This window comes from Streptomyces fildesensis, from assembly GCF_016107395.1.
Taxonomy (GTDB): Bacteria; Actinomycetota; Actinomycetes; order Streptomycetales; family Streptomycetaceae; genus Actinacidiphila; species Actinacidiphila fildesensis.
Genome location: NZ_JAAIKO010000009.1, coordinates 108,207 through 164,883, shown reverse-complemented (window position 1 = coordinate 164,883; position 56,677 = coordinate 108,207). Strand labels below are relative to the sequence as shown.

Here is a 56,677-nt window from a genome sequence, read left to right as displayed (position 1 = left end):
TCTGGGTGGACCCGATGACCATCGCGCCGACTGTGGGCAGGAAGGCGACGCCGGACCGGAACGGGTCGTAACCGAGGACATCCTGGAGATAAAAGGTCTCGGTCAGGAACAGCGCGACAAGTCCCATACTTGCCACGACCATGGTGAGGAAGGCGCCGAGGCGGGCTCGGTCCCTGAAGACGTAGGGCGGCAGGAACGGGGTCGACGCCTGGGTCTGCCACCCCACGAAGGCCGCGAGCAGCAGGACGCCACCCACCAGTAGGGCCGCGATCCGGGGGTCGGTCCAGCCCCATGTCCCGGCCTTGTTGAAGCCGAGGGTGAGGGCGAAGAGTCCGCCGGTGCCGAGCACCGCGCCGAGTAGGTCCAGGCGCACCGCAGTGCGGCCCGGACGCTCGTGCACCAGGGTGGCCGCGCCGATCCCGGCGACCACGGCGATCAGGACGTTGATGTACAGACCGAGGCGCCAGTCCAGTTTCGTGACCACCCAACCGCCCACGAGCAGTCCGATCGCCGAGCCGCCGCCGGCAATGACACCGAAGACCCCGAAGGCCCTGCCGCGCTCCTTCGGGTCGGTGAAGGAGGTGGCCAGCAGGGACAGCGCCGACGGCCACAGCAGAGCGGCGAAGACACCCTGCAGCGCCATGGCCCAGATGAGCATGTCGCCGCCCGCGGCCGCGCCGCCGAGCGCGGAGGCCACCGCGAAGCCGGCCAGACCGATGATCAGCGCCCGTTTACGGCCCATGAGATCCGCGATGCGCCCGCCGAGGAGGAGCAGACCCCCGAAGGCGAGGGGATGGGCGAGGTACAGCAGGCTCAGGTCGTCGTGAGGGATCTGCAGATCGGCCATGACGGCCGGCTCGATCATGTCCAGGTACGACCCATTGATCAGCACCAGCAACTGTGCCAGCGTGATCACCGCCAGGCCCCACCAGCGCCGGGGATGCGGGCCGTGGACGTCCGCCGGGACAGGGGGCGCGGGCCAGGAGCCGGGGTACGGCCCCGGTGGCGGGCCGAAGCCCGGAGCCGGACGGAAGTCCGCCGGGGCCGTCGGGGTGTACACGGGCATGGGGGGCAGCGGCTGGACGGGGACGACGGAAGCCGGGGCCGGCGGAGCGGTCCGCATCGCAGGGGCATAGTCCAGCAACTGAGCCGCATGTCGGCCGAGTTGGGCCAGCACGGGGCCAGGGAGCCATTCGCCGTTCCCGTCCGCCGCCGTGTGCGCCGCGATCTGCTGCAGTGCGGGCCGCTCGGCCGGGTTCTTGTGCAGACAGGCGCGTACGAGATCGACCAGCGATTCCGGTACACCGGTCAGGTCCGCTTCCTCCTCGGCGATCCGGAAGAGGTGGGCGTTGAGGCCGGTGTCCGTGGCGCCGAACAGGAGGCGCCCGGTGGCGGCGTAGACGAGCACGGCACCCAAGCAGAAGACGTCGCTGGCGGGGGTGAGTTCAAGGCCGCGTACCTGCTCCGGCGACATGAACCCCGGGGAGCCGATCAGCATGCCGGTGCGGGTGTGCAGGCTGTCCCCGGCGAGGCTGTCCATCGCCCGAGCGATGCCGAAGTCGATGACGCGGGGGCCGTCGACGGTGACGAGGACGTTGGACGGCTTCAGGTCGCGGTGGATCAGGCCCACCTCGTGAACAGCCTGCAGCGCGAGGGCGAGGCGGTTGGCGAGGGTGCGTACCGAATGCTCGGGCAGCGGTCCGAAGTCCTTGGCGACCACCGTCTGCAGGTCCGGCCCCGGGATGTACTGGGTCGCCACCCAGGGCACGGCGGCCTCGGTGTCGGCGTCGAGCACGTCCGCCGTCCAGGCCCCGCCCACCCGACGGGCCGCCGCTACCTCTCGCGCGAACCGCTTGCGGAATTCGGGGTGCTGAGCGTGCTCGGCCTGCACCACCTTCACGGCCACGGTCCGTCCGGCCTCCGAACGGCCCAGGTAGACCAGACCCATTCCGCCCGCGCCCAGGCGGGCGATCAGGCGGTACGGGCCCATATGGGTCGGGTCTTCGGTGATCAACTGGTCCACCGCAGCAAGATACTTGAGGAGCCAGGACCCCGGTGTCCGATTCTGGAGTCCGGTGCGGAAGTCCCTTATGCGGGGCGGTGTCGCGACTGCGGCCATCTGCGAGCAACCCGTCCCGCGTGCGGTTCACCCGCTCCGGCGCGTCCTGTCGGCCCTGGTCGGTAAGGTCCTATCGATCGAGCAGCTGGAGCCGCCACCCATGAGCGCACCCCCGACACCCGTACCCCTGACCCCTGGCTGGCCGCACTGCGGGCATGGTGCGGATCCGGCTCACGACCCCATTGGTTGCCGAGGCGTCCACACCCCTGGCAGTACCGCCTGCCTGGCTCACCTCGCCGACGCCGACCGCGCCGCCCACCTCGCCGGCCTGACGTCCGGCAGTGATGTGGACCTCCGCGGAACCCCGCTCACCCGGTCCCTCCTCAACCAGGTCCTCGACGCGGTGCGCGACCCCGCCACGGGGAACCCGCATTTCGGCTCCGCCTACTTCGCCGAGGCGACGTTCCGCGAGAACGTCCGGTTCAACGGGGCGCGGTTCACCGGACCCGCCTGGTTCCACGGTGCACGGTTCACCGGGCAAGCCCGCTTCCGCGAGGTCCAGTTCCACGACGCCGTCTGGTTCACCGAGGCGCAGTTCTCCAAGAGTGTCTGGTTCAGCGGGACACGGTTCATGAAGGACGCCTGGTTCGACGGGACGCGGTTCGTTGAGGACGCCGCGTTCGACATGGCGCAGTTCACCGAGGATGCCCACTTCGACAGAGCGGAGTTCAGCGGACCTGCTGGATTCCGCGAGACCCGGTTCAGCGAGAACGCCTGGTTCAGCGAGGCTGAATTCGCCGTTAATGCCTCGTTCGACACGGCCTGCTTCACCAAGGGCGCCCGGTTCCTCGATGCGCGGTTCAGCGGCGAAGCCGGTTTCGACGGGGTTCAGTTCAGTGGGGACGCCCAGTTCGATGGAGCGCAGTTCGCTGGGGACGCCCAGTTCCTTGCGACGCAGTTCACCGGGGAAGCCGGTTTCGACGGGGCGCAGTTCAGTGGGGACGCCCGGTTCTCCAGCGCGCGGTTTGCGGCAGCGTCGTCCTTCGGGCCGGTGCTCTGTGCCCGGACAGTCAATCTGAGCGGCGCGGTATTCGAGACGCCGGTGACCCTCGAAATCGCGGCGCGTCGAGTGGACTACGTACGGACCCGATGGGAGGCGACGATGACGATGCGGCTCCGCTACGCGGCAGTGGACCTCAGCCACGCGGTCCTGTCCGCCCCCGCCGCGGTCACCGCCCACCCGGCTCCCTTCGCCTACCGCGCGCCGAGCGGCGAGAGCCTGTTGGCCGGGGCAGCTCCCCAGGCCACGGTGCAATCGGTTCAGGGTGTCGATGCCGCGCACCTGGTCCTGACCGACACCGATCTGACCAAGTGCCTGTTCTCCGGGGCCTTCCATCTCGACCAGCTCCGCTTGGAGGGCCGCTGCACTCTCGCCCCGGCCCCCGCCGGCTGGCACCTCCGCGGCATCTGGCCCTACCGGTGGACCCGCCGGCGGACGTTGGCGGAAGAGCACCACTGGCGCGCCCGGAACGCCGGCCAACCCGCACCGGTGGCCGGCCGGCCACCGTCGGCCCGGGTCTGGAGCGAAGGTCCTCACCACCCCGACCCCGGCCTCACTCCCGACCCCGAAGACGTGGCCGCGCTCTACCGACAGTTGCGCAAAGCGTTCGAGGACGGCAAGAACGAGCCTGGCGCCGCCGACTTCTACTACGGCGAGATGGAGATGCGCCGCCACGACCGCGCCTCCACCCCCCGCGGCGAACGCGGCCTGTTGTGGGGCTACTGGCTGCTCTCCGGGTACGGCCTGCGCTCCTCCCGCGCCCTGGCCTGGCTACTGGCAGCCATGTCGGTGACCATCCTCCTACTCAGCGGTTTCGGACTGCCCGACCACGACCCCGACCCCGCCACCACAGGAACCCTCCGCGGCAGCGCCATCAGCCTCACCACCAGCTCACCGGATCCTTCCCTGCGCGGCAGTCTCAGCCGGCGCATGACCGCGGCGCGCACCGAGAAAGCCACTCGCGTCGCCGTCAACTCCGTGGTCTTCCGCTCCTCCGGACAGAACCTCACCACTGCCGGCACCTACATCGAGATGACTTCCCGTCTGCTGGAACCCATCCTCCTGGCCCTGGCCGCACTCGCCGTACGCGGACGCATCAAACGCTGACCGCCGCCATGCGGGCACCGGCCCGATCGTCCGCGCTGAATGCCCAGGAGGCAGCCACGCCTTCATCACTCCAAGTCATTGCACCACTACTCACTGTCTCAACTCCCACGTCCGGTCCAGCGTCAGCACCCCATGGTCGGCACAGTGAGCGGGATCGGCATTGTCGTGGAACGCTGGTAGAGGAGCTGCCGACCGGCCTGCTCAGAGGGCCGCTCCGTGCGACTCCCCTGATCACGGAGGCACCTATGGCCAGCAACGTCAACCAGGCGCAGGCCGCAGGCACCCGTACCGGCGGGTCATCGTTCGCCAGTCAGTCCGGTTGGATTGTGTTCGCGGCGATCATGATGATCTTCAGCGGCGCCATGGCCATCCTCGAGGGGATTTCCGCCATCGCCAAGGACGACCTGTTCGTCAGAACCACGAACTACACGTTCCAGTTCAACCTGACCAGCTGGGGCTGGATCCATCTCATCCTGGGCATCATCGTGCTTCTCGCCGGCTGCGCTCTCTTCTCCGGAGCCCTGTGGGCGCGCGCCGTGGGCGTCATCCTCGTCGGACTGAGCCTGATCGCCAACTTCATGTGGGTGCCCTACAACCCGTTCTGGGCGATCGTCCTGATCGCCATCGACATCTTCGTCATCTATGCCCTGTGCACCCCCGCACGCTCCGGGACATCAGCAGCCCGATCCTGACCGACGAGTGCCGCCGCCGTGAGTTGAGCAGATCCCATCTGCTCAACTCACCGAACGCGGCTCTCCCGTGGAGGCAGCCATGGTGCTTGACCTCGTCGTCATCGGTCTGGCCATCACCTTGGGGCCCCTGCACAACACCGCGTTCATCCTGCTTCTCTCGGGGCTCAAAGGAGTGCGCAAGGGACTGGCGTTCATCCTGGCCTGGCTGGCGTGTCTGGTACTTGTCATCGCCGGAGTGGTCCTGGTGACCGGCGGGGAACCCCTCGTGCACAAGAGTGCGCCGTCCACCGCCGCCCTGGCCGTGAAACTGTTGCTGGGCTTCGGCATGGTGTTCTACGGCGAGCGCAAACGGCGCCGTGGGCGCCGGCCACGCCAGTCCCCCAAGTGGTTCGCCCGACTCGACAACATATCCCTGTGGTCCGCGGCGGGACTGGGAATCCTGCTCCAGCCATGGGGCATCGTCGCCGCCGGTGGAGCGACGGTGGTGCAGGCGAACCTGTCGTCCCTCGCCACCTACCTGGCCTTGATCGGCTACGTCCTGCTGGCCACCTCCAGCCTGCTGGTCATGGAGCTCTACGCCACCTTCAGGCCGACCGCCGCCGCGACCGGACTCAGCGGTCTGCGCTCCTGGATCGAGGGTCACCAGGACCAGGCGATCGTGAGCCTGTCGCTCGGACTCGGCCTATGGCTGGTGGGACAGAGCCTTTACGGACTCGTCAGTTGAGACCACAACCGGCGACCTGAGAACAACCGCGACCGACGGAGAAGACCATGAACCAATCGGTGAGCCTGGCATCGGACTATCCGATGCTGAACCTGTTCTGGACCATAGCGGTCATCTTTCTGTGGGTGCTGTGGTTCATGCTGCTGTTCCGTGTCATCGCTGACATCTTCCGTGACCACGAGCTGAACGGCTGGATGAAGGCCTTCTGGGCGTTCTTCGTCCTGGTCCTGCCGTTCCTGGGCGTCTTCGTGTACCTGATCGTCCGGGGCAGCGGCATGCACGAGCGCGACGTGCACCAGGCCAGGCGCCACGAGGAGGAGTTCCAGACGTACGTGCGTGCCGCCGCCGGCACCAGCAGCACCACCGACGAGCTCGCCAGGCTCGCCGAACTCAAGAAGCACGGCGACATCACGGACAAGGAATTCGAGCAGGCCAAGACCAAACTCCTGGCCTGAGGGCGGAGCGGCAGACCGCTCTTCTCAGCCCGCGACGAGCCTGACGTCCTGCTGCCCGGCCACGTGGAGCCTCGGCAGGGGGAGACCTCCGCTGGAGTCCAGTTCCATCACGGTGGCTTCAACACGGACGGCGCCTGCTGTGACGGTGCCCCGGGCGAGCTTCTCGGAGTTGACCCAACGGTGCTCCGTCTGGTCGCAGACGGCGTTGGTGCCACCGATGCCGTAGCGGACACGGGTGTCGCCCTGGGACACGGAGGAGGACACGAACACGGGGTTCTGTCCACTTGCACAGCGGTAGGTGCCGGAGAGGGTGATGGTCCCGTCGGCTGCGAGACTACCGGTTGGGTCGACGGTCACTACCTCGCTCGGGTCCGCCGATGCCATGGGGACATTGAGCAGGAGCAGCAGCGCGGCACTGGCGACGGCGCCGAGAACGGGGCGCAAGGACATGAGGGCACCTCTGGGAGTATGCAGCCAGGAACAAGAGGTTCCACATGTACCGGATCCCGGCCCTCCGCCGACCGAACGTCCGACGGCATACATCCCACGTCACCCGGTTGCATCACAGCCAAGCGCTTGAGGACAGGCCGGCGGGGAGCAGGCGAACTCGTCAGCAGGGCAGCGTCGAGTCGATCGCGCGGCACGACCGTGCCCGCCTCCGGTGCGGTGGAGGCGGGCACTGCGTGGGTGCGCTCTCGCGTGGTCAGACCTGCGCCGAGTTCTTCGCGTACGGCGACTCGTCGACGAGCTCCGGCGCGGCCGCGGGCGCGGGGCCGCCTTCGCTGAGGCCGAACCGCGCGTGGAAGGTGCGCAGGAAGCCGGGCGCGTACCAGGCCGAGCGGCCGAGCACACGCATCGCTGCGGGTACGAGGATGCCGCGTACGGCGACGGCGTCGATGAGGACGGCCAGTCCGCTGCCGAGGCCGAACATCTGCATGAAGCTGAGCTTGGCCGTCCCGAAGGCGAAGAAGCTCACCGCGAGCAGGCACGCCGCCGCGGTGACGATGCGTCCGGTGTGCCCGAGGCCGTTGGTCACGGCGGACTCGTTGTCCTCGCCCAGGTCGTGGAGTTCCTTGATGCGGCTGGTGACGAACACCTCGTAGTCCATCGACAGGGCGAAGGCGATGCAGAACATCAGCACGGTCATGGACACCTCCATGGGCTGCGCGGTGAATCCGAGCAAGGAGGAGAGGTGGCCGTCCTGGAAGATCCAGGTCATGACGCCGAGCGTCGCCCCCAGGCTGATCATGTTGAGGAGCAGCGCACGCAGCGGCTGCACGACGCTGCCGGTGAACAGGAAGAGCAGGACGAAGGTGGTGAGAGCGACCAGGGCGATGGCGAGTGGGAGTTGGCCGGCGATGGAGTCCTTGGAGTCGACCAGTGCGGCGTCGACTCCGCCGACCAGGGGGTGTGCCCCGGCGGGCGGGGCGATCGACCTCACCTCCTTGACCAGGCTCTGAGCTTCCCCCGACTTCGGTGGCAGGCTGCTCACCACGTTGATCTGCTGTGCGTCGGGGCGGCCGAGGGCGGTGTTGCCGGGGTCGGTCGCCGTGGACCGTCCGCCGGCGAAGACTCCCGTGCTGGTCTCGACGCGGACGACGCCCTTGAGTCCGGACAGTTCGACGGCGTACGACTCCAACGGGGCCTTGCTGACGGGTTGGTCGATGACGACGTGGAGGGCCGCGTCGTCGTTGCCGTTGAACTTCTCCCGCAGGACCGACGAGACCTGGCGGCTCGCGGCGTCGTCGGGCAGCACGCGTTCGTCCGGTGTGCCGAAGGTGATGCCCAGCAGCGGGCTCGCCGCCAGCAGCAGGACCGCGAGCACGGGCAGTGCGGTGAGCGCGGGCCGCCGCATGACCGTGTCGGCCAGCCGTCCCCAGAACGGGGTCCGCGTGTCGGAGCTCCCTCGCCCTCGGTTCGCCCACGGCAGCCGCCCGCCGTTGACCCGGTGCCCCAGGACGATGAACAGCGCCGGCATGACGAACAGGGTACTGAGGGCCGCGATGGCGACGACACCGATCCCGGCGTAGCCGAACGAGCGCAGGAAGTACTGGGGGAACACCAGGAGTGCTCCGAGTGCTGCTGCCACCGTGGCGGCGGAGAACGCGACCGTGCGGCCCGCGGTGCTCACCGTCCGCCGGACGGCGTCGTCCACGCCCGCCCCTGCCGCGAGTTGCTCCCGGAAGCGGCTGACCATGAGCAGGGCGTAGTCGATGCCCAGGCCGAGCCCCAGGGCCGTGGTCAGGTTGATCGCGAAGACGGAGACATCGGTGACGCTGCCGAGGACGAAGAGCTCCGCGAAGGTGCCCACGATGGCGATGGTGCCGATGGCCAGCGGCAGGAGGGCTGCGACCATGCTGCCGAAGACGAGCAGGAGCAGGATGAGGGTGAGCGGCACGGCGATGCTCTCGGCCAGGACGAGATCCTCGCCTGCCTGGGTGCCCATCTCGCTGGTCACGGCTGCGCCGCCGCCGGCCTGGACGGTGAGTGCGCCCTCGTACGGTCCTGCGTAGGCGTCGATGACGCTCTTGGCGTTCTCACCCCGCTCCGTGTCATCACCCTTCACATGGGCGAGCACCATCGCCTCGCGGCCGTCCTTGGAGAGGAGTTCGGGGCCGGCGGTGTCCCAGTAGGAGATGACGTTCTCCAGGTTCGGGTTCTTCTTGAGGTCCGCTACCAGAGCGCGGCCGCTGTGCTGGGCGGCCGGGGCGTCGACGCGCCCTTCGGCGGCGCGGACCAGCAGGACCAGGTTCGTCTCCCCGCCGAACTTCTGGTCGATGACCTTTCCGGCCCGGGTGGACGGGGATGCCGGGTCGTCGTAGCCGCCTCCCAGCAACTTGCCGAACGCGCCGGCGCCCAGGACACCCATGAGGGCCACGGCCACGACGGCGACGATGAGGATCAGCCGGGACCGGCGAATCGCCAGTTCAGCTATGTGTTCGAACACGCACGCTCTCCTTTGGTGTCCCTACGGTGAAAACGACGCGAAGCGGACGGAGTTGACCCATAGGGGCCGGGCGCGCGGTGCTCCGCGGAGTCGGTTCACCCCGTCGGAAACAGGTGCGTGTCGCACCCTTCGTCGCCACGAGCGACGTTAGTGAGGCAGCAGAAACTTTGGCAGTGTTAGATTTTCTTCACACCCTGCCGTTTCCGGGTGGCCCACCGGGGCGACCGTCGTCCGTCGCCGCCTGCCGTAGAGGAACACGCCATGGCTCCGCCCACCCTGCGCGAGCGACGCCGGGCCGCCGCAACCCAGGAAATCCTGGACGCCGCTGAGCGCCACATCACCGAACACGGGCCCGCGGCCCTGTCCCTGCGGGCGGTCGCCCGCAGCCTCGGCATGACGGTGCAGGCGCTCTACCACTACTTTCCGAGCCGCGATGCCCTCGTCACAGTGCTCGTCACCAAGGCGTACGACGACCTGGCCGATGCCGTGCAGGCCGCCGTCGACACCGCGGCGGACGACTCGGCCCTGCCGCGTCTGGTCGTCGCCGCCGAGGGCTACCGCCGATGGGCCATCGCCCATCCCGAGCACTTCCAACTCCTGTACGGAACGCCGCTGCGGGACTACGCGGCACCCACCGACGGCCCGACCACCCAGGCAACACGCCGAATGAGCTCGATCTTCGAGCGCGAGCTGTTCGCGGACTTCACCACGGAGCAACTCGCCGCGGCCGACGCCCCCTCGCTCTCGCCCGCACTCCGGACGTACCTGGAGCAGCTGCCGCACTACGGTCTGGGACATCTGCCGCCCCCCGCGACCGCCCTGCTGCTCAGTGCGTGGGGGCACCTGCACGGCCTCGTCGTCCTGGAGGTGTTCAGGCACACCTCGTTCCTCGGCGACCAACAGGCCGAGATCTTCCGCATGGCCATGCAGAACCTGCTGGAGGACGTCCACCGCCGGATCCCGTGAGCGCTACGGCCCCGGGGGCGCCGCCCTCGTCAGGACGGAAGGGCGCCGAGCTGGCGCAGTTGCGCGAGGACATCGACGACGCCGCGGATCTCGGCGATCCGCCCGCCGGCGAAGCGGAAGATGAAGATCTCGTTGTAGGTGACGGTCCTTCCGGTGGGCGCCAGGCCCCGGTACTCGCCCCGGTGCGTCCCGGTCACCGTGTTCCTGGAGACGACCTTGTCCCCCTCCGTGATCGTCTCCTCGACGGCGACGTGGATGTCGGGGAACGCGCGCAGGAGCAGCTCCCACACCCGCTTCATGGCCTCCCCTCCCGTCGCGCCCATCGGTACCGGCGCGTGGAAGAGCACGTCCGGTGCGACGAACTCGTCGATGGCCTTCGAGATGATGTCCAGGTCACCGCTGTTCACCGCGGAGTGGAAACGGATGAGCGTCGCTGTGTTGCTCGTTGCCCCGGTTGCCGACATTGCGGTCTCTCCTCTGGTCCGTTCCTTCGCCGCCTGCTGGACGGCCCGCCTCAGCAGTACGGCGTCTCTCTGCAGTAGGACGACACAGCCGCCGGGAATGTGACGCGCCGGGCGGACGACGACCCGATAGGGGCTACGTCTTCGTCCGAGGCGTGCGGGCGTCCAACGCACGCGAGGCCGGGCCCCGCAGATCCTCTCTGCGGGGCCTGGCCTCGTGCGCTGGGTGGCTCAGCGGCGCGGCGCCAGCACCTGGGCGAGCACGTCGTGCACGTAGGTGTTGGGGTGCTTGCCGGAGAAGCTTGACAATCTCTTGACCCCCTGAACGTAGAGAGTGATGGGGTATCGCACCTGAACGCCGTGCGTCTACGGGAGGAACCTCCGGGGCCCTTGTCGCCGACTGCTGCTAGGCCGGAAGGGGACCCCGCGCGAGAATCCGGGCCGCGGCGAACTCCTCGCGGGCCTCCTGTTCCGCCTGGTCCAGATAGCCGTACGCGTCGTCGCCGACCGGGATCCGCAGGGGTGTGGGCGCGGCGGCGGCGACGATGTCGAGGACCCGTGCCGCGAAGTCCTCGGGGCGGCCGGTCTCGGGATGGTCCGCAAGGCCGCGGGAGCCTTCGAGCATCTCGCGGTTCGTCCCGTCGTACGCGGGGACCCGATGGCCCGCTTCTGTCATGGACGTGCCGTAGCGCGTGGCGAACATGCCCGGTTCGAGCACGGTGACGCGGATGTTGTGCGGGGCGGCCTCGATGGTCAGCGCCTGGCTCATGCCTTCGAGGGCGTGCTTTCCGGCGACGTAGGCGGCCAGCCCCGGGAAGGCTATCCGGCCCACCACGGAGGAGACGTTGAGGATGTGGCCGTGTCCCTGGGTCCGCATCAACGGCAGGACGAGGCGGGTGAGCCGCCATGGGCCGACCAGCAGCGTCTCCAGCTGGTCGCGGAGTTCGGCGTCCGAGACCTCCTCGACCGCGCCGAACAGTCCGACGCCGGCGTTGTTCACGAGGATGTCGATACCGCCGAGACGGTCGACCGCGATACGGACGGCCTCCTCGCACGAGGCGGCGTCACGTAACTCGAGGGGAATCGGGGTGATACGGCCGGGCCAGGTGGCGGCCAGCTCCTCCAGGTCGGCGGTCTTGCGGGCGGTGACCGCCAGTTCGTCCCCGGCCCGGGCCGCGGCCGTGGCCAGTGCGTGCCCGAGGCCGGAGGAGCATCCCGTGACCAGCCAGCGTCGTCCCATCGTTCCCCCGTCATGACTGAGTTGTTCCGGATGATCGTGGCGCCCCGCGGTGACCGCCGTGCCGTCGCCGCCCCCGCGGAGTCACGGTCGCTGCCGCCCGGCTGATGGCCGCAGTTCATGGTCAGGGGGTTCCGGTGCACGGTCACCCCTCCCGCGGGGGCGCACGGAGACGCCCGGGCGCACAGACAGGCGCCCCCACGCGGCCGCCGCAGGCACGATCGGCGGCCACCCCGACGGTCAGCTCACGGCGGCACCGGCCCATCGGACGATGGCGCCGATGCCGGGCCGACGTCCCGTGGAGTGATCTGACTCACACGCTGTCACAGGGACCGGCCCCGCGGTGTCTTGTGCCCGAATAGCAGACAACGAATGGAGACACCGTGACCGGGAACAGCAATGTGGTCGTGATCGGCGGAGGATACGCCGGCGTCATGGCGGCCAACCGCCTGACGCAGCGCGACGACGTGACCGTGACGCTGATCAACCCGCGCCGGAGCTTCGTCGAGCGGATCCGGCTGCACCAACTGGTGGGCGGGTCCGACGACGCTGTCGTCGAGTACAGCGAAGTCCTGCGTGCGGGAATCGAGTTGGTGGTCGATTCCGTGGCCCGGATCGACGCGGCCGAACGCAGCGTGGCGTTGGCGTCGGGCGGCGCGGTCGGCTACGACTATCTGATCTACGCGGTGGGCAGTGGCAGCGCCGACCCGCGCGTGCCCGGAGCGGGCGAGTTCGCCTACCCGATCGCCAGTCTGGAGGAGGCACAGCGGCTGCGGCCGGTCCTCGACGCCGCGCCGGCAACGGCCGCGGTGACGGTGGTCGGAGCGGGTCCGACCGGTATCGAGACCGCCGCCGAACTGGCGGAGGCCGGCCGCACCGTGACCCTGGTCTGCGGAGGGGTGCTCGGCCCGTACCTGCACCCCCGGGGCCGACGCTCGGTCGCCAAGCGGCTGGCCACCCTCGGAGTGACCGTGCTCGACGGCCCCGGCACGAAGGTGACGGCGGTGGCGCGCGACACCGTCCAACTCCGCGACGGCCGCACGCTGCCCAGTGCGGTAACCGTGTGGACCGCCGGCTTCGGTGTGCCGGACCTGGCCGCCCGCAGCGGGCTGAGCACCGACGCCGTGGGCCGCCTGCTCACGGACGAGACGTTGACCAGCGTGGACGACGAGCGCATCGTCGCGGCCGGGGACTCGGCGGCACCGTCGGACCTGCCGCTGCGGATGAGCTGCCAGGCCGCGATGCCGCTGGGCGCGCGGGCCGCCGACACGGTGCTCAGCCGGATCGCCGGTGAGCAGCCCTCGCCCCTCAACCAGGCGTTCGCCGGCCAGTGCATCAGCCTGGGCCGGCGCGCCGGCATCTTCCAGTTCGCCCACCGCTACGACGTCGCGCTCTGGTTCCACATCGACGGTCGCTCCGGTGCGAGGCTCAAGGAGTTCGTGTGCAAGGGGATCGTCAAGCATCTGGCCGACGAGGCGGGCAAGCCCGGTTCGTACAGCCTGCACCGCGTTTCCGGAGGTGCCAAGCGCCAGCAGTTGCTGCAGGACCGGCGCGGCGAGACGAAAGCCACCGCCCAGCCCGCGGCCTGACCTGGCCCCCGGGGCGGATCCGGGCTGCTGACGAATGAGAATCTTGCCGTCGATACACGCTTGAAGGCCGTCGGCAACCAAGGCCGGCCGCGAAGGAGAAGGGTCGAGATATGAGCGACCAGGCCACTGACCTGGCGACCGAGACGTTCGTCGCCCACCGCAACCTGCTCTTCACCGTCGCCTACGAGATGCTCGGATCAGCGGCCGACGCCGAGGACGTCCTCCAGGAGACGTGGCTGCGCTGGGTCAAGGTCGACCTGGAGCAGGTGCGCGACCAGCGCGCCTACCTGGTCCGGATCACGACCCGGCAGGCGCTCAACCGGCTGCGCGCGATGAGTCGCCGCAGGGAGGCGTATGTCGGCCAGTGGCTGCCCGAGCCGCTGCTCACCGCGCCGGACGTGGCCGATGACGTCGAGCTCGCCGAGAGCGTGTCGATGGCGATGATGCTCATCCTCGAGACGCTGTCGCCGACCGAGCGCGCCGTCTTCGTACTGCGCGAGGCGTTCGATGTCGGCTACGACGAGATCGCGGCCGCCGTCGACAAGAGCCCCGCGGCCGTCCGCCAGATCGCGCACCGCGCCCGCCGGCACGTCGACGCCCGGCGCCCTCGCCAGGTGGTCTCCCAGGGCGAGACCCGGGCCGCCCTGGAGTCGTTCCGGCGCGTACTCGAAACCGGCAATCCGCAGGACCTCCTCGACGTGCTCGCCCCGGAGGTCGTCCTGATGGGCGATGGCGGCGGAGTCAAGCGGGCCGCGCTGCGGCCGATCATCGGCGCCGAGAAGGTGGCCCGCTTCATGATCGGTGGTCTCGGCAAGGAGAAGAGCCCGATCACTGTCGCCCCCACCATGATCAACGGCAACCCGGCACTCCTCGTACACCTGGACGGGGAGCTCGACGGCATCATGGCGGTCCGTGTCGAGGACGCCCGCATCAGCGGCATCTACTACGTCCGCAACCCCGAGAAGCTGTCCCGCGTCGCATCCGAGACCCCGCTCACCCTGGGGTGAGGCCTCGTACGCGCTCTTCGGTCCCCGGGTCGAGAGCGGCGGGCCGGCCGTCGGCGCGGGGCAGTGGACGCCCCGCGCCGACGGAGACGGATCAGAGGGCGCTGAGGGCGAGCCATGCGGACCATGAGACATTCCAGTCTCCGTAGCCGTTGCCGGCGGCGACCTGGTCCTTGGATCCGGTGACGCGGATGACGTCGCCGGGGATGACCTGCTCGAAGAAGCGGCGGGCCGTTCCGTCGCTGGCGAGGCCTATGCAGCCGTGGGTGACGTTGCTGTGGCCGCCGTAGGTGTTGGCCTTGGGGTTCTCGTGGAGGTAGGTGCCCGAGGTCGTGAGGTGGACGGCGTAGTTGTACCGCCCGAGGTAGGAGTCGCCGTAGCCGACCGTGCGGGAGTCCATCATCACCGAGCGTTCCTTGTCGGAGACGACCATCGTGCCGTTCCAGGTGTCCATACCCGGTGCGCCCGCGGTGATCGGGATGGTCCGGTTCGCGGCTCCGTCCTTGACGACGGTCATCCGGTGGGTGCGGACGTCAACGGTGGCGACAAGGGAGCGGGCAATGGTGAAGGTACGGGAGATACCGGGGCCCGCGTGGAGGCTGACCTTGGTGCCCGGCTTCCAGTAGGCCTTCGGGCGGAAGTCGACGCGCTGGCCGTCGTTCAGATTGCGGTCCTTGATCCAGGCCCAGCTCCCCGTGACCCCCGGGTCGGCCGTGACCTTCAACAAACGCTCGACGTCGGCGCGTTCGGCCGCGGGTATCGGGTGCTTGAAGGTCACCGATATCGGCATGCCGACGCCGACCTCCAGACCGTCGGAGATATTGACCGAGGCGGTGGCCAGACGGTCGAGGGCGGCCCGGGACGGCGCGGGCTGCGTGGGCTCGGTCGCGGTCGGCGCGGCGGCAGCGGCCGTGGTGGCGGGCCGGCTGCGCTCCGCTGCGGCGGCGTTCGGTGTCACACCGGCGCCCTGGCATGCGGTGAGCGACAACCCGCCGATCAGGCCGACTGCGGCGAGAGCGGTGGTGGCGCGGTGACGGACGCGGGTGTGGCGTGGCATGGGATCCTCCCCCGGGGAAAGACAGCTGCAGGTCAGCTGGCTCGGTACGGCTTCTGTACGCATGGGAGGGGCGGCAGGTTGCATCTGGGACACGGAAATCTCCGCAGGGAACCACGAGCCCGGAACGGGAGTCCTTGCGCTCGTGACCGAGGAGGAATTCGATGTCTTCTACGCGGCGGCGTTCCCCCGTCTCGTAGGGCAGCTGTACGCGCTGACGGGCGATCACAGCGAGGCGCAGGACGTGGTGCAGGAAGCCTTTGTACGGGCCTGGGACCGGCGCGGGGCACTCCTGGCCGAGGGCGCGCCGGAGGCGTGGATCCGTACGGTGGCGGTACGGCTCGCCGTGTGTAGGTCCGCATTCGGATTGTCCCGTTCTGATCTGGCGGCCTGGGCTTTTCCAGCTGTCTCATTTGAGGGACGCGGCACTTCCGTCTCACGATCTTGTCCCTTGAAGTCTGAACCGCTCCGACTTTCCTGCCGGTGGATTGCTGGCTGGCGATCAGCCGGCCCCTGGTTGGGTCTGGGCGACTCGTCGGCAGGCCAGGGCGGCGTGGAGTGCGGGCAGGTCGCTGGCGCGGATAGGGACGAGGCCGGTGAGAGCAGCGATCTTGCACAGCCGGTACAGCACGCAGACGGCAAAGCACGGTGTTGGGGTGGATCTGCAGGCGCACAGCGGTGCAGTGACGGTCGTCGTCACAGTCGAGGAACGCGGCGAGGGTGTCGAGTAGATCCTTGCGTCCGTCAAGGGGCTCGAGCAGCGCGGGGCGACATTCTGCCGTGCGGGGCCGGGGCGGCTGCGCTGGTATTCCAGTGCCAGGTACTCCGGCCCGTACTGCCCCGGTTCGCGGCCGGCTGCCGCAGCGACCTGGACGAGTTCGGCGGACACGGGCGCGGCCTGGGCGACGGCAGCCGGTTCAGCGGCCACCGCGGCGGGCCAGCACGTGCGCGCCGGCCAGGCGGGCCAGGAGCGTCGCAGTCTCGGTTGCCGCCCTGACAGTCGGTGTCCGTGGGTAAAGAGGGCGGCTGGAGACAAGGTGATCTGCTCGTAGGAGACGCGTGCAGGAAGTACGCCCCCGGATGTGTGGCGTCGTCATCGGGCGTCCCGCGGGGCGGTGGGCGGTCAGGCTGGATTCGCGCTTGGACCCCTGCTTCTCAGGACGCGCGCAACCAGTGCGCAACCAGTGCGCAACGTCTCCGCTCTAGAACGTGATCTGCGCAATCTGATCCAGGCATCCCGAACGGATGGAGCTCGTCCCGCCCGCCTCCTTGGCGACCTGTCGCCATTCGGTATGGCTGTGCATGACCTCGCTCTGGATCGACCTCGTGGGACCCACGAGGAGCGCGGCTTCCCTTCGTCTCCTGGAGATCACTGATGCGTCGCCGCTTCGCCCTTCCACTCGCCGCGGTAGTTCTGTCGCTCCCGCTCGCCCTGATTCCCGCTGTATCTGCTTCAGCTGCCCCTTCCGACAAGTCGCGGGTCCTCAGCTCCTGGACCCAGACAAGCGTCTCCAGCTACAACGCCTTCAACGCCGCCCGCAGCAACCGGGGCGCTTGGACTGCATATGGTTTCAACTGGTCGACGGACGCCTGCAGTACCTCCCCCGACAACCCGCTCGGCTTCCCCTTCCAAAAGGCCTGCATCCGCCACGACTTCGGCTACCGCAACTACAAGGCGGCCGGCACGTTCTCCGCCAACAAGTCCCGAATCGACTCCGCGTTCTACGCGGACCTCAAGCGCGTATGCGCCGGCTACTCCGGAGCAAAGCGGACCTCGTGCAACAGCACGGCATGGGCGTACTACCACGCCGTCGACATCTTCGGCAGCACACCGGTCAAGGCGCACTCCACTGAACTGCCGCAGGCCGCCTGAGGAGTTTGCCGGCATCACCTCCCCGGCGGCCCAGAGACCGCCCCGTGATTTGTCATGAGCAGAAAGAACCCTCCCATGCCGTCTCGTTTGCGTCTGCGCTCCGCCCTCACCACTCTGGCCCTCGTCCTCAGCGCGCTCTTCATCCCCGGCATCGGCGTCCTCGGCAGCGGCGCCTCCCAGGCGCACGCAGCCACCAAGCTCACCCACTCCCAGGCAACCGCCCGCTTCAGCTCATCCGGTATCACCTGGTCGTCCTCGGGCGGCTGCTCCAACCGGAACGTCTCCACCTGTACGTCCTTCGATCAGCTCAACCTCTCCACCGCCCAGGGCGCCCAGGTGCTGAAGCGCGCGACGGGCTGCGCGCTGAACATCACCGGCGGCACGGAGACCGGACACGCCGGTGGCACCTACTCGCACTGGAACGGCTACAAACTCGACTTCGCCAAGCGGACGTGTCTCACGAACTACATCAAGCGCACCTTCGCCTATATCGGCGTCCGCGGCGACGGCGCTCCTCAGTACAAGTCCGGATCCGGCAATGTCTACGCCGATGAGGGCAGCCACTGGGACGTGACGTTCTACAACTGCGGCGGGTGCTGACACGGCACGCCCAGCGCTAAGGCTCCCTCGTCCGGCGGGGGGTCTTCCCCGCAACGAGTACATGATCATTGGGTGACTTCGGCCAGCTCGAGACGGAGTCAGACCTTCCGCGGGCAAGTCCTTGTCACGGCCGACGGGCCCTGTACCTGTGACAGTTGCCAGGTCCCCGTCCGAGATGTGCATAGTTCGACGGCCCCGGCGGTCTGCGTCGGCCGGCAGTCTCTTGCCGACCAGCCAGGGAAATCAGGGAGGCCCGTGATGCACACCCCCGCTTCACCCCAGCCCCACGCAGGTCCGCCGGGGACGGGCGGGTTCGAAGAACAGAGCCGAAGAACAGAGCCGATCAAGCATCAAGGAGAAACCAGAGAATGCTCCGACGAACTCAGGCACTGATACTCGGGCTGGCCACAACAGCCGCGGTCGCCGTCGTGCCCCTGGTGGCCGGACAGGAACCCTCGGCCGACGCAGCGGTCCGCAAACACGTGACCACGGACTACACCCTGCTGCGGCGAGCCCCCCACTCCTACGTGATAGGAACCGCCTACCGCAACTGGACTGTGGATGTCCACGGGGATCAGAACAGCGGATATCGCTGGGGCCGCATCTACGGCGACGTGAACAGCTGTTTGTGGATCTACTCGGGTGCCGTCGCGGGGGATGCGTCCAGCGGTGACAGCTGCGGAGCAGCGACGAGTCTGCCGACCTCGACATTCACCAACGGCCAGATCGGCGGCTCCACCGATGACGGTGCCACGGTAGCCACCGTGGCGGGCGCCAGCTGTCGAACGTGGGACGGAAGCCACATCACCGGCTATGGCAATGTGCGTCCTTGGCAGGCCACCGCGACCCCCAGCTCGACGGTGAACGGCCGTGTCGCCATCGGGCAGACCGTGCTGTGGCGGTATGTCTCGCGCGACGGCAAGTGGGTCATGATCCGCGATCAGCGCGCCGGCGGCACCGATGGCTCCGGCCAGCAGAGTTGGTACTTCATCCCTCGCAGCTGCCTGCCGGCCCACCTGCCCGGCTGACGCCTTCAGGTCAACGGCACCGGGCCGGTGAATAGCTGGCGGCCCGACAACCACCTGCCTTCCAGGCCCCACGAGAGGCGTGGTGAAGAACCCTCACCCGCCCCGCAGGGGGTGAGGGTTCTTTCACCCCCAGGTCAGGCCCCGCGGGGGCAGACACTGGGCCAGGAGGAGCCATCATGCGGTGACGTCACACGGCGGGGTCGTGCCTACTTCGAGGACACCCACGCCCGCGGCCGGCTCATGGAATTTTCGCGTTTGCCGACCGGATCAGGCAGCAGCTCTCGAAACCCATCGGGCAGCTCCGCGCCAGCCCTTGTGCGGGGCCGGGGCCGCCCTCCGGCGCCTACGCACCTTGAGCCCGGCCCCGTCTGTCACTCGGCTGTGGGGGAGTCCGTCCAGAAGTTCCGGGCGAGCCCGCGTCGCTTCTGCCACAGTGCGTTTTTGTCCCGGAAGCCGATCACGCCGGCAGATTGATCGGCGTCCTCGATACGCCATGCGCCGTTGACCGCGCCGGACAGGCCGGCCGACAATTTCTCAAAGGCCTGGGCGGTCTTGAGATCCGCTTCGACGCCGTTGTTGATGATGAATTTCAGTTGCCGAACGGCCTGCTGGTTCTTGCTCAACACCACCTCCACCAATTTCTCGACGGCAGCGTCGAGCTGTTCGTCGGGCACAGCCCGGTTCCACAAGGTGAGTTGAACGGCCCGAGATGCCGGGTGCAAGGCCCCCAGCAGGTTGATCTCCTTCGTCAACCGCCGTCCGATCAGTCGTGCCATCCGCGTGGTGCCGCCCCAGCCCGGGGTGATGCCGACATCAACCTCCGGCATGCCCCACCTTGCGCTTGTTGCTGCGACTACGAAGTCACAGGCCATGGTGATCTCCAGACCGCCACCGACCGCGTAGCCGTCGACGCGCGCCACTGTCACCTTGTCGAGCTGCTCCAGCGTGTCGGCCATGTGCTGGTAGCCCGTCACTCGGCGCATGACTTCGTCGGCGTTGCCCCATCGGTGCATTTCGGTGATGTCGTCACCGGCGCAGAACGTTCCGCCGGCGCCCTCGATGACCAGGACCTTGACGGTGGAGCTGTCACGTACGCGCTCCAACGCGTGGGTCAGCTCATCGGACAGGCGAATCGACAACGCGTTGCGGGCCGAGGGGCGGTTCAAAGTGATGCGGGCGACGGGTCCGTTCTCGGCGAACACCAGTTGCTCATATGGCGGGCTGACGCGGTGGGCCGACGGAGCCGGGGCGGCGCCGTCCTCGATGTGGGTCACGCGATCTCCCTGAACGAGTAGGTTGCTTTCTGCTACCGACACCGTGGCATGGTCGATAGCAATATGCAACCAACTCACGTAACCTGCTGTCATGGAACGCATGAGAGGTATGGACCACCAGGCGGACTCCGTGGCGGCCGCCCTGGAACAGGTCGGCGACCGATGGACGTTCCTCGTGCTGCGCGAGTGCTTCTTCGGCGTCCGGCGGTTCGCGGACTTCCAGCGCAACCTCGGGGTGGCACGCAACATCCTGTCCGACCGCCTCGCCAAACTGGTCGACCACGGAATCCTCGAACGGCATCGCTACAGCGAACGGCCACCGCGGGAGGAGTACCGGTTCACTGACAAAGGACGGGACCTGTACGGCATCACCGTCGCCTTCATGCAATGGGGCGACCGCTGGGTCGTCGACAAACCATCGCTCACACTGACCCACGCGAGCGACGGCGGGGCTGTAGAGCAGGTGCTGCGCTGCACCCACTGTGAAGAACATCTGGACCCCCGTGACATCGCCTACGATCAGCACAGAAAAGCAACCAACCCGCCCGAAGTCGGTTAACGACGGGACGGCGCCCGGCCCCCTGCACCCGCGCACCGCGAAGCCTCCGGGTACGGGGCCAGCGGCGGCTTGGCCGAATCGGTCACGCGCATCCAAGCCCAGTAACTGCCGGACGTCGGGGACTCGGCGTTGACCGGACCAGCCGGTGGGTGTAACTGGCTGCTCCCCGCCGCCGGAAGGCAAGTGCATCGAGGGGGCCGTGCGCTGCTCCTAAACGGCGGCGCTCCGACCGAGGCGAAGTAGGCAAGGCGCGTCGTTGCAGTCCCGATCGGCGGCATGCCCCGCCGCATCTCAGGACGTCATGGAAGCTCTCCCAGATCCGGCCACGGTGCGCGATGGCACGACAACCAAAGCGCGAGTCGGTACCAGAATGCCCGGCCGCGTGCCGGCCAGTACTGTCCGGTGCAGATGGAGGCTGCGGCGCTGGCCGCGGTGACCAGCCGGGCGAAAGATGTGCCTTCACGGAGCCGCCGGCAAGCGCGCAGGTCTACCTTGCGGATCCCGCGGGCGCCGACTCGTCCGGACGATCGTCGGGCGCAGAGTCTGTGTCAATGGACGCCCATGTACTCAGAGGGGTCCGCGGTGGACCTGGGCTCGGTTCGCGATCAGAAGATCGCGATCGGATTGACCGCGAGCCCGGTGGTTCCCGTGATACGCGGTGGCGCGAGAACGAGCATGAAGCTCCACCGCTGTAGGGAGGCACACCGGTCGGCAAGGTCGTCGAGGTGGGCGGCGTCCACCAAGGGCAGACCGAGCCGTGCCAGTGCGACCTGGTGCATTGGCATCGGGAAGCTGGGTGGGCGGGCGTCGCTGATGTCACCGATATAGAGAGCTGCACCGTGCTGGTCCAGCCACTCGACGGCGCTGAGGTCCAGCCCTGGGACGGGCTGCGTCATGGGCTGGTTCACGTCCCAGCCACCGCGGACGACGATCGCGTCGCCTGGGTGCACCGATGTACCTGCTCGGTCGAGCGCCGCGTCGAGGTCTGTTCCGCTGACGCGGCAGTCCGCGTCGAGTCTGCCGCGATCGGGGGCCAGGTCCAGGAGGACGCCTCGTGTGACGATGCCCCCAGCGGCGTGGTCAGCGGAGGCGTGGCGTACTCCGGTGGGTGTGACGGCGTCCTGCAGCGCGACGCCGGGATAGACCTTGTCGCCGACAGGAATGTGTGAAAGCGCGTCGAAGTGCGTCAGTCCAGCGTTGTGCGTGTTGATGAGCAAGGAGTCCGTGAGGGCCATGGGCCGGGCTCCGTTGAAGTTCACGACCTGCATGACGGGCGCAGGCATCGTGGCGGGATTCCCGACGGGTGCGAGGCCAGTGGTGAGCGGTATGGGGGCAGTGGGACGCGCAAGGCTCACCGAGGTCGCGTCGTGTACTTCGGCCGCGGCGCGTGAGCGTGCCGCGTCGTCGATCAGGTTGAGCGCACCGATCTCGTCGGCGTCACCCCAGCGTCCCCAGTTGAGGGGCAGATCGTTCTCGTTCATACGGATCTCACTTTCCTCGTGTCCTGGGGCTTTGCCGCAGTGTCGTGCCGCAGCAAAGCCCCACCGAATCCACCCGCCCTGTGTGCTCTCCTGCAATGCGCAGGGCGGTATCCGTTGATCACGCGCGTGTCGGCTCCGGCTTGCGCAGGCTCGTCAGCCGGCTCAGGGCGGCGCGGAGGCTGGTGCCTCCGGTGCCACGGGCGCTGAGGTAGCCGTCGGGGCGGACGAGGATCCAGTCCCCGGCGGTCGCGGCCAGTGTGTCGTGGACCCGACCGTCGGGGTCCCACACACCGTGGTCGCCGTCCGGGCGCTCCTGGCTGATCGTCACGGTGTCCACCCAGGCTGGCAGCGCCCCGGCCTCGGAGGTGAGGTGATCTTGCCCGGTGGCTTTCTCGCTCCCGGTGAAATGGAGCAGGTGCCAGGCGGGTGACCTGAGCTCCGCCCGCAGAGTGGTCCAACCGGGTGACTGCGCGTCGGCGGCTGAGATCTGGGTGAGCCGCTCGCCGGGGCGCGGGCCCTCGCCCGGCTCGTCGTCGGGGACCGTCAGCGGGCTGTCGGGATAGGCGATGGCCAGACCGGACATGCTCCGGATGAGCTGGTGCTGGAACTCACGCATCGACTCGGGGGACTCCGGGGTGCCGCCGGCGGTGTCGACCATGACGGTTCCCATGACCTTGCTGGTGGAGGCGAGCAGGGCCTGGCCGATGGGGACGCGCTCGGCGTTGTAGGTGTCGAGCAGGGTGGTGTCGGCCTGGCCGTGGATGACCATGGCCAGCTTCCACGCCAGGTTGTACGCGTCCTGGACACCGGTGTTGAGGCCCTGCCCCGACGCCGGGGAATGGACATGGGCGGCGTCGCCCGAGACGAAGCACCGCCCGGCGTGCATTGCGGGTACCGCGCGCTGCTGGATGGTGAACTTCGACGCCCAGCTGGGGTTCTCGACGACGGTGTCGCGCTCCAGTGCCTGCGACAGCTTGGTGCCGAACTGCCGGGCTATCTGCTCGGGGTCCTCGGGCTGCCCTTCACCGGTGGTGTCCAGCAGCCGCCATTTGCCCGGCTCCGGGAACGGGAACAGCATCAGCGCGCCGCCCGGTGGGAACAGCCAGTGCACGCCGTCGCGGTCCACGTCGGTGTGCACGATCGCGTCGGCGATCAGCCAGGTGTGGGCGGGCTCGCCCGTCAGGGGCAGCCGGAGCGTCTTGCGGACGGTCGAGTGCCCGCCGTCGCAGCCCCACAGGTACCGAGCGCGCACGGTCTCGTGCGCCGCGCCGGATCCGTCGCCGCCGCGCAGTACGGCCGTGACGGCTTCGTCGTCGTGCTGGAACGACTCCAGCCGCGTGTTCCACTCCACCGCGACCCCGGCCGACGCGGCGGCGCCACGGAGTACGCGTTCGATGATCACCTGATCGATGTTGAACATGTACGGGAACCGGGTCGGCAGACCGGCGAAGTCGAAGTCGAGCCGCATCCCGCGCCCGCCCTGGTGGCGGACGAACGTGTTGATCCTCGTGCCGTGCGGCGCGATCTCGCCGACGATCCCGAGCTGGTCGTAGATCTCCAGGCTCCGGGCATGGGCACCCAGCGCACGACTGGTCGTCGCCGGACCAGTCGCGGCATCCACCAAGCGAACCGACACCCCCGAGTGGGCCAGCCGTGATGCCGCCATCAGCCCCACTGGACCGGCCCCTGCCACGAGGACATCCACGTCATAGCCTGTCATGCGACCACGCTCCCTGAGTTAGCTTCGCTGACACAGGGACGGTATCTTACGAGCGAGGAGACCCACGAACCATGACGGCTGAGGATCGCGCGGACGCATATCTGCCGCTGCCCGCACTTCTGCAACGAGGTGTCCGATGGTTCTCCGATGAACTCGTGGCTCGCCTGGAGGCCGCGGAAGTAGCCCCCGTGACGCCGGCGCACACCACCGTGCTCGCACACCTGGACCACGACGCGCCCCTGAGCATCGCCGAGCTGGCCCGCCGTGCCGGCGTCACCCGCCAGACGATGCACCGCGCCGTCACGCAGCTCATCGACGAAAATCTCCTGACCAGCACGCCGGGGCCCGGATTTCCGCGCAGCACCCTCATCCGGCTGACCGACGCCGGATGCCGGCGCCGTGATGTCGCCCTGAAAATTCTTCGTGACCTGGAAGTGGAGCTCGGCAATCGGCTGGGACCCGCGACCGTGGCAGAGCTTCGTGACGCCCTGACCCGAGCGTGGCCACGCTGAAGGATCACCCATGCCCTCGACGTCACCTGCGACGATGCCCACCGGAGACCGCGAAGCAGACGCCCGTCACGGAGCGCGACCCGCGAGATCCGCACCGGCCGCTTCAGCGCGACGTCCTGAGCGATCAGGACGCGGCCGTGCTGTTCCAGGCTGCCCGTTTGCAGTTCGACTTTGCGGGCGGGCCCGCCGACTACCTCGTTGACGAACGGCCGGGCAGCGGGCGGCCGGGACGATGCGTGAAAGTCGATCGTGCGGATTCCGCGCACTGGTGTGGCAGGCGAGGGTCTGTTCCTTCGAGCGTGCGGCGCATTTTCTCGACCTGTTCCTTCATCTGGTCGTCGGTGCGTGTGCTGTGCCAGATGGTGCCCTCCCACTTGACGTACTGAGGGTCGCGGTCGCGTAGGAGGACGGGCTTGAGGTGGCCGTGGAAGAGGAGTGTGCGGCCCTGGTTCCGGCGGAGCCGGCTGAACCACATCGCGCTCTTCTCGTGCCGGGCGAGCCGGTTCGCGGCGATGCCGGGGAGGGTGCCGCGGACGCGGCCGGGTGTGTAGGTGGTCAGGGGTCGGCTGGGCGGGCGCCAGGAGTCGGCGAGGGCCCAGTGGGCGACGGCGTCGCCGCCGCGATCGGTCGGGCTGTAGGGGTAGGTGACGCGGCCTGCGACCTCCGCGAGGAACCGGGCCTGCTCGGCTTCGGTGCCGCCGGCCAGCCGACGCCAGAAAGGCGAGGCGATCAGCGGTGCCAGGGCGACGGCTTCGGGATAGACCGCGGCGAACAACCGCGAGGTGCTGTAGTCGACGTAGTCCTGCTTCTTCCGGTCGAAGGGGATCAGGACGTCGATGCGGTCGTCCCAGGTGTCCCAGGAGCCGAAGGGCGTCGGGCGCCCGTCCGGAGACCAGATGTGCGCGCAGATCATGAGGCCGGTCAGCACCGCGTCGTAGGTTGCGGCCCAGCCGTAGCGCCGCAGGAGGAGCAGGTGGCGCCGCTGGGCGTCGATGATCTCCGGAAACCGGGTGAGATCGACGGCAGGATGGTCGATGTCTGGCGGCCCGATCCAGGTGCTGTGCCGCAGGCAGACGTAGACGTGGTGCGGCAGGAGCCGGACCACCTGGCCGCCGGGATGGCGGGCGTCGCAGAGGTGGCAGCCGGTCTGCGGCTGGTGGCGGAACATCTCCCAGTTGGGCGCCGGGTCACGCAGTTCCGGCATCGCCCCGGCCAGGGCGTGAACGCTTCGGCCGGTCAGCGCGGCGAGCCGTCCGGGGACTACGACGCGACGGCCGGCCCCGGGATAGACGGGCTGGGTGATCTGTAACCACAGGCCGTTGACGTCCAGGCCGTGCAGGGTGGCCAGGCGGCTGATGTAGGACGGGGGGATCTCGTGCCGGGCGGGCGGGACGGGGTCGGGCAGCGTGCGGATGAGCATCAGGCCGCGCGCCTCCGCCGCCTGTTCGCCTTTGCCGGGGCGGTGAGCTGTTCGGACTGTTCGGCGGCGAAGTCGATCGGGACGCACTCCAGCAGCTCTTCGGTGATGGCTTCGCTGCCGTCCTCGATGGCCAGCACGGCGGCACCGCGGATGAGCTGGGACAGCCTGCCGATCATGCCGCCCGTGCGGTGGAAGAGGTAGTCGCTCATCGCGGTGAGGGTGCCCGGCGCGTGCTCGTGGAGGCGGAGCATGGATTCCAGCGTGCCGACCAGGCCCCGCCAGGCGTCCTTGTCGCCGGCAGTGGCGTAGGAGAACGGGGCGGCGGGGATGACGACGAACCGTCCGGCGATCTGCCGGCCCCGGGTTCCGGCGAACAGGCCCTGGCTCTCGATGTCGATGCCCGCGTAAGCGAACGTGGCCGGCAGGCGCTCGGCGAAGTACTTCAGTTGGTCGGACGCCTCCGCCCCGTGTCAATGGCCTTGAAGTGCTCCCCGTAGGCGGCCAGGGTTTCGCCCCACTGGTGGCCTGCGAGATCTCCCCAACGGCGGCCAGATAATTCCCCGCCGTGGTGAGTGTGCGATCAGCTGAAGGGCTTGACCCCCTGTCCGGAGGTGGCCTGGGTGAGCCGGAAACTGTCACCTTGAGTGACCACGATGTGAGCGTGGTGCATGAGCCGGTCGACCTGCTTCAGGTAGCGCGACCGCTTGCCCTCCACCGTCCGCAGGCTCACATCCAGCTCGGCCGCTTTCGCCCTCATCCGCTCGGTCAGCGACCGTGTCACCGGGTCGTACTCCGGCCGCGCGGGCGTGCCCGGCTCGGCGCCGGGCGGCAGCCCGGTCTCCACCTCCACCACGTGCCGCTGCCACTGAACCGCCGCCGCCCGCGCAGGCTCCGGCAGCGTCTCCAGCAGACCGAACGGCTCCAGCTCCGGCAGCGGCTCGGCGCCGGTAACAGCGAAGTCCGGCGCCGCCATCAGATACGAGGCCAGCACCACCGATTCCGCCCCGCCGGCCGACCGCAGTCGCACGGCCGTCCCGGCCAGCGCCACCACCCGATGTTCGTCGCCGTCAAAGGTCAGCCAGTCGCCCGGCCGCAGCACCGAGCTCTCGCCCGCGGTCATCGGCTCACCCCTGGCGCGACCAGGGAGCCGCCGTGCAGGGGCACCGCGGCATCCTCCGTCAGCTCGTGCGACCACAGCAGGTGGAACAGCACCGGCAGCACCGCCAGCGGGTCACCCGCCTCCGCAGCCCCGTCCATCAGCGGCAGCGGCTCGGCGAACACCTCCCGCAGCAGCGAGGCGACCGGCTCCACCCAGTGCCGGGGGTGCCGGTAGCCCGCCAGCCACCGCACGTTGCGGACCACGACCGGGTCCGGGGCGCCCAGCAGCCGGAACTCCCACCCCACCGAGGCGCATGCCGCCTCCGTCGCCTCGAACTTCGCGCAGTCGCGAGGACCGCGGCGCTCGGCCGGGCGGCAGTCGATGACCACGGCCATCCCGTCATCGCGGCGGGCGAAGTAGTCCGGCGCGTGCGAGACCGGCCGCCCGTTCGCCGCCGACCAGAACAGCCAGAACGGCTGCGAGGAGATCCCCACCACCGCCGGGTCGAAGTCCAGCAGCATGACGTGGTCGCGCTCCAGCCAGGACTCGTACCCGACGTGCCCGCCCGTCGTCGCCGACCACCACAGGCCGGGCAGGTTGCGCTGCCGACGGTACGACGCGAAGGCGCGTACGGGAAGGGCGTGCTCGAACGGCACGGACCACGCCTCCACCAACGGGCGCCGTAACTCCGTCCTGTCCGGGGCGACGTACGCGACCTTGAACCCGGTCGTCGGCGGTCCGGCAGAACCGCCGGGCAGGACCTCTAACGCACGGACCACGTCTGCCTAACCCCACCCATCGCCGCAAGGTAACTCTTCAACCCGCAAGATCCCCCGCAGCGTATAGCTTCAATCCGCAGCCTCCGAAGTCACAGGACAAGTACTGCGCTACCGTCGCGCAACCAATCAGCTACTCCTGCCCCGTACACACCTGGTCATCGCTTTCATGACTGGCTAGGAGACCGCTGATGAAACTTCGTCCCCTCGGGCGCCGACGCCAATGGCGGGCGACGATGGTTTTTCTCGCCGCGGCGAGCGCGTTGGCCACGGTGCCCGCCGGTGCAGCCGCGGTAAACAGCGGGACCCACACCGTCACTTACCACGGCTACCAGGTGCAGGTGCCGGACAGCTGGCAGGTCATCGACCTGACGGCGCAACCCGAGACGTGCATCCGCTTCGATCACCCGGCGATCTACCTCGGCCATCCCGGCATCCGCACCCACTGTCCGGCACACCTGTTGGGGCGAACCGCGGGACTACTCGTCGAGCCCCTGGACGCTCTTGCCGCACAACGGATGACCGACACCACCGCCCGAGCCGATCACGGCACCGCGGTCGCGCCCTCGGCCATCTCCCACAATGACGAGATCAACGTGGCCGTCCAGGACGCGGGTGTGCTCGTCACGACAGCACAGACCCCGGATACCGAAACAACGGTGCGCCGTGTCCTGGAATCCGCGACCCTGACCGCCGACGCCGAAACAGCCCCCGTGCCGCCCGCTGCGCAGGCTGCGCGCCTGGCCGCCGCCGGACCGCAACCCGGCACCTTCCTCGGTAAAGCCTTCGACGCTTGCGCTGCCCCGTCCCAGTCCACCATGAACACCTGGTACGGCGCCTCCCCCTATCGCGCCGTGGGCGTCTACATCAGCGGCGCCACCCGCGCCTGCGGTCAGCCGAACCTCACCGCGAACTGGGTGACCAACCAGACCTCCAAGGGCTGGCGCCTCATCCCCATCGACGTAGGCAAGCAAGCCCCCTGCACCACCTTCTCCAACAAGATGTCCTCCAGTACGGCCACCGCCCGCTCCCAGGGAGCCAGCGCAGCCGCCACCTCGGTTGCCGCCGCACAGGCCCTCGGTATCCCGGCCGGCAGCGCACTCTACAGCGACATCGAGGGGTACCCGTCAACCAGCTCATGCAAGGCATCCGTGCTGTCCTACCTGTCCGGCTGGACGGATGCACTGCACACCGATGGTTACCTCGCCGGCCTGTACTCCAGTGCCGCCTCCGGCATCAAGGACGCCGCCACCGAATACACCAACACCGCCTACACCCGCGTCGACCACATCTGGTACGCCTGGTGGAACAGCGCCGCCGACACCAAAACCGGCAACTACGTCCCGGCCACCTCGTGGGCCGACCACCAGCGCATCCACCAGTACAAGGGCGGCGCAAGCGAAACCTGGGGCGGGGTGAGCATCAGCATCGACCGCAACTATCTAGACGTCCGTACCTCCGCTCCAGCCTCTCCCAATTGCACCGCTACCAACCGCAACTTCGGCGCCTATACGACGCTGACCCCCGGTTCCACCGGCGAACAGACCAGCGCCGCCCAGTGCCTGCTCAAAGGGGCTGGCTACGACCCTGGCCCAGGCACCCCCACCGGCACCTATGACGCCCCCACCGTAGCCGCCACCACGTCGTTCCAGGCCAACCGCGGGCTTCCCGCCGACGGCATCACCGAGTCCAGAACCTGGACAGCCCTCCTCGCCCGGGGCTCCACACCGATCGTACGGATCGGCTCCACAGGAACCGCCGTAGCCCGCGTGCAACGCGCCCTCACCGCCGCACTCGGCCGCACCATCACCATCGACAGCACCTTCGGCGCAGGCACCGACAACGCCGTCCGCGACTACCAGTCCACCCGCGGCCTGCCCTCCGACGGGATTGTCGGCCCGGCCACCTGGTCGGCCCTCCAAACAGGGAAATAGGCACACCCCCACAACGAACACACCCGGCCCTCCTGCCCGCGGACCGCGAAAGGGCGTCCCGCTGCATCCGCTGAGCACACAGGCCGCAAGTCCGGCATAGGGAGATGACGGTGCCATCAACCCTCGACAGTCACCGACCCGGCCTCTGCAGAAGAAATGCAAGTCCGCCCAATATGTGACACGGACAGATGAAGGGCTCTTCGTGTGAACGCGGCGCAGAGCGCTCCCCAAGCTGTTCCGAGAATCCGGAGACCCTCATATACGCGCGTAAGTGGAGAATCTACTCGTCGGCCGCAGGCGCCTTACTGGCGTTCGTCATCACCGCCCCGGAGGCAACGGCTGCCTCGACAACGCCCGCCCCAGCAGCACGGCAGAGCAGCCGCAGTGCAGCGCTGCTCGCCGACGTCGACTACCAGACCTGGCAACATGATGTCGCGGCCGCAGCCGCTCTCCTGCGCCCCTATATCGAGCAGCGCACCGCGAATGCCTCCGGTCAGAAGTTGGCGGTGGTCCTCGATATCGACAATACCTCGCTGGAGACGTACTTCCACGACGTCTGGGAGTTCCCCACCCCCGCGACCAAGCCAGTTCTCGATGCGGCCCGCTACGCGAAGTCCCGCGGCGCAGCCATCTTCTTCATCACCGCACGTCCGGGCATCCTCCACTCGCTCACCGAGTACAACCTCAAGAAGACCGGATATCCGGTCGACGGACTGTACGCACAAGACCTGCCCGACTTCTTCGACAAGGTCAGCAAGTACAAGACCGCCAAGCGCACCGAAATCGAGGCGAGGGGCTACACGATCATCGCCAACATCGGCAACAACACCAGCGACCTGGTCGGCGGCCACGCCGAAAAGACATTCAAACTGCCCGACTACAACGGCGAACTGTCCTAGCCCGATCCCCTAGCCCGCGACGCGGACGCTGCCCCAGGCCGTCGAACGCCCCGCACAGGGGCCCAAGAACGCCGCCCGACCCTCCTCGGGCGGCAGAAGCCGCCGGTGCGGTCCCCGCAATCCCCTTGCGCGCACCGGCGGCGGGCTCCGCGATCGGCACAAAGCCTCTGGGACATTGACGTCCTGACCACCTTTCCGGGATCCGTGACCTCGCACACACCCGGTGCAGGGGGGAGTGCCGCAAAGGCTGTCTCGCCGCACGCACGACAGCGTCGCCCTTCGACGGACAGGGCCCGTCGTCGACAACAAACAGGGACCTTCTGCGGGCTCTGTGGTGACGGGGGCACCGCCCCAGCTCAGCGAACACCCGACTCGGGGTTCCAAGGGCCCCGCCCGGCCCTTCCCCCATGGGGCCGGACGGCACGAAGCCGCCGGTGGTGCCTCTCCCCCTTGCGGCCCGCGCCGGCGGCTTCGCTCCTCGCGGACGCGGGTTTCCCTGGATCGCGATGCCCTGTCGGCCGCTCCCGGCGAGCCCTGTTGCTTGTGGACTTCGAAGGGGCGGCTGCAATCCTGTGAGCATCGCTGAGCGCCAGGAGCCGTGCCACGACGGCCGTTGTCGGTGTATGGGTTCGGGACATTCGTGACGTTGCTGTCGCAGTCTGTCGGGGCGGTCTCGTTGCCGGGCACGAGCCCGGCGTGGGTCCCAGGCAACTTCGACGGTGGTGTCGTGGAAGTCGCGCGCGAGTTCCTTCAGAATCGTGGTGGCGGTGTCCAGCGCCACTTCGGGATCCGGCAGCTCGTCGCTGAGGCGACCGCAGAGCAAACCGCCTTCCACGGTGAGGACGCTGCAGCGCCGACTGTCCGCCGCTGCCCGAAGAATCTCCCCGTGGGCAGGCCGAACGGCGGCTGCTTCCTGTTCTGTCGTCTCGCCACCCGGCCATCCAACACGGCGGGCCAGACGGCCTCGGTGGTAGATGGCGAAGCAGGCGCCGCGGCGGGGGTTGGTGCCCGTCTTGGGGTGGGCGGATCGGAGGTAGGGCTGGCCGGTGACGAGTTCGAGGCCGACGTCGTGACGGGCTGCCGACCGTTGGTTCCTCGAGCCGGGCGGCCGTCCGGGGCCTGGACGGGAGAGTGTGGGAACAGCCGATGGTGAGGGAAGGCGAGCCGGGAGGTTCCGAAACCCGCGACGGACGCGGGCCGGGGTCAGCTTGTTCGGATCGAATGGTTTTCTCCCAGGAGCGTCGTAGGTAGGTAGGGAGCGAGCGGGCCGGGCGGAACTGGGGTGTGCGGCGATGACCAGCCGGGTCCAGCGGTCGGCGGCCTCCGGTTCCCGGACCTTCGGCCTGGTCCATCCCATGGTCTGTTTGATCATTCTGAAGGTGTGCTCGATGTCGAACTGGCCTCATGCGCCGACCGACCCTGCCCGCGTCTACGACCCCAAGGACGGGCGACCGCTCCAAGCACGGCGGCGAGTTCGTCTTCGGCGACCCCGCCACCTGGGACAGCGAGCAGGCGGTGACCGTCCGCAAGCCGGGCCGCCGGGCCGAATCGTCGACGTCCCGGCGGGACCAGCTCGCAGCGGCCGCCTCATCCCGGCGGATCCTCCACGGGCGCGGCTATGAACAGAGCCGTCGCAATCGCCAGCAGTTCGGTGGCGGTGCGGGTGCCATCGACCGGAACGCGGGTGATCAGCGCGACTCCGCAGCCATCCTCATCAGCGCGTCGACGACGTGCTGCTCCGTCACTCCATAGATCGCACACAGGTCACGCACATCGCGGGGGTTGACGGCACGTTGGCCGAGTTCCAGGCGACTCATCTTGGGCTGGGATACTAGAAGTCTCTCTGCCGCTTGTGTGCTGGTCAGGCCACTGGCCTGGCGGAGCCGGCGGAGCTCGGCTCCCAGATGGTGTCTCCTGCTGGTGGGATTGATGGCCGCGATCACGGGTGGTGCGCCTCAGTTCACAGGGCCCTCTGCCAGTCGGCAGCCTGCCATGATCAGATTCAGTGAGCGCATTGTGTACTACCTGTCGGGGCCACTCGTGACCGTCTGTCGGAGTTCACCTATCTGGCGCAAATGGGCCGCCCCAGACTCAGCGCTGACCTGCGATGCCGACTGGGCGAATCGTCATGTCGGTATCACAATCGTTTCCGGTTCAGGCAGCAGCGCAATTCCTGCACATCGGCAGGCCAACGGGTAACCACCGCCCGACCATCGTCGAGGACCGGCGTGTGCCCTGGGAAAATGCTTCGGTTAAGGGACCAGCGCGAGGTGTCCGCCCAGGTTGCGCAGGGAGGTAGTGGTGGTCGCCGGGCGCAAGCCGGGAGGAAGGCCGAGAGAGATACGGAGCGCCGTCGCCTCGTGACGCGCCTGGTCGCCCGCGTCCTGCTGTTCGTAGATGTCGGCGATGACGTCAAGTGTCCGGGCGGTCCAATAGGGGGAACCGAGCCGCCGCCAGATGGCCAGCGACTGGCGGGCCGCGTCCATGGCCGCGGTGCGGCGCCCGTCGTGCAGATACAGGTCAGCGAGGGCACGCAAAGTGATCGCTTCGCCGAAACGCTCGCCGAAACGACGGTAGGCGGCCAAGCATCCGTCCAGGATGCTCTCGGCGTGTTCTGCTTCACCGCGCAGATCGGTGAGATGGCCGAGCCACTGCAGGACATGTACCTCGCCGACGTGGTTCCTCTGTGCTGCGGCGATGCGGCGGGCGAGCTCCAACCGTTGCCGGGCGGCATCCAACCCACCGGTCGCGAGTTCGACGAGACCAAGGCAGCGCTGCGCCGCGAACTCGCCCATGGGGTAATCGGCGTTGCTCGAGAGCGCAAGAGCGCGTTCGAACGCGATCCGTGCGGCGCTGGTCCTGCCACACTCCAGATGCACCGTCCCGAGCGCACACAGTGCGTAGGCTTCCGTGCGCAGGTTGCCTGTGGTGCGGGCGCCGGCAATTCCCCGCTGCAGGTACGAAACAGCCTCCTGGTAGCGGCCGCGCAGCCGTAGCAGGACGCCGAGCCCCACGGCGGCGGCGGCCTCACCTGGATCGGGCTGCCCGCGCTGCGCGTAGGTGTCCAAGGACCGGCGGAAGCAGGTGATGGCTTCGGAGTAGCGGTCCTGGGCGGTGTTGAGTTCGCCGAGCCCTCGATACATGACGGCCTCGCCGAGCAGATCGCCGGCATTGCGGGCGGCGGCCAGCGCTGTCTCATGGGTGTGCCGCCAGTCGTCGAAATGTGCCGATGACTCGCAGTAGTCGGCGAGGGCTGCGGCGAGCTGCCAGGCCGTACGGGGCTCGGCCTGGTGCACCAGCGCGCACAAGGTGCCCCGCTCCGTGCTCAACCAGGACAGCGGCCCGGTCAGCAGGCGGTCGGCGTCCTGGGGCAGCCAAGCGGGTGATGGAGCCGGCAGGGGATCGGCGAAGCCGGAGGCGAGCGTGTGTGCGGCACGCTGTGCGAGATGCAGATAGGCGGCGCAGACCCGAGTGAGCGCGGCAGCCCTCTCCGCTGGCGCCTCATGTGCGGCGGACTGCTCGCGTGCGCACAGCCGTACCAGGCTGTGCATGCGAAAGCGCGGTTCGCCCGTGGCGTCGGCCGCGGTGACCTCCAGCAGCCGGTTGTCGACGAGGGTGTCCAAAGCCGCTTCCGTTTCTGCGGGTCCACTGTCCAGGAGCGCGCCGACCACCCAGCCTGGAATGGATGGGACGGTCAGCTCACCGAGTAGCCGAAAGGCCCGTTCTGCGGCCGGTGCGAGGTGTTCGTAACTCAGCGAGACGCTGGCCCGTACCTCCAGGTCCCCGGCAACCAACTCGTCCAATCGCCGCCGCTCGTCGTCGAGCGCGTCCGCGATGCGGGCGGGGGAGAGGTGAGGGCGGGTTGCCAGCCTCGCGCCGACGATACGCAGTGCGAGCGGCAGATTGCCGCACTGGTGGATGATCCGCGCCGCGGTGCCCGGGGACCGGCGGATGCGGTCGTCGCCCGCAGCACGTTCCAGGAGCGTGCGCGCCTCGTTGTCGGGGAGCAGTCCCAGGTCGAGGCGGAGCGCACCTTCCAGGCCCGCCAGTGCACTGCGGCTGGTGGCGAGGAGGGCGCTGGCTTCGGTGCCCGGCATCAGGGGGCGCAGTTGCCATTCGCTGTGCACGTTGTCGAGGACGACCAGGATACGGCGGTCGGCGAGTGTTGACCGATACAGCCGGGACCGTTCGTCGAGCCCTTCGGGGATAACCGTGCCGTTGACACCGAGGGCTCTGAGTAGAGAGGACAGGAGGGCACCGGGCTCAGCCGACTGCTGGGCGAAGGTGCGCAGATCAGCGTAGAGCTGGCCATCAGGAAACAAGTTCCGCAACAAGTGCGCGGTGTGCACGGCGAATGCGCTCTTCCCGACCCCGGCCACACCCGTGACGACAACCACGCGCGATACGCCCGCAGGTGGGCCGCCCAGAAGGCCGAGCACTCGGTCCAGGTGCCGCCGACGGCCCACGAAGCTCAAGACAGCAGGCGGCAGTTGGCAGAGAGGTTTGCCAGGTTGGCCCCTGTCGTCGTCGAGCACCGTCCGCAGCGCCTCCTGCAGCCGGGCTCCCGGCGCCACGCCGAGTTCGTCGCGCAACAGGCGCCGAGCCGAAGCGAACGCCTGCAACGCCTCCGAGCGGCGCCCCGAGCGGTGCAGCGCGATCATCAAAGTGGCCCACAGCGACTCGTGCAGCGGCTGCTCGGCCAGCAGAGCGCCCAGCTCCGCCGCCAGTTCGCCGTGCCTGCCGGCGGCGAGTTTGGCTTCAGCCATTGCCTGGCGGGCGCTCAGCCGACACTCCTCCAAACGCGTGGACTCAGCCAGCACCGCCATGGTCGGCGGCACGTCGCCCAGCGCCCTTCCACGCCACAGCCCCAGAGCTTCGGACAGGACACCAAGGGCTTCCGTTGGTCGCCCGTCGGCCAACGCCATCTGACCGGCGGCAGCCAGAGCGGCAAACCTGTCGGCATCCGTCTCCCCGGGGCCCACGCGGAGCTCGTAGCCGCCGGACCGGGTAAGGAGCGCCCCTTCGGATGATCCCAAGGTTCTTCGTACGCGGTGCACGTACACTTGCAGGGACTTCGCCGCCGAGTTAGGAACCTGATCGCCCCACAGCTCGTCGATGAGGGCGTCGGCCGAGACGAAGTGGTTGGCATTGATGAGCAGCAAAGCCAGCACAGAACGTTGTTTCGCCGCAGGCAACGAAGTCCACCGCGTGCCGTCGAAGACATCGAGCCGTCCGAGGAATCGGTAGCGCATCTCACCACCTAGGTTGCGGTTGGGAGGCTTCCGGCAGCCCGGATTGCCCGCGACCAGGTGAGCATGACAAGCCGCGTACCCCAGCGCAACCACCGCGCTACTCCTGCCTGCCCTTCGGGATCGTGCCCCGGCGCGACGCTGGAAGCCAGCCGCCTTCCCGGGAGCCGACGAGTGGATCGATGCCGGCGACGTTGCCAGCGTCCGTCGGTGGAGGAGGCGAGGACAGGGCCGATCAGCTCGTCTTGTTGCCCTCGCTGTCCTGCCAGGCACGAATGACCTTGAGGATGCGCCGCCCTGAGTCAGTGAGCCGCATGGGGGTTGAGGGGGACGCACGCTCAAGGAGCCGTAGGCCGAGGTCCTCTTCGAGGCGGCGCAGGGTCGTGCTGAGCGTGGCGAGCGTGATTCCCGATGCCTTGCCCGCCTTGTTGAGGCTGTCATAGGAGGCGGCGACAGCGAAGCGTTCCAGACGGGCACGCGCCCGGCTCCCGGTGAATGCCGGCCGCAGTAGGGGCGGGACGCGCTGGAGTGCGGTGTCGTGGTGGAGGACACGCTGGTGGCTGCGGCCTCCTCGTTCGCGCGTCTCGATACCGGATTCCTTGATCCGTCTCAGCAGGGTCGCCAACGCGATGTGTCGTTCGGCGGCGAGGTCGGTGGCGGATCTCTGTTTGACGATGTACTGCTCGTACAGCCAGTCTTGGTCGATGTGAACGGTGCGGCGGTGGCCGGGTTGGCGTGGCTGGCGCAGGGGGATGGCGTACTCGGCGGCGAGTGTGGTGATCACCCGCGGGCTCACCCCGATGCGGCTGCCGATCTCTTTGAGCGTGTGCTCCTGCACGGTGTAGAGCTGAGTGAGTTCGTCGTGTGTCAGGGCCTGTCGCGCGTGGTGCAGTGCCGCGTTGGGACGCCACCCCTGGTCTGTTCGCTCGCGCAGTGGAGCAGGGTGGTGGGCGAGGACGAAGCGGACCGCTGCTGGTGTGGTGCTCAGTTCTTGGGCAGCCGCCGTCGATGAGCGGGTGCGGCCGCGGATGATCTGGTGCAGTGCGGCGGGGTCGATCGTGTCAGGGTCGGGTCCGGGCAGGTCGAGTCCGTTCAGCAGGTCGGCGGGCAGCTGCCAGGTGAGGGGTTCGTCGGCCAAGCCGTGGCGGTCCAGGAAGGCACGGGCCACGGCGTCGAGGGACTCGGCCAGAGCGGGCGTCTGCCAGGCGGGGAACTTGATCATCTGGTTCCGCACGGCTTCCGTGGCGTGGGTGGCGGGCAGCGCACTGAGGCGTTCGTTGAGCACCGTGCGGACAGTGTCGGCTCGGCGCTGTTGGCCGGCGGCGATCCCCACGGTGCGGCAGATGCTGAGCCATTGTTCATCGGGCAGCAGCGGCCGGTAGTCCAGGCGGCGGCGCCTGTGGTAGTCGATCGGAGTGTCGGTGGCATCGAGGTAGTCAGTGACGCGGATTAGCGCCTCCTGAATGGCGTCCCAACGGCCGGAATGGCCCAGGACGTGGAGCATGCGGGTCATGTGACTGTGGTTGAGTTCGGAGCCGAGCCGGGCCAGGGCCTCGCGTGCGTCCAGGCGGCTGCCGACCAGCAGGAGCATCCCGGACAGGGCCTGGCGCATGATCACGTCGTGGGCTCCCTGTGAGGGGGCGATCCGCAGCCACCACCAGGGCCAGGCGAGCGTGGGGATCTTGCGGGCCCGCCGGGCTGCAGCGCTCACGCCGGTGGCCGGCTTGCTAGGGGCAGCGGTGATCGTGCGGTAGCGCAACTGCTCGTTGAACTGGAGCCTGGGGACGAGGGCGGCCAGATGGACCGTCTTGAGGTAGGGACTGATGTCTGCGCCCCAGGACTGGACGAGTACGGCCGCCTGGGGTGATACCAGCGAGCGCGCGGCGTCGAGCAGTGCCCGCATGTCCTGGCCCGCCTGGTGAACATTGCGCTGGCTGAGGATTCTCAGGGCGGCAAGCACGGCTGCCGCCGTCGGCGCCGCCCCCAGCGGGGCCGACGATCCGGGGCGGTCCGGGAAGCGGGAGTCACGGTCCGTTGCGGGTAGACCGGCGAGGACTTCGGCAGGGATGCCGCCGACGAGATCGGTATCGGACAGCAGGTCGGGGTGGCGGGAGGCCACCATGAGGAAACGGGCTGCCACGGCGCGGATGTCGGCGAGTGCGACTGCTGCCGGCTGGGGGTTCGCGGCGTAGATACCGAAGTCGGCTATGTCCTTCTCGATGCACGTGTTGAGCAGGTGCTGTGCCTGGATCACGGCGGATTCCGGCGTCCATGCGGGGGTGGCGGCGTGGTGGAGGGCATGGCGGCAGCGGGGGCCTGTGCCGCTTCCCTGGGTCGCGTTCGCGCACCGTCCGGGGACCGGGATGCCGTAACCGCTGTGGGGCCGCATACGCTGGGGGCGCTCGCAGCCGGGGCAGTCATCGGCCAGCAGCCGGTTGTGTGTCAGGCAGGCGAACGACCAGCCCAGCCGCCACGACACCTTCCAGCGCCCTGCGCTGTCGGCCAGGCACGAGGGGCAGAAACGTGAGCCCCTCCCGCGGCCCCACAGCATCCGCTGGTTCACTGTCATGCTGTGAGGCTTGAGGGAGAGGGCCCGTCGGTCGTAGTGACGCAAGGTCATGCGGTGCACCTGGTCGGCCTCGATGCCGGTCGCCGCGGCGATTGCTTCGGCTTCGGTGTCGCTCAGCGCCACCGCCCAGTCCCACCGTGAACCCGGTACCCCGGAGCGGCGTGGGAGAATACCGAGAGCGGGCAGGAGGTCTTTGAGGTAGGTGTCGAGGCGGTGCGCGACGGCTTCGACCCAGGAGTCCAGCGCTTCGCCCTCGGCCGGCGGGACGCGGATCGGCAGAGTTCGCACCATGCTCATGCCGCTCCCTCCTGCCGCTGCCCCCGCTCGATCGGCGTGCCGGTGCTCTTGGGCTTGCTGGTCATCGTGTGGCGGGCGAATTTCTCTTCCAGGGCCTTGCGGGCCCGTTCCGAAGCGGCGTCGATTTTTACCTGCTCCAGGAGGCGACGGTCCAAGCGCTCAGCTCCGGTACGGGCCGCGCGTTGGCAGCCCCGGTTGATCAGTGTCATCAGGGATCCGATGTGGCCGGTGGTACGGAAGTAGAGGTAGTCGGACAACTCGTCGGCGAGCATGCCGGGGAATTTCCGGGCCAGGACGATCCGTTGCTCGAGCCACAGCAGCAGATTGCGCCACTGGCGCCGGTGCCGCTGAGTGTCGATCTTGAACGGATCCATCGTGAGTGGAGTGGTGCGACGCGCGGTCTGGGCCAGGGTGACGTCGCCGCTGGCATCGGCTTCGGAGTACAGGCCCCGGCTGGCCAGGCCCACCCCGATGAAGATCATGATGACCGGGAACTCGTTCGCGATGTGCTTGAAATGGTTACTGACCTCGCGGCCGTTCTTGTCCTGCCATTTCAAAAAGTGCAGGTCATCGACGATGAGGATCTTCGTTTCGCACTGCAGGACACAGTCCAGAGCCCGCTGGACGAACAGTGCGGAGGTGCCGCTGGTCTGTCCGGGGTGTCCGAAGAACTGCAGCATGGCCCGGTTGAAGTCTTTCATGCCGGTGTTGCTGGTCAGCCCGACCCGGCACACGGGCCACCGCTCGTGCCCATCTGCGGTGAACGCGCCGTGCCGCTGGATCTCGCGCCGGTGGTACTTCAGGGCGAAGTTCAACACCGCTGTGGTTTTGCCCAGCCCGGGGAACGCATCGATGGCGACGGCTCCCTTCGCCTTGTCTCCGTCCTGCAGACTGCTGTCCACGATGTCCCACAAGTCCTCCTGCAGGGATTCAAGTTGCGGGGTCTTGATCGGCCCGAGGTTGGCGTGCCACACGCTTCGGCTGTGTTCGTACATGTCCCGGGGTGGATCACCCACCTTCCCCAGGCCGGCCAGTTGCCGGGTCGTCATCAGCTCCGGCTGTGTGCGGGGTTCTGCTTCGGCCAGGGCCCGCAGTCCTTCCTTGCGTGACAGCGTGAGGTTGTCCAGGTGCGGCCGAGCGCCCTCGGGCGGATCTGTCGGGCGGGCACGCATCAGGCGTCCTCCAGAGCGTCGGCGTAGAAGTCGTCGGCCGCATCCCGGCCATCGAGTTCGTCGTCTTCGTCGTCATCACTGGGCACCGGGCCCTCGTAGGGCTCGGCCCCGTCCGCGTCCGGATCCTCCACGTCCTCCGGGCCCAGGGCACCTTCGTCAGCGAGGATCCGGGCGACCGACGGCAACGCACGGATGTCGTCGCCCTCGGTGTCCGGCAGGTCGAAGGCGGACTGCTCACGGGCCTGGCGCAGTGCGATGCGCCGCTCAGCCATGGTCAAACCCAGGCCCAGGTGCCAGCGTTCCAACAGCGCGGCGACGGCGGTCTCATCGTCGGGGAAGCGGTACTTCTTGCCGGCCACCTTGCGGGCGAGCTCGATGGCTTGCCCGCTGATCGGGAACTTCATCGCCGGGGCGTGTTCCCACTCCAGAGTGTGCCAGCGCCGGGTGTCCAGGCGCCGGAAGTATACGTAGTTGATGTTGTCGGGGTCGACGTGGATGGGCCACATTCCCTTGGCCTTCGGCCCCGTGTACGGGCTCGTCTCACCGCGGTAACCGTCCAGCCCTTCCCCGTTGTACCGGCACTTGCGGATCTCGACGCCGTAATGGTGCAGCGGTCTCCACTGCGTCTTCAGGAACTCGAACCCGAGCGCCGGATCGCGGGGGACTTCGATGTAGCCGGCACGGGCGATGCCGTGCTCGAACATCATCGACGGCGACAGCCGCAGCCCGGGGACCCGCGTATCGACCAGTCCGTCATGGGGTCTCACGTGATACACGCAGGCCACCCACTCGCGGATGATCGTCTCCAACTCGTGGAGGAAGAAAAACGCCTGGTCCTCCGGCCGCTCTCCCCGCGAGAACACATCCGGGCCCTTGTAACCGGGCAGCGATTCCAGCAGGCCCTCCCGCAGGGTCTTGAAGAATCTTTCGATCGGACCTTTGTCCCGGCCCGTCCGCAGACGAGCCGGCTGGATCGACAGCCCGAGCCGCTGGCAGACGGAGGTGATGTGCTCGCTGATGAAGGGCTTGCCGTGGTCGACCACGATGGTCTCCGGCACCAGGGCCGGCCCCGCGGCGCCCTTCTTCCCGCTGACCTTCTCGTCCCCCTCGCCCTCTTCGAGAGCTTTGCGTTCCACGAAGGCAGTGCGGGGGATGCCGTGATCGGGCCAGGCCGCCCACGACGGCCAGTCCCTGCCCGCCGGACGGGGACGGTAGGTCTGGAACAGCACCGCCGCGACATCGATGGACTGCGTGGACACCGGAGTGACCCTGACCCCCGTGACACACCTGTCGTACCAGTCCATCGCGACGGTCAACTCGGCCTGCACCCACTTCAGCGTGACCGGGTCCATCGCAAAGACGTCCAGCCGCGTGGTGTCCATCAGCAAGTACTCGCCCGGCCGAGTCGGCCGCAGCTTCCCGTACGCACCAGGCGGCCGGGCGGCGATGTCCCGGTTGCGTTTCGCGCTCAGCCTGAAGGTCGGCTTCCGCCGCTCCAGCTCCTCCAGCCACCGATATGCCGTCGCGCGGGTCGGTAGCTTCACCTCGTCCTCGCCGTATCGGGCGGCAAGCCGCGGGCCGACGCTGCGGATCACCTTCGCCCGGGTCGGTTGTGAGTCCTTCCCGTGCTCGGCCATGATCTCCAGGGCCATTTCCACCCACCGCGGATCGGCCCGCCCGAGCCCGCCCATGGTGCCGTCGCCGCGATCCGGCCCGCCATGGACGAGACCGGCCTCCTGATCGACGTGGAAGGCCCGCACCCACCGCTTGATGGTGCGCACGCTCACCCCCAACTCGGCAGCCTTGGCCTCGTACCGCTGCAGCTTGGGGGCCGTAGCCACGTACGGCGTCCGCGGTTCGCCCGGCTCCGGACACTCTGCGCTTCCCGACCGGAAACCGTAGAGAACCTCGTTGATGTGGGCGGCGCGCTCGCGCACCGCCTCCAGCTCCTCGTCCGTGAGCTGGGCCAGCAAAATGGAGGCCGTCTCGCGTGGGTCATCAGACCCGGGGCCCCGCCCGTCCGGGATGACTGCAGCCCGGCCGGAGGCGAGCACCTCCCGCAGCGACAACCGGAACCGGCAGCTCCGCCCATCACGCACCAGGACCTCGTTGCCGGCCGCGGAGCCGAACATCTCCTCCACGGTGACCACTTCACCGTCGTATTTCAGCCTCGTGCCCACCCCGACGCGTACCGCTGATCCGTTCACATGCCCTCCCCAGCGAGGCTCCCGCCGATGAACCGTGGTTCCGCCTTCCGCAGCGTCAATGTCCTGCTCACAGTCCTCGACCGGCGAGGGAAGATCGCGTTTCCCGGAGCCGGTCACGGCAGCCGGCGCCTGCCGCAGCTCATGGCGCTCGGACAGGGGCACCGCGAGATCTGTCACAAAGTGTTGGCACCACAGCAGCCGTAGGACGGCCGCCCGCACCCTCCAATCCGGATGGTGCGGAAAAGCTCGGAACGCGTCGCCGAGCGAGGCCCCGTACAGATCCGCCTCCCGGATCTCCACCAGCAGGTCCTCGTCGAAGAGCCAGTCGCGCCGGTAGCCGGCGAGGAAGCGCAAGTTCGCCAGCTCCGCTTCCGGCGGCTCGCACCACACCTCGAAGTCCCAGCCGCGGGAAAGGACCACCTCGCGAGCCCAGCCGAGCGCGAAGTTCACCTTGGGCCGCGTGAGCAGACGCCGCGGCTTGACGTCAACAACCAGCGGCACGTCCTTGCCCCGCAACACGAGGAAATCTGGAACATGGCGCCGAATACGATCGTCCACCGTGGTGGACAGGAGGAACGGCTGGGCGAAGACCGCCGTCACGTCCTGGTCGAAGTCGGCGTAGAGCAGGCGCGTCAGCTCGAGCCGCGACTCGTAGACAACATGGTCGCGCATCGTGGAGGACCAGTACGTGCCCGAGTAGTGCTTCTGGCCATGCCACCAACGGAACGTACGCCACGGCACTGAAGGCTCGAAGACATCGGCGCCGGCAATCGGCCAGAGCCGGTCTTCGTCGATCTTCCCGTCTGCATGGCGAAGACCCATCGAGACCTCGCCGAGCACGTACGACATACCCCACCCCTGAGCAGCAAGAACGGGGAGTAAAGCCCCCGGCCTCGACCAACTGAGACATCTCCACAATCGCGACGGAAAACACCGCTGCATAGATAGAGACCGGGATCAGCACTACTACGGGCGAACCATCAGACAGGAGTTCGTCTCACTGCCCTGTCCCTTGGGCCAGAAGAAGGCCACCACCAATGAGAAAAGGACATCAGAAGTGCGAGCCTACACCGTGAGCCGCTGGCGGCGGACACGGCGATGGCTGGAGCTGGTGCGGCACAACCCGCCGCAGGACCGTACGCCCGGTCCCGGGCTGGAGCACACGGTGCTGGTGGAGGCATTGCGGCAGTTGCCCGAGGCGCAGCGGACGGCAGTGGTGCTGCATCATCTGTGCGACATGAGTGTGGAAGAGGTCGCGGCAGCCACCGGTGCTGCGGTCGGGACCGTCAAGGCACGGCTGTCGCGGGGCAGGGCCGCTCTCGCCAGGCTGCTGAGTGTGCGGGACAGGGAAGGCAGCCATGTCTGACGTCGACGGCGAGCGGGACGAGTTCGACTCCGTGCTGCGCGGACTTGCTGCCGAGGGCGAGACGTCTCCTTCGCTGACCGGCGCGCAGATCCGCCGGCGCGGTGCGGGACGGCGCCGGCGTCGGCGGGTCGCGGCGTCCGCCGCGGTGACGGTGGCGCTGGTGGCGACTGCCGCGGTGGCGGCACCGCGGGTGCTGCAGTCGCACCGGCCGCCGGCCTCGCCCGCCGCGTCGGCGCCGGCCGCCCCGAGCCCGGACCCGAGCCCTTCTCGGACCGGGCGGGCGACGGTGTCCCTCGATCTGAGCCGGCAGCGGGTCGTCGTCGAGCGAGACGGCCACCAGGTTCGGACGATCCCGGTGTCCGTTCGGAGCTCCTCGCCGGCGGAGCGGCTGACCGTGGTGTCCAAATCCGCCGAGCGCACCGTGGCCGCGCCCACGCTCGGCTCCGGCGAACAGTACGACTACCGGGCCCAATGGGTGGTGGAACTGAAGTCGGACGGCGGTGCGACCGTCCTGCTGCTCGAGTGGCCGTTCAAGTCACCACGCGGCAGCCAGATCGGAGTGCCACTGAGCGAGAACGCCCAGTGGCTGTACCAGCAGCTCGAGATCGGAGCCACGATCACCGTGGACCACGGGTGAGCGGCGTGGAGGATGGCTCGGCTCCCCATCCCGACCAGGAGTCCTGACGCAGAGTCCTGACTCAGCGGCCGGCGGACGGGCGGCGGCGGTTCATGAGGGCCAGGCCGGCGCCCGCGCCGAGGGCGACGACGGCACCGCCGACGGCCCACTGCGGGGTGTCCCCAGCGCCGGTGGAGGCAAGCTCGGTACCGCTGTTCCCCGCGGGGGCGGCGGCGTTCGGCGCGGAGGTCACGACGGCGGCGGGCTTGCCGCTGACCTCGGTTCCCGGCTTCGGCTGGTCACCGGTGGTCGGCTTGTCGCCCGTGCCGGGCGTCGGGGTGGGCTTGTTGTTGGCCGCGTCCTCGGCGGCCTTGTCCTTGGCGCGGGCCTCGTACTGGCCCACTTCGAGGAAATACTTGATGCTCTCGGGAGTCCCGGTGCGGAGTGCGGCCTTGCCGGCCTTCTGCACTTCGGGGCCGCCGGCGTTGATGATCTGGGAGACCTTGACCTGGTCGTCCTCGAACTTGGCCTTGTACTGGCCGACTTCGAGGAAGTACTTGATGGCTTCGGGAGTGCCGAGCCGCAGTGCGGCGATGCCGGCCTCACGCACTGCGGGGCCGCCGAAGTTGATGATCCGGGCGACGCGGACCCGGTCGTCCTGAAGGCGGGCCTGGTACTGGCCGACCTCGAGGAAGTACTTGATGGCTTCGGGAGTGTTGGCGGTCAGCGCGGCTTCGCCGGCCTCCTGCAGCGAGGGGCCGCCGTCGCTGATGATCTGGGCGATCCGGACCCGGTCGTCCTGAAGGCGGGCCTGGTACTGGCCGACCTCGAGGAAGTACCGCAGGTCCTCCGGGGTACCGTCGAGCGCCTTCTGCGCCGCCTCCCGCACGGCCCGGCCGGTGTTCTTGTCGGTGAGGATCCTGAGGATCGCGACCCGGTCGTCGTCCGCCGAGGAGTCCGAACCGTGGGCGGGATCGGCCGGCTTCGTGTCCGGGGCCGTGTCGGGCGCCGAGGTGGTGACCGGCTGCGTACCTTCGGCGGCGACCGCCGGAGAGGAGAAGAGCACGGCCGGCGCGATCGCGGCCGCGGCGACGATCGCCGATATACGAGCCAGCTTCATCTGGTGAACCTACTTTTTATAAGAAAAGTCTGAGAATGTCCCCATAGAATAAGCTCGATTTGATCTTGCCTTGACCATAGTCGCCCTCGCCGCGCCCGACCCCCTCATCGCCCTGCAGGTGGGTCCGTTCTCCCGGAAGGGTGGTGCCGGGGCCGGGGCGACGGGACTATGGAGGCAGCGGGCGGGTATCCCCAGGCCACAAACCATGGTGCGGGTACAGGGACGAACTTGAGGGGGGCCATGCGTAGCTACGGCCGTGTGGTGATCGGCAACCTTGGCTGCGCCGTGATCCTGTGTCTTCCGGTTCCGCTCGCCTTCCTCGTGGGATACAGCGCCTGGCGTGCGGGCGAGGACTGGGCCTGGATCGCGCTCGCCATCGGAGGGGTCGGCCTGGTCGCGATCCCGCTGCCGACCCTCCGGTTCACGCGCCGTGCCTTCCCCCGGATCACGCGCAGGGACCGGCTGAAGGACCGAAGCGTCCCGTACGGGGACGACACCTTCGTGCTGTGGGCTCCTCGGTCGGAACCGAGCTCGGTGCAGGCGCGGTTGGTGCGGGCGGACGTCCTGGAGGCGTCGCTCGTGCGTTACGACCCCGAGGGCGGTGCGGGGTTCACCACCTACGGCGGCGGCCTCTCCCCCGATGAGTTCACACCGCTGGTCAGGATGCGGCTGCGCGTGCACGACGGCGACGAGGCCGAGGTCGCCGACCGGTTCGAGACCACGGGCGAGTGGCGGGTGCCGTCCCTGTGCCTGTCGGCGGTCACCGCGGGCCGGCTGGCCGTCCTGGTCGATCCAGGCCGTCCCGCCGACCCGGTCGATCCGCGGGTCCCCGGACGGGTGACCCCCCATTGGCCGCGCAGCGCCCTGCTCGCGGGCACGAGAACCTGCCGGGTGATCGACCTCGACGGCCGACCGACCGATGTGACCCGGCGCCCCGTGCGCCAGTTGCGCCAGATGCGGATCTCCCGGGAGGCCGGGGGCATCGAGATGACCGGCGACACGACCGATCTGCGGCGCCTGGACCCGGCCGTCGCGGCGCGCTACACCGCCGTGGCCGAACAGGACCGCGCCGCCCCGGAGGACCGGGCGCCGGTGACCGAGCCGGGCGAGGAGTCCCGGTGGCTCGTGGACAGCCTTCCGGGTGAGGCGGCGGGGTTCGGTCCCGTCGGCCGACGGTGGTCCCGCCGCGGTGGCGTGCTGGTGCGGGCCCGGTTCCTGCAGATGACCGCCACCAACACGTTCCAGAGCCACGGCCCGGTCCTCGACACGGTGTTGCGCATCCATCCGGCCGACGGCACACCCGCGTTCGACGCCGCCCGGCGGCTGACGGTGCCGATGAACTATCTCGCCGTCCTGCACCGCACGCGGGAGGTCGTCCTGTACGCCGCTCCGAACGGCAGGTCGTTCGTCGTCGACTGGGCCCGCACCAACCTCCTCGCCGGCACCACCGCGGCCACGGTCATCACGCCCGAAGGACAAGAACTCCCCGTCACGGAGCGCCCTGACGTGATCTGGGCCCTGATGAACCTGCTGGCATCCCGGGGCATCTCGAACCCGGCACCTGTCCTGGACCTCCGCAAGCGCCCCATGAGCGCGGCGTCCGGGGCGGTGATGGACGCGGTGCGGGGGAGCGCGTCCGAGGTGGGTGCGGGACGCGGATAGGCCGTAGAGAGGCACTTCGCCCAGGTTGCTTGACTGAATCCAGAGGCATCTCTAACTTTGGAGTACTCTCTAAGTCAAGGTGAAGGGGTGTGTGCGTATGCAGACGGTCGAAGGGGGGCTGCGTGAGCAGCACAAGGCCCAGCGACGGCTCCGGATCCTCGACGCGACGCGTGAACTCCTGCGGGACAACCCGGAAGCGGTGATCAGTACCGAGCGGATCGCCGAGCGAGCGGCGGTCGCCCCGGCCACCGTGTACAACCTGATCGGACCGCGCGACAAGATCTGGGAGGCGCTCGCCGCCGGGTTCACGGACGAACTCGAGCGCCGCCTGACGGCGCTCGGAGCCGGTGGCCCGCAGGAGGTCGTCAGGTCGACCGTCCAGCTGTTCGTGGACGACCCGGTCGTGTCGCGCCGCATGGTGCGCGAGTGGGAGGAGAGCGGGCTCGTACTCGACCGCAGTCCCCTCACCCAACTCCGCCAGGCGATGGCGGATGCACAGACACAGGGCCTGCTACGCGCCGACATCGACACCGACGCGTTGGCCGCCGTCGTCGGCACCGCGTGCGTGGGTGCGCTCCACCAGTGGGTCGCCGCCCTGATCGATGAGGACCGGTTCCTCGCACGTGCCCTGTTCGCGCTGGACGTCGCGCTCGCCGCGGCGGCCGCGGATGCCCACCGCGACCAACTCCTGGCGCCGCTGCGAACCCGGGGCGCGCCATGACGGCCGGTGCACTGCCGCGGGCCCGACGTTTCGTGGGCCGCGGCGGGATCCTGCTCACCGCGGATGTGTGGGGCGAGTCGTCCTCGCCGCCTCTTGTCCTGCTGCACGGCGGCGGCCAGACGCGACACGCCTGGGGTCGGACCGGTCCTCGACTGGCCGCACTGGGGTGGCGGGTCATCGCCCCGGACCTGCGGGGGCACGGCACCAGCGAATGGTCGGCCGATGGTGACTACGACCTCGACCTGTTCGCCGAGGACGTCCGGGCGCTCGTCGCCGAAGTCGGCGACCGGCCGGTGCTCGTCGGTGCCTCGCTCGGCGGCCTGAGTTCGCTGCTCGCCGCCGGAGAGGCACCCAGGGCGGCGATTCGCGCCCTGGTGCTCGTCGACGTCGCCCATCGACCGGACCCTCGCGGGGTTCGCCGGATCGTCGAGTTCATGCGCCGTGAACCGGACGGATTCGCCGGCGTCGGGGAAGCGGCCGCGGCGGTCTCCGCCCATCTGCCGCATCGCTCACGTCCGGACGACCCCGAGGGGATACGGAAGAACCTGCGACGCCACGGCGATCGGTGGGTCTGGCACTGGGACCCCCGGATGCTGGACAGCTTCGAGGGGCGGATGGACCCGCCCGGCATGGCGGAGCGGCTCCTCGACGCGGCGCGCCACGCCGACGCGCCGATTCTGCTCGTCCGCGGCGGGATCAGCGATGTGGTGCGGGAAGACATCGCCGAGGAGTTCTGCGCCAGGGTTCCCTACGCGCGGCGCGTCGATGTGGCGGGCGCGGGGCACATGGTGGCCGGAGATCGGAACGAGCACTTCATCGATGCGGTCATCCCGTTCCTGGACGGAATCGACTGAGCGACCCGTCTGAAGGCGTGGCAGGGTAGGTGTCATGTGTGGCCGATACGTCTCCACCCGCAGCCCCCAGGATCTGGCCCCGTTGTTCCAGGTCACCGCTCGGAATCCCGAACAGATCCTCGCGCCGAGCTGGAATGTCGCTCCGACGGATGACGTGTGGGCGGTGCTGGAGCGTGCCGACCGCGACAGCGGCGAGCTGGTGCGGCAGCTGCGGCCGCTGCGGTGGGGCCTGGTGCCGTCCTGGGCCAAGAGCCTGGGCGTCGGCGCGAAGATGATCAACGCCAGGGTGGAGACGGTCCACGAGAAGCCCGCCTACCGTCGCGCGTTCGCCAAGCGGCGCTGCCTGCTGCCGGCGGACGGCTTCTACGAGTGGCAGGCCGTTCCGGCGACGGACAGCGCGAAGGCGCACAAGCAGCCGTACTTCATCAGCCCCGAGGACGGGGCGGTGATGGCGATGGCGGGACTGTACGAGTTCTGGCGCGACCCGGAGGTCGCGGAGGACGATGCGGCGGCGTGGTGGACGACCTGCACCATCATCACCACCGAGGCCACCGACCTGGCCGGGCGGATCCACCCGCGCATGCCGCTGGCCATCGCCCCGGCCGACCACGACGCCTGGCTCGACCCCACCCACCAGGACCCGCACGAACTCCGGGCGCTCCTGGCCACTCCCGCCGACGGACACCTCGACACCCGTGCGGTGTCCACCGCGGTCAACAGCGTCCGCAACAACGGACCGCAACTCCTCGACGCCCCACCGGCAGATGCCGGCACCGGGTGAAGTGCGGCGGCGGGTGCGGTCAGGTGCGCCGTCACGCACTCCCTGGCTCGGTTTTGCGGGCGAGCAGGTGGATCTCCTGGAACTGCCGTCGGTCGGTGGGCTGAGGCTCGCGCACCATCCGGGCCACCTCGGCCAATCCCGCCTCGCGCAGCATCGCGGCGAGGTGGTCGGGTGACCACCGATAGGCCGGCACGACGGCGTGATCGAAGACCTGCGTCGGGTGGGACGCGTCATCGCTGGCCGAGAAGCCGATCAGAAGGTGGCCGCCAGGTGCCAGCACACGATGGAACTCCGCGAGTATGACGGGGAGTTCCCGCGGCGGCGTGTGGATGACGGACCACCGTGAGAGTACGCCGCTCAGCACACCGTCAGCGATGTTCAACGCGGCCATCGAGCCCACGTCGAACCGCAGGCCCGGATAAGCCTGCCGAGCCAATCCGATCATCGCGGGCGAGGCATCGATGCCGAACACCGCCGGCCCCAACTCGGCAAGATGCGCGGCGATATGGCCGGGCCCGCATCCCAGGTCCGCGACCGGGCCGCCCCCACTCCCACTGACGACCTCGGCGAAGGCCCTCAGGATCGCGCGGTCCAAGGGCCTGTCACGCAGCTCGTCGCGGAACCGCTGCGCATACAGGGAGGCAGCGGCGTCGTATCCCTCGCGGGTGGCATCGAGGGCATCGTGTTCGACCATGCCCGCGACAGTAGTTCCCGGCGACGGGGCGAGCGGGAGAATCACGATTCGCCCGCCCGCCTGTGCCGGGTTCGCCGCGGGCACCGGGGCTCGGGTCAGGTCGGCTGCTTGCCGGGGTGAAGTGCATGGGTCGGCTCAGACATGCAGGGTGGGCCGGTAGACGAGCTCCTGGATGCGGCCGTCGAGGGTGCGGCTCTCGATCAACTCGAGGTCGAAGTCGGCGGCGCCCTGGAAGACCGGGGCCAGACCGTTCCGACCGGTGATCACAGGGAAGAGGGTCACCTGGACGCGGTCGACCAGACCGGCGGCCATCAGCGCCCGGTTCATCGACAGGCTGCCGTGCGAGCGCAGCGGTACCTCGGACTCCTCCTTGAGCCGGGCGACGACGTCGACGGCATCGCCGCTCACGACCTTCGCATCCGGCCAGTCGAGGGGTCCTTCCAGCGTGGTGGAGACCACCGTTGCCGGCAGGCTCCTCATCCGGGTGACCCAGGCGTCACGCACATCGGAGTCCTCGGTGCTCGCGGCCAGCATCTCCGCGAACGCCCGATACGTGTTGGCTCCCATGACCATCCGCTGCTCCTCGGCGTACAGAGCGAGGCGGTGGTCGAGGAGCTCGGGGCCTTGCTTGCCCCAGTAGCCGGTCCAGTTGCCGCCGGCGCCGCCGAAGCCGTCGAGGCTGGAAAAGACGTCGAATGTGTAGGTGGCGGTCATGATGCGCTCCTCGGGTGCGGTTGATGGCGTGCTGGGGATAAAGACCGGCAATCGCTGCGAAACTCATCGCCCTCCGACGGTTCCCCGGGCCCAGCAGGACACTCGGCCCGGTCCTCCGTTCGGCGGACACCAGCACGCCCATGCGCTCCTCGGCCGTCCCGGCCGCCACCCGAGAGCCCCTGCTGGACGAGCACACCGCTCTCATGAGCCGCTGAGCCGCGTTCCTTGATCCTCCTCGCCGGCCACGGCGCCGGCCGAGAGGAGCGTCGCAGCGGCGAGGCTGCCCCAGAGGGCGGCCGAGCCGTGGGGTGCGAGAGTGGTGATGACCGCCGGGGAGACGGCGAGGCCGAAGCCCGTGGAGAGCTGGAAGCGGGCGAGTGAGCGTCCCAGGACGTGGGCCGGGGCGAGGACGGTGACGAGCGCGGTGGCACTGCCGGCATAGAGGATCTCGCCGATGGTGCAGGCCACGGACACCGTGGCGACGGCCGGGGCGGCCCAGCCGTGTCCCAGTGAGGTGGCCGCGAGGAAGCCGAGGTAGGACGCGGTGAGTACCCCGCCGGCGAGAGCCAGCAGCGTGCGCCGCGAGAAGCGGGACATCAGCACGGTGACCGGAACCTGCAGGGTGACCACCAGCACCGTGTTGGCCACGAAGATGGCTGCCGACCACATCGGGGATGCGTGCAGCTGTGTTACCAGTACCAGCGGGAGCGCGATTTCGGGGATGTTGAGGCAGAAGGCGTAGATCACGTTGGCGGCCAGCAGCGCGCGCATCCGTGGTGCGGGCCCGTCGCCCCCTTCCGTGGCCGGGGTAGCGGCCGGGTCCGCGCGCAGATGGACCGACCATGCCAGGGCCGCCGCGGTGAGATAGGCGAGCCCGGTGACGGCGGCCAGCGCCTGCAATGCGGTGGTGCCGCCCGCCAGGCAGGCGGTGGCAAGGAGCGCGCCGGCGCCCAGGCCGGCGTTGCGCAGGGCGCGGCCTGCCGCGAGAGCGGTGTCGCGTTCCCGGCCATGGGCGACCGTGGCCACGAGAGCCGCGTGGGCGGCCGGCCATGCCTGGTTCCCGATACCGAGGAAGAGGGCCGCCGTCGCGAACAGCCCGACGTGCCCTGCCGGGGTGGCCAGCAGCAGCGCCACGCCCACCACCCGCACCAGCATCGACGCCGCCACGACCGTGCTGCGTGCGCCCCGGTCCAGCCACCGGCCCACCGCGGGCATGCACACCAGGCCCACGACGACGCCGACCGTCATGGCGATGCCGGTGGCCGGCGCGGACAGCCTCAGCACCGTCACCCCGTAGAGCAGCAGAAAGGGCCGCAGCAGGCCGGTGCCGAGCGCATCCACGGCCAGGGCGACGGCATAGCGGGGACCTCCGGAGGCCCGGACAAGGGCACCGGGCTGGATCTTGGTGATGGTTGCCATGGCGTCAACGGTGCGTTCGGCCGCCGGGCCGGGAACGCCGGTTGACGGACACCGTCAACCGACGCCGTCGTCGCCCTTCCGGTCGGTGATGATGAGGGGGTGACCTTGAGGATCGACATCAGCGGCCTGCCGGCCGAGCGACTGCGGTTCGCCGCCTCCCCGCTGGCCGAGCTGACCGCGATGCTGCACGTGCTGGCCGAACCGGGACACCACCCGCAGCTCGCCGGCTGGGCCGGCGAGGTCTGGGCCGGGCTGCGGCCGGAACTGGCCGAGCGGTTGCGCGAGGCGGAGTTCCTCTGGCGTTCCTCGCAGGCCGACTTCCTGATCCCCGCCCGTCCTCGGCCGACCCTCGCCGAGGAGTTGGACGACGTGGACCGGATCGACGACGAAACGTATGTGCGGGCAGCACTCGTCACCACCTGCGGCAGCAACCGGGTCCACTTCGGCACGCCGTCGCCCCTCACCGATGCCGCCGCCCGCGAGCGGGCCCTGGACGTCGCCCAGGCCCGCGGCGCGCTGCAAGAGGCTTTCGCGGAACGGCTGCTCGCGGACCCGGCCGCTGTGCGGGCGCGGGTCCGCCACACCCTCGAACAGTGCGCCGAGGCCTTCTTCGACGCCGCTTGGACGGACGTCGCCGTGCGGCTCGCCACCGACCTGCGCATCAAGAACGACCTGCTGAAGCGCCAGGGCATCGGGGCGGCACTCGCATCGGTCTCCGGCGCGGTCACCCTGGCACCGGACGGCGACTGCATCATCGTGGACAAGCTGCAGGACAAGGCGACCGCCGCCCACGGCACCGGAGTGACCTTCATCCCCAGCGTCTTCGGCCGCCCGCACCTGGTGGCGGTCCACGCGCCCGGGTGGCAGCCGGTGGTGCAGTACCCCGTGGGCGAGCCGAGCCCATCGGAGCCGGTATCCCTGGAAACGGTCACACTACGGCTGGAGGCCCTCGCACATCCGGTACGCCTGCGGCTGCTGCGTACCCTGGCCCGCGGCCCGCACACCACCGGTGAGCTGGCCCACGCCTGGGAACTCTCACCCCCGGAGGTCTCCCGCCACCTCGCTGTCCTGCGCCGCGCGGGCCTGCTCACAGCCCGGCGGCACGGTCGCTACGTCCGCTACACCCTCAATCTGCCCGATCTGACAGCGCTGGGCGCCGACCTGCTGGCGGCCGTACTGCGCTGACACCCGTCGGCGGCTGCCCGGTCGGCACCGCGATGGTCGGCCCCGGGACGATCGGCACCGTCGTGATCGGGAACCCGGGGGGACCCTACGGGCGGGCCAGCCGGTGGCGGTCCACCCAGGCGCTGATCGCCGCGGCCAACTCCTCGGGGCGGTCCTCCGGAGAGTGGTGGCCGGCCAGGCCGAAGCGGGAGACCTCCAGGCCCGCGATGTTCTCCTCGCACCAGGCCACGGCCCCTTGGTCGGTCATCGCGCCCGGGCCCGGCTCGAACGCGGCGAGCAGCTTGGGGACGTCGGGGCTGGCGGCCAGCCAGGCGTCGTAGTGCTCGATGCGGGCCACGACGTCGGCGGGCTCGCCGTCCAGCGGCATCATGCGCGTCCACGCCAGAACCGGGCGGCGGCTGTGCGGGGTCGGGAAAGGGCGTCGGTAGACATCGAGGTCGGCAGGGTCGAGCGGGGTGGCGAGCGTGCCCGGGAGTCCCTCGATGAACAGTGACTTCTCCAGGATCATCTCCTCCCCCACCCCGGGGGTGCGCAGGAGGGTGAACAACTCCCGCCCGGCCGCCGGGAATTCGTCGCCGACCAGCGGTTTGATGATCGTCTCGGTGAAGGCTAGACCGCGGACGGTGCCCGGCAGGCGGGCGGCACGGTCGAAGGCGAGCGCGCCGCCCCAGTCGTGGCCGACCAGGACCGCCTCGGTGAGACCGAGGGCGTCGAACCAGGCGTCGAGGTAGCGGGAGTGGTCGTCGAAGGAGTAGGCGAGGTCGGGCTTGCCGGAGTCGCCCATGCCGATGAGGTCGGGGGCCAGCAGGCGGCGGCCGGGCGCGGCCACACCCGGCAGAACGTTCCGCCACAGGTGGGAGGAGGTGGGGTTGCCGTGGAGGAAGACGAACGGCAGCCCGTCGGGGTCGCCGGACTCCCGGTAGTGGACGGTGGAATCAAGGACGGGGATGGTGGGCATCTCGGGGTCACTTCGCTTTCAGTACGGGGAGGGGAAGGTTGAGGCTCAGGACGCGGTCGACGGCGATCTCGACGACGACCAGGTCCAACGGGGCGGGCGGTGCCGCCCCGTAGCGGACGGTGTAGCGGCGGACCGCCTCGGCCAGGCGCGCGGGTTCGTCCGTGACGGTGGCCCGGCCTTCGAGGGTGACCCAGTCGAATCCGTCCGCCTGGCAGAGCGCGACCCGGGCCGCCGGGCCGCCCGCCGCCACGTTCCGGGACTTGCGGGCTCCCGCCCGGGTGGTCACCCGGGCCAGGCCGGTGGTCGCGTCGAAGGTGAAGCGGACGGGCGTGACGTGCGGGGTGCCGTCGGGGCGGAGGGTGGTGAAGGTGGCCGTGTGGGGACGGGCGAAGAACGCCCGTGTGATGGCGGGGAGTTCAACGGCCCGGCTCATTTCTTCTTCACTCCCTCGTTCCAGATCAGCTTGGCGATGTTCGGCTGCACAGCCTTGGTGATGACACCCATGGCCGTGCGGACGTACCGTCGCTCCTCCATTTCGCGCAGCATGCTCGCGGCGAGGTCGGCACGGGCGGTGAAGACGCCGTCGGCGCTGGTCTCGGCGGTGTGGAAATCCGTGACGACGGGGTGCTCGAAGAGGCCGGACGGCCGCACGAGGGTCCAGTCCAGGCCCGTCCCACGGATCACGGCCTCCATCCGGCGCATGTCCTCGTGGAGGGTGCGGCCGAGGCGTCGGTTCACCAGCGGGTCGAGCACGTGGTTGAAGAAGTGCGCTCCGGTGGGACGCCAGTTGGGGTCGGCGATGCTGGAGCTGACAGTGAGCAGCCGCTTGACGCCGTGCCGGTCCATGGCCTCGGTGATGGCGGTGGCGCTCGCGGAGTACGTGGTGATGGCCTCCTTGCTGAAGCGTGCGCCCAGCGCGGACAGGACGGCGTCCGTCCCGCCGATCGCGGCGTCGACGGCCGCCGGGTCGGTGGCGTCGGCGACGGCTACGGTCAGTCCTGGCCGCGCGGCGATGGAGCCGGGGCGACGGGTCACGGCGACGACCTCGTGGCCGGTTGCCAGGGCTTGTTCGGTGAGGTGGCGGCCGGTCGGTCCATTGGCGCCGAAGACTGCGATACGCATGATGTCGGGTCATCCCTCCGTGTGGTTTCCGGAACGCCCTTGACTGTGCCGATCATGAAACGCAAGCTCAACGCTGATGAATAACACCGCCCCCGCCCCAGCCCGCACGCGCGGCCGCCCGCGTGGCAACCCGCCGACCCGCGAGTCGATCGTCGTGGCGGCCCGCGCGCTGTTCCTGGAGCGCGGCTACCGGCGCACCACCCTGCGCGCGGTGGCCGGCGCCGCCGGGGTCGACCCGGCACTCATCGCGTACCACTTCGGGTCGAAGAAGGGCCTGTTCGCAGACGTGATGCAGTTCCAGTGCGCCAACGCACTGGCAGTGGACGATGTCCTCCTCGGCGACCCGGCGACCCTCCCCGACCGCTTGATCGACGCGGTGACGGACCTGTGGGAGGACGCCGACTTCCGCCGGCTCACCGCCCAGGGTGACGAGGCCTCCGAGGTGATCCGCGAATATCTGGAACAGGAGCTGCTGGCCCGGCTTGTTGAATTTCTCGGCGGCCGGGACGCGACCGCCCGTGCCACGGCTGTGGTGACGATCCTCGGCGGCCTCATCTACACCCGCTACCTCAACCCGCTCCCCACCCCCGCCGCCCTCACCCCCGCCGAGTCCCGCCGCATCCTCACCCCGGCGCTGCGCGCCGCACTGACGCCGAGGGCGCGCACCGCGGCAGCCACGAGAGCAGCCCACCGGGGCTAGCGCGAACCCCTCCGCGGCTCCACGGTCTCCTGCTGTTCGACGGAACGCCGGATGGCTTAGGGCCGTCGGCCGGGCCTGCCGCAGGCGCGTATTTCCATTGCCGACGAGCCACACCTGTCCATACGGTCACCAGTGGTACGGCATGAACACAGCACAAGGGAGAGCATGTGGCCAGGGTCGCGCAGCTGGTGTCCTACCCCGTCAAGGGCTGCGCCCCCATGCCGACGCACACCGCGGTGCTGACCCCCGCGGGCCTCGCGCATGACCGCAGTTTCATGGTCACCGGCGAGGACGGAGTCTTCCGCAGCCAGCGGCGCAACCCGCGACTGGCAGTGATCCGCCCCGAGCTCAGCGACGGCGGAGAGCGGCTCACCCTGCACGCCCCGGGCGCGGACCCGACGGGCATCGACATCGACACCTCCGGCCGTCCTCGCGACGTCACGCTGTTCGGGGCTCCGTTCAGGGGCATCGACCAGGGAACCGAAGCCGCCGCATGGCTGTCCGACGTTCTCGGCACCCCGAGCCGCCTGGTGCGCGTTCCGGCCGACCACCACCGCGTCACCGACGGCCGGACACCCGGCACCTCCGGCTACGCCGACAGCTGCGCCGTCCACATCCTTTCCCGGTCCACCGTGGATCTGCTGAACGAGCGGCTGGGCGAACACGGCAGCCCGCCCCTCCCCATGGACCGCTTCCGCCCGAACATCGTCGTCGACGGCTGGGACACCCCCCACACCGAGG

47 protein-coding genes and 5 pseudogenes (2 of these 52 only partly in view) are annotated in these 56,677 nt (G+C 69.1%); 25 read left to right on the top strand and 27 right to left on the bottom strand.

The features are described 5' to 3' along the window. Positions 1-2,023, bottom strand: partial view of an MDR family MFS transporter gene (locus tag C6N31_RS43875; RefSeq protein WP_244808951.1) — the 5' portion only. It extends 578 nt beyond the left edge of the window; only the first 2,023 of its 2,601 coding nucleotides appear in the window; it begins with the start codon at positions 2,021-2,023; its stop codon lies off the left edge, out of view. Between the two features lie 196 nt (positions 2,024-2,219). On the opposite strand from C6N31_RS43875, the gene C6N31_RS16680 reads away from it, so the two are divergent. The 4 genes from C6N31_RS16680 (at position 2,220) to C6N31_RS16665 (ending at position 6,097) form a co-directional block, all read left to right on the top strand. Beyond that, the gene (locus C6N31_RS16680; protein ID WP_138352393.1) at positions 2,220-4,226 is read left to right on the top strand and encodes a pentapeptide repeat-containing protein; all 2,007 of its coding nucleotides are present in this window, start codon (positions 2,220-2,222) and stop codon (positions 4,224-4,226) included. A 245-nt stretch (positions 4,227-4,471) separates the two neighbouring features. Then, a complete protein-coding gene (locus C6N31_RS16675) occupies positions 4,472-4,918 on the top strand; it encodes a DUF7144 family membrane protein (RefSeq protein ID WP_138352392.1) in 447 nt (148 codons plus the stop codon). Positions 4,919-4,997: 79 nt separating this feature from the next. Further along, positions 4,998-5,642, top strand: a complete 645-nt coding sequence (locus C6N31_RS16670; protein ID WP_138352391.1) for a GAP family protein — start codon at positions 4,998-5,000, stop codon at positions 5,640-5,642. Between the two features lie 47 nt (positions 5,643-5,689). Beyond that, positions 5,690-6,097, top strand: coding sequence for an SHOCT domain-containing protein (locus C6N31_RS16665; protein WP_138352390.1), 408 nt, complete (start codon positions 5,690-5,692; stop codon positions 6,095-6,097). A gap of 24 nt (positions 6,098-6,121) precedes the next feature. Here the strand turns inward: C6N31_RS16665 and C6N31_RS16660 are convergent, their stop codons facing one another. Continuing rightward, positions 6,122-6,547, bottom strand: coding sequence for a DUF6299 family protein (locus C6N31_RS16660; RefSeq protein ID WP_138352389.1), 426 nt, complete (start codon positions 6,545-6,547; stop codon positions 6,122-6,124). Positions 6,548-6,800: 253 nt separating this feature from the next. After that, positions 6,801-9,044 (bottom strand): MMPL family transporter, encoded by a 2,244-nt coding sequence (locus C6N31_RS16655; protein ID WP_198357750.1) that lies wholly within the window; start codon positions 9,042-9,044, stop codon positions 6,801-6,803. Positions 9,045-9,305: 261 nt separating this feature from the next. Here C6N31_RS16655 and C6N31_RS16650 point away from each other — a divergent pair, with 261 nt between their 5' ends. Beyond that, a complete protein-coding gene (locus tag C6N31_RS16650) occupies positions 9,306-10,010 on the top strand; it encodes a TetR/AcrR family transcriptional regulator (protein WP_198357749.1) in 705 nt (234 codons plus the stop codon). A 29-nt stretch (positions 10,011-10,039) separates the two neighbouring features. Here C6N31_RS16650 and C6N31_RS16645 read toward each other — a convergent pair whose 3' ends face one another. Continuing rightward, positions 10,040-10,474 (bottom strand): ester cyclase, encoded by a 435-nt coding sequence (locus C6N31_RS16645; RefSeq protein WP_138352386.1) that lies wholly within the window; start codon positions 10,472-10,474, stop codon positions 10,040-10,042. Positions 10,475-10,877: 403 nt separating this feature from the next. Then, positions 10,878-11,711, bottom strand: coding sequence for an SDR family oxidoreductase (locus tag C6N31_RS16640; protein ID WP_138352385.1), 834 nt, complete (start codon positions 11,709-11,711; stop codon positions 10,878-10,880). A gap of 380 nt (positions 11,712-12,091) precedes the next feature. Between C6N31_RS16640 and C6N31_RS16635 the strand changes: the two genes are divergently transcribed. Beyond that, complete coding sequence (locus C6N31_RS16635) at positions 12,092-13,297, top strand: NAD(P)/FAD-dependent oxidoreductase (protein WP_138352384.1); 1,206 nt, start codon at positions 12,092-12,094, stop codon at positions 13,295-13,297. A 110-nt stretch (positions 13,298-13,407) separates the two neighbouring features. Next, positions 13,408-14,304: an RNA polymerase sigma-70 factor gene (locus C6N31_RS16630; protein ID WP_138352383.1), complete on the top strand. Its 897-nt coding sequence runs from the start codon at positions 13,408-13,410 to the stop codon at positions 14,302-14,304. 91 nt (positions 14,305-14,395) lie between these two features. Here C6N31_RS16630 and C6N31_RS16625 read toward each other — a convergent pair whose 3' ends face one another. Beyond that, a complete protein-coding gene (locus C6N31_RS16625) occupies positions 14,396-15,358 on the bottom strand; it encodes a L,D-transpeptidase (protein WP_138352382.1) in 963 nt (320 codons plus the stop codon). Between the two features lie 142 nt (positions 15,359-15,500). Here C6N31_RS16625 and C6N31_RS43870 point away from each other — a divergent pair. Beyond that, positions 15,501-15,710 (top strand): annotated as a pseudogene (locus tag C6N31_RS43870) (sigma factor); the annotation flags it as partial. A gap of 283 nt (positions 15,711-15,993) precedes the next feature. Here C6N31_RS43870 and C6N31_RS46090 read toward each other — a convergent pair. After that, a pseudogene (locus C6N31_RS46090) lies at positions 15,994-16,116 on the bottom strand (helix-turn-helix domain-containing protein); the annotation flags it as partial. 614 nt (positions 16,117-16,730) lie between these two features. Here C6N31_RS46090 and C6N31_RS16610 point away from each other — a divergent pair. The 3 genes from C6N31_RS16610 to C6N31_RS16600 all read left to right on the top strand — a co-directional run bounded on the left by C6N31_RS16610 (position 16,731) and on the right by C6N31_RS16600 (position 18,856). Beyond that, on the top strand, positions 16,731-17,228 hold the full coding sequence (locus C6N31_RS16610; protein WP_138352381.1) for a phospholipase: 498 nt from the start codon (positions 16,731-16,733) through the stop codon (positions 17,226-17,228). A gap of 75 nt (positions 17,229-17,303) precedes the next feature. Continuing rightward, entirely contained in the window at positions 17,304-17,828 is a 525-nt protein-coding gene (locus C6N31_RS16605) for a hypothetical protein (RefSeq protein ID WP_138352380.1), read from the top strand. Between the two features lie 368 nt (positions 17,829-18,196). Continuing rightward, positions 18,197-18,856, top strand: coding sequence for a hypothetical protein (locus C6N31_RS16600; RefSeq protein WP_138352379.1), 660 nt, complete (start codon positions 18,197-18,199; stop codon positions 18,854-18,856). Between the two features lie 371 nt (positions 18,857-19,227). Here the strand turns inward: C6N31_RS16600 and C6N31_RS16595 are convergent, their stop codons facing one another. Next, positions 19,228-20,130, bottom strand: coding sequence for an enoyl-CoA hydratase/isomerase family protein (locus tag C6N31_RS16595; RefSeq protein ID WP_187144708.1), 903 nt, complete (start codon positions 20,128-20,130; stop codon positions 19,228-19,230). 91 nt (positions 20,131-20,221) lie between these two features. Between C6N31_RS16595 and C6N31_RS16590 the strand changes: the two genes are divergently transcribed. After that, positions 20,222-20,689, top strand: coding sequence for a winged helix-turn-helix transcriptional regulator (locus C6N31_RS16590; RefSeq protein ID WP_198357748.1), 468 nt, complete (start codon positions 20,222-20,224; stop codon positions 20,687-20,689). Positions 20,690-21,294: 605 nt separating this feature from the next. Here the strand turns inward: C6N31_RS16590 and C6N31_RS16585 are convergent. After that, positions 21,295-22,170: a cyclase family protein gene (locus C6N31_RS16585; RefSeq protein ID WP_138352377.1), complete on the bottom strand. Its 876-nt coding sequence runs from the start codon at positions 22,168-22,170 to the stop codon at positions 21,295-21,297. Positions 22,171-22,288: 118 nt separating this feature from the next. After that, entirely contained in the window at positions 22,289-23,890 is a 1,602-nt protein-coding gene (locus C6N31_RS16580) for an FAD-dependent monooxygenase (protein ID WP_138352376.1), read from the bottom strand. A 155-nt stretch (positions 23,891-24,045) separates the two neighbouring features. Here C6N31_RS16580 and C6N31_RS16575 point away from each other — a divergent pair, with 155 nt between their 5' ends. Further along, on the top strand, positions 24,046-24,402 hold the full coding sequence (locus C6N31_RS16575) for a MarR family winged helix-turn-helix transcriptional regulator (protein WP_307811420.1): 357 nt from the start codon (positions 24,046-24,048) through the stop codon (positions 24,400-24,402). 190 nt (positions 24,403-24,592) lie between these two features. Here the strand turns inward: C6N31_RS16575 and C6N31_RS16570 are convergent, their stop codons facing one another. The 4 genes and pseudogenes from C6N31_RS16570 to C6N31_RS16555 form a co-directional block, all read right to left on the bottom strand. Beyond that, positions 24,593-25,822, bottom strand: coding sequence for a hypothetical protein (locus tag C6N31_RS16570; RefSeq protein ID WP_138352374.1), 1,230 nt, complete (start codon positions 25,820-25,822; stop codon positions 24,593-24,595). Next, complete coding sequence (locus C6N31_RS43865; protein ID WP_232485270.1) at positions 25,822-26,073, bottom strand: hypothetical protein; 252 nt, start codon at positions 26,071-26,073, stop codon at positions 25,822-25,824. The genes C6N31_RS16570 and C6N31_RS43865 overlap by 1 nt, the downstream gene beginning before the upstream one ends. Positions 26,074-26,402: 329 nt before the next feature. Continuing rightward, positions 26,403-26,504, bottom strand: a pseudogene (locus tag C6N31_RS16560) (ATP-binding protein); the annotation flags it as partial. A 434-nt stretch (positions 26,505-26,938) separates the two neighbouring features. Then, positions 26,939-27,700: a TnsA-like heteromeric transposase endonuclease subunit gene (locus tag C6N31_RS16555; RefSeq protein WP_198357747.1), complete on the bottom strand. Its 762-nt coding sequence runs from the start codon at positions 27,698-27,700 to the stop codon at positions 26,939-26,941. Positions 27,701-27,888: 188 nt separating this feature from the next. On the opposite strand from C6N31_RS16555, the gene C6N31_RS16550 reads away from it, so the two are divergent. After that, the gene (locus tag C6N31_RS16550) at positions 27,889-29,631 is read left to right on the top strand and encodes a glycoside hydrolase domain-containing protein (RefSeq protein WP_138352373.1); all 1,743 of its coding nucleotides are present in this window, start codon (positions 27,889-27,891) and stop codon (positions 29,629-29,631) included. 188 nt (positions 29,632-29,819) lie between these two features. Continuing rightward, positions 29,820-30,530, top strand: coding sequence for an HAD family acid phosphatase (locus tag C6N31_RS16545; protein ID WP_138352372.1), 711 nt, complete (start codon positions 29,820-29,822; stop codon positions 30,528-30,530). Between the two features lie 1,060 nt (positions 30,531-31,590). Here the strand turns inward: C6N31_RS16545 and C6N31_RS46910 are convergent. Beyond that, a pseudogene (locus C6N31_RS46910) lies at positions 31,591-31,929 on the bottom strand (NF041680 family putative transposase); the annotation flags it as partial. 5 nt (positions 31,930-31,934) lie between these two features. Between C6N31_RS46910 and C6N31_RS16540 the strand changes: the two are divergent. Beyond that, on the top strand, positions 31,935-32,282 hold the full coding sequence (locus C6N31_RS16540) for a hypothetical protein (RefSeq protein WP_187145373.1): 348 nt from the start codon (positions 31,935-31,937) through the stop codon (positions 32,280-32,282). Here the strand turns inward: C6N31_RS16540 and C6N31_RS16535 are convergent. From C6N31_RS16535 to C6N31_RS16515, 5 genes are all read right to left on the bottom strand, one after another. Further along, a complete protein-coding gene (locus C6N31_RS16535) occupies positions 32,219-32,473 on the bottom strand; it encodes a helix-turn-helix domain-containing protein (RefSeq protein WP_138352371.1) in 255 nt (84 codons plus the stop codon). The two genes, C6N31_RS16540 and C6N31_RS16535, sit on opposite strands and share 64 nt — an antisense overlap. 309 nt (positions 32,474-32,782) lie before the next feature. Beyond that, positions 32,783-35,782, bottom strand: a complete 3,000-nt coding sequence (locus C6N31_RS16530) for an AfsR/SARP family transcriptional regulator (RefSeq protein ID WP_138352370.1) — start codon at positions 35,780-35,782, stop codon at positions 32,783-32,785. Between the two features lie 232 nt (positions 35,783-36,014). Continuing rightward, the gene (locus C6N31_RS16525; RefSeq protein WP_138352369.1) at positions 36,015-38,645 is read right to left on the bottom strand and encodes a TniQ family protein; all 2,631 of its coding nucleotides are present in this window, start codon (positions 38,643-38,645) and stop codon (positions 36,015-36,017) included. Then, positions 38,642-39,817: an ATP-binding protein gene (locus C6N31_RS16520; RefSeq protein ID WP_138352368.1), complete on the bottom strand. Its 1,176-nt coding sequence runs from the start codon at positions 39,815-39,817 to the stop codon at positions 38,642-38,644. Before C6N31_RS16520 ends, C6N31_RS16525 begins: the two co-directional genes overlap by 4 nt. Beyond that, positions 39,817-42,873: a TnsA-like heteromeric transposase endonuclease subunit gene (locus C6N31_RS16515; protein WP_138352367.1), complete on the bottom strand. Its 3,057-nt coding sequence runs from the start codon at positions 42,871-42,873 to the stop codon at positions 39,817-39,819. Before C6N31_RS16515 ends, C6N31_RS16520 begins: the two co-directional genes overlap by 1 nt. A 223-nt stretch (positions 42,874-43,096) precedes the next feature. Between C6N31_RS16515 and C6N31_RS43860 the strand changes: the two are divergent. Then, a pseudogene (locus C6N31_RS43860) lies at positions 43,097-43,390 on the top strand (sigma factor-like helix-turn-helix DNA-binding protein); the annotation flags it as partial. After that, the gene (locus tag C6N31_RS16505; protein ID WP_138352365.1) at positions 43,383-44,027 is read left to right on the top strand and encodes a L,D-transpeptidase; all 645 of its coding nucleotides are present in this window, start codon (positions 43,383-43,385) and stop codon (positions 44,025-44,027) included. The pseudogene C6N31_RS43860 and the gene C6N31_RS16505, both read left to right, overlap by 8 nt. A 61-nt stretch (positions 44,028-44,088) precedes the next feature. Here C6N31_RS16505 and C6N31_RS16500 read toward each other — a convergent pair whose 3' ends face one another. Further along, complete coding sequence (locus C6N31_RS16500) at positions 44,089-45,126, bottom strand: ALF repeat-containing protein (protein WP_198357746.1); 1,038 nt, start codon at positions 45,124-45,126, stop codon at positions 44,089-44,091. Between the two features lie 261 nt (positions 45,127-45,387). Here C6N31_RS16500 and C6N31_RS16495 point away from each other — a divergent pair, with 261 nt between their 5' ends. The 4 genes from C6N31_RS16495 to C6N31_RS16480 all read left to right on the top strand — a co-directional run bounded on the left by C6N31_RS16495 (position 45,388) and on the right by C6N31_RS16480 (position 49,144). After that, positions 45,388-46,788, top strand: coding sequence for a hypothetical protein (locus tag C6N31_RS16495; protein ID WP_307811418.1), 1,401 nt, complete (start codon positions 45,388-45,390; stop codon positions 46,786-46,788). 97 nt (positions 46,789-46,885) lie between these two features. Continuing rightward, positions 46,886-47,509 carry a TetR/AcrR family transcriptional regulator gene (locus tag C6N31_RS16490; RefSeq protein ID WP_138352430.1) on the top strand — a complete coding sequence of 208 codons (624 nt, stop codon included), beginning with the start codon at positions 46,886-46,888 and terminating at the stop codon, positions 47,507-47,509. Then, positions 47,506-48,363 carry an alpha/beta fold hydrolase gene (locus C6N31_RS16485; protein ID WP_232485269.1) on the top strand — a complete coding sequence of 286 codons (858 nt, stop codon included), beginning with the start codon at positions 47,506-47,508 and terminating at the stop codon, positions 48,361-48,363. The genes C6N31_RS16490 and C6N31_RS16485 overlap by 4 nt, the downstream gene beginning before the upstream one ends. Positions 48,364-48,397: 34 nt before the next feature. Then, positions 48,398-49,144, top strand: coding sequence for an SOS response-associated peptidase (locus tag C6N31_RS16480; RefSeq protein ID WP_198357744.1), 747 nt, complete (start codon positions 48,398-48,400; stop codon positions 49,142-49,144). Positions 49,145-49,175: 31 nt separating this feature from the next. Here C6N31_RS16480 and C6N31_RS16475 read toward each other — a convergent pair whose 3' ends face one another. The 3 genes from C6N31_RS16475 to C6N31_RS16465 all read right to left on the bottom strand — a co-directional run bounded on the left by C6N31_RS16475 (position 49,176) and on the right by C6N31_RS16465 (position 51,971). Continuing rightward, complete coding sequence (locus C6N31_RS16475; RefSeq protein ID WP_138352361.1) at positions 49,176-49,838, bottom strand: class I SAM-dependent methyltransferase; 663 nt, start codon at positions 49,836-49,838, stop codon at positions 49,176-49,178. Positions 49,839-49,973: 135 nt separating this feature from the next. Then, positions 49,974-50,552, bottom strand: a complete 579-nt coding sequence (locus C6N31_RS16470; RefSeq protein WP_138352360.1) for a dihydrofolate reductase family protein — start codon at positions 50,550-50,552, stop codon at positions 49,974-49,976. A gap of 201 nt (positions 50,553-50,753) precedes the next feature. Continuing rightward, complete coding sequence (locus C6N31_RS16465) at positions 50,754-51,971, bottom strand: MFS transporter (RefSeq protein WP_198357743.1); 1,218 nt, start codon at positions 51,969-51,971, stop codon at positions 50,754-50,756. Positions 51,972-52,070: 99 nt separating this feature from the next. Here C6N31_RS16465 and C6N31_RS16460 point away from each other — a divergent pair, with 99 nt between their 5' ends. Continuing rightward, positions 52,071-53,156, top strand: coding sequence for a helix-turn-helix domain-containing protein (locus tag C6N31_RS16460; protein ID WP_198357742.1), 1,086 nt, complete (start codon positions 52,071-52,073; stop codon positions 53,154-53,156). Positions 53,157-53,241: 85 nt separating this feature from the next. Here the strand turns inward: C6N31_RS16460 and C6N31_RS16455 are convergent, their stop codons facing one another. From C6N31_RS16455 to C6N31_RS16445, 3 genes are read right to left on the bottom strand one after another with little or no spacing between them, the layout of a single operon-like run. After that, on the bottom strand, positions 53,242-54,114 hold the full coding sequence (locus tag C6N31_RS16455; RefSeq protein ID WP_138352357.1) for a haloalkane dehalogenase: 873 nt from the start codon (positions 54,112-54,114) through the stop codon (positions 53,242-53,244). A gap of 7 nt (positions 54,115-54,121) precedes the next feature. After that, on the bottom strand, positions 54,122-54,547 hold the full coding sequence (locus C6N31_RS16450; protein WP_198357741.1) for a pyridoxamine 5'-phosphate oxidase family protein: 426 nt from the start codon (positions 54,545-54,547) through the stop codon (positions 54,122-54,124). Further along, positions 54,544-55,236 (bottom strand): NAD(P)-dependent oxidoreductase, encoded by a 693-nt coding sequence (locus C6N31_RS16445; protein WP_198357740.1) that lies wholly within the window; start codon positions 55,234-55,236, stop codon positions 54,544-54,546. The genes C6N31_RS16450 and C6N31_RS16445 overlap by 4 nt, the downstream gene beginning before the upstream one ends. Positions 55,237-55,312: 76 nt before the next feature. Here C6N31_RS16445 and C6N31_RS16440 point away from each other — a divergent pair, with 76 nt between their 5' ends. Together C6N31_RS16440 and C6N31_RS16435 are read left to right on the top strand one after the other, a co-directional pair. Further along, positions 55,313-55,936, top strand: a complete 624-nt coding sequence (locus tag C6N31_RS16440) for a TetR/AcrR family transcriptional regulator (protein ID WP_138352354.1) — start codon at positions 55,313-55,315, stop codon at positions 55,934-55,936. A 167-nt stretch (positions 55,937-56,103) separates the two neighbouring features. Next, positions 56,104-56,677 carry the 5' portion of an MOSC domain-containing protein gene (locus C6N31_RS16435; RefSeq protein WP_138352353.1) on the top strand. Its footprint extends 254 nt past the window's final position, so the window shows 574 of its 828 coding nt (coding positions 1-574); it begins with the start codon at positions 56,104-56,106; its stop codon lies beyond the right edge, outside the window.

Coding starts and splice junctions, on each gene's coding strand:
- C6N31_RS16610 (WP_138352381.1), top strand. CDS start 16,731: ATGCGTCGCCGCTTCGCCCTTCCACTCGCCGCGGTAGTTCTGTCGCTC.
- C6N31_RS16665 (WP_138352390.1), top strand. CDS start 5,690: ATGAACCAATCGGTGAGCCTGGCATCGGACTATCCGATGCTGAACCTG.
- C6N31_RS43865 (WP_232485270.1), bottom strand. CDS start 26,073: ATGCTCCGCCTCCACGAGCACGCGCCGGGCACCCTCACCGCGATGAGC.
- C6N31_RS16450 (WP_198357741.1), bottom strand. CDS start 54,547: ATGAGCCGGGCCGTTGAACTCCCCGCCATCACACGGGCGTTCTTCGCC.
- C6N31_RS16475 (WP_138352361.1), bottom strand. CDS start 49,838: ATGGTCGAACACGATGCCCTCGATGCCACCCGCGAGGGATACGACGCC.
- C6N31_RS16445 (WP_198357740.1), bottom strand. CDS start 55,236: ATGCGTATCGCAGTCTTCGGCGCCAATGGACCGACCGGCCGCCACCTC.
- C6N31_RS16500 (WP_198357746.1), bottom strand. CDS start 45,126: ATGAAGCTGGCTCGTATATCGGCGATCGTCGCCGCGGCCGCGATCGCG.
- C6N31_RS16600 (WP_138352379.1), top strand. CDS start 18,197: ATGCTCCGACGAACTCAGGCACTGATACTCGGGCTGGCCACAACAGCC.
- C6N31_RS16640 (WP_138352385.1), bottom strand. CDS start 11,711: ATGGGACGACGCTGGCTGGTCACGGGATGCTCCTCCGGCCTCGGGCAC.
- C6N31_RS16505 (WP_138352365.1), top strand. CDS start 43,383: ATGTCTGACGTCGACGGCGAGCGGGACGAGTTCGACTCCGTGCTGCGC.
- C6N31_RS16440 (WP_138352354.1), top strand. CDS start 55,313: ATGAATAACACCGCCCCCGCCCCAGCCCGCACGCGCGGCCGCCCGCGT.
- C6N31_RS16670 (WP_138352391.1), top strand. CDS start 4,998: ATGGTGCTTGACCTCGTCGTCATCGGTCTGGCCATCACCTTGGGGCCC.
- C6N31_RS16675 (WP_138352392.1), top strand. CDS start 4,472: ATGGCCAGCAACGTCAACCAGGCGCAGGCCGCAGGCACCCGTACCGGC.
- C6N31_RS16590 (WP_198357748.1), top strand. CDS start 20,222: ATGGAACGCATGAGAGGTATGGACCACCAGGCGGACTCCGTGGCGGCC.
- C6N31_RS16660 (WP_138352389.1), bottom strand. CDS start 6,547: ATGTCCTTGCGCCCCGTTCTCGGCGCCGTCGCCAGTGCCGCGCTGCTG.
- C6N31_RS16540 (WP_187145373.1), top strand. CDS start 31,935: ATGCGCCGACCGACCCTGCCCGCGTCTACGACCCCAAGGACGGGCGAC.
- C6N31_RS16680 (WP_138352393.1), top strand. CDS start 2,220: ATGAGCGCACCCCCGACACCCGTACCCCTGACCCCTGGCTGGCCGCAC.
- C6N31_RS16470 (WP_138352360.1), bottom strand. CDS start 50,552: ATGACCGCCACCTACACATTCGACGTCTTTTCCAGCCTCGACGGCTTC.
- C6N31_RS16520 (WP_138352368.1), bottom strand. CDS start 39,817: ATGCGTGCCCGCCCGACAGATCCGCCCGAGGGCGCTCGGCCGCACCTG.
- C6N31_RS16515 (WP_138352367.1), bottom strand. CDS start 42,873: ATGTCGTACGTGCTCGGCGAGGTCTCGATGGGTCTTCGCCATGCAGAC.
- C6N31_RS16580 (WP_138352376.1), bottom strand. CDS start 23,890: ATGACAGGCTATGACGTGGATGTCCTCGTGGCAGGGGCCGGTCCAGTG.
- C6N31_RS16465 (WP_198357743.1), bottom strand. CDS start 51,971: ATGGCAACCATCACCAAGATCCAGCCCGGTGCCCTTGTCCGGGCCTCC.
- C6N31_RS16630 (WP_138352383.1), top strand. CDS start 13,408: ATGAGCGACCAGGCCACTGACCTGGCGACCGAGACGTTCGTCGCCCAC.
- C6N31_RS16585 (WP_138352377.1), bottom strand. CDS start 22,170: ATGAACGAGAACGATCTGCCCCTCAACTGGGGACGCTGGGGTGACGCC.
- C6N31_RS16645 (WP_138352386.1), bottom strand. CDS start 10,474: ATGTCGGCAACCGGGGCAACGAGCAACACAGCGACGCTCATCCGTTTC.
- C6N31_RS16570 (WP_138352374.1), bottom strand. CDS start 25,822: ATGCTCATCCGCACGCTGCCCGACCCCGTCCCGCCCGCCCGGCACGAG.
- C6N31_RS16490 (WP_138352430.1), top strand. CDS start 46,886: ATGCAGACGGTCGAAGGGGGGCTGCGTGAGCAGCACAAGGCCCAGCGA.
- C6N31_RS16480 (WP_198357744.1), top strand. CDS start 48,398: ATGTGTGGCCGATACGTCTCCACCCGCAGCCCCCAGGATCTGGCCCCG.
- C6N31_RS16550 (WP_138352373.1), top strand. CDS start 27,889: ATGAAACTTCGTCCCCTCGGGCGCCGACGCCAATGGCGGGCGACGATG.
- C6N31_RS16605 (WP_138352380.1), top strand. CDS start 17,304: ATGCCGTCTCGTTTGCGTCTGCGCTCCGCCCTCACCACTCTGGCCCTC.
- C6N31_RS16650 (WP_198357749.1), top strand. CDS start 9,306: ATGGCTCCGCCCACCCTGCGCGAGCGACGCCGGGCCGCCGCAACCCAG.
- C6N31_RS16545 (WP_138352372.1), top strand. CDS start 29,820: ATGAAGGGCTCTTCGTGTGAACGCGGCGCAGAGCGCTCCCCAAGCTGT.
- C6N31_RS16455 (WP_138352357.1), bottom strand. CDS start 54,114: ATGCCCACCATCCCCGTCCTTGATTCCACCGTCCACTACCGGGAGTCC.
- C6N31_RS16625 (WP_138352382.1), bottom strand. CDS start 15,358: ATGCCACGCCACACCCGCGTCCGTCACCGCGCCACCACCGCTCTCGCC.
- C6N31_RS16530 (WP_138352370.1), bottom strand. CDS start 35,782: ATGCGCTACCGATTCCTCGGACGGCTCGATGTCTTCGACGGCACGCGG.
- C6N31_RS16485 (WP_232485269.1), top strand. CDS start 47,506: ATGACGGCCGGTGCACTGCCGCGGGCCCGACGTTTCGTGGGCCGCGGC.
- C6N31_RS16525 (WP_138352369.1), bottom strand. CDS start 38,645: ATGAGCATGGTGCGAACTCTGCCGATCCGCGTCCCGCCGGCCGAGGGC.